Origin of the sequence: Variovorax brevis, from assembly GCF_030317105.1 — a bacterium.
Taxonomy (GTDB): domain Bacteria; phylum Pseudomonadota; class Gammaproteobacteria; order Burkholderiales; family Burkholderiaceae_C; genus Variovorax; species Variovorax brevis.
Map to the genome: position 1 here is coordinate 57,672 of NZ_JASZYG010000003.1, position 55,477 is coordinate 113,148.

Consider the following 55,477-nt stretch of genomic DNA (forward strand, 5'->3'; position numbering starts at 1 on the left):
CGAGAGCTTGCTCGATCACGCCGGCGAACTCGCGGTCAGTGAGCAGCACCCTGGCCTCGCCATGCTGGAGCATGAAGGCGATCGCCTCGGCATCGAGCCGTGTGTTGAGCGTGTTGAGCACGGCGCCCGTCATGGGCACGCCGAAGTGGGCCTCGAACATCGCCGGCACGTTGGGCAGCATCACCGCCACGGTGTCGCCGGCTCCAATGCCACGCTGCACCAGCGCGCTGGCCAGACGCCGACAACGTGCATACGTGTCGCGCCAGGTTTGCCGTCGCGCGCCATAGATCAACGCGACGCGCTCAGGGTAGACGCTGGCTGATCGCTCGATGAAACTCAAGGGCGACAAGGCCACGAAGTTGGCCTCGTTCTTGTCCAGGCCGAATTGGTAGGGGTGATTCGTTGTCAGGTCATCTCCGGGTCTTTGCTGGCTGCGGCTCCGCACGTACGGCGCCGCTCGCGTGGCCCTGCAGCCAGGATAGGCTGATCACCTCCGGTGGTCTGTGCGCTGGCACACGATGGGCAGGTATGGGTGCGTCAGCGTACAGGCCGACCCGCGCCTTGCGCGGAAGCCATGCCGCCCGTCTGATCCAGCTAGTGCGCCAGCACCATTGCGAAATAGCCAAAAACGGTGAGCAAGATTCCGGACACCGCATATGCCACGGGAAAGCCGATCCACGGCACCGAACTGCCAATCTCCTTCGCGGCCTCGCGTGCCGGCCCCGAGTGGCTACGTGCGCCGGCGACGCCGCCCATGAGGATGGCCGGGTTGATCTTGAACACGTGAAAGCCAACGGCCCAGACGATGAAGGGCGGAATCGTGCAGGCCACGAATCCCAGCAGGAAAATCTTGAGGGCTACGCCGCCGCTCAGCTGCGACAGCAGGTTTGCTCCCGCATTGACGCCGACGATGGCCACGAAAAATATCAGGCCCATGTCCTCCAGGATGTTGCGCGCGGCGTTGGGCGTGTTGCCGAAGAAGCGCACGCGCGACACCAGAGACGACACGATGATGCCCGATACCAGCAGGCCGCCCGCGTTGCCCAGCCCGACCGATGCGCCGAACGCAGGCACCTGGATGAGTCCGATCAGGAAGCCCAGGATCATGCCGAGCGACAGGGTGAGCAGGTCCGTCGCGGTACTGGGTCGCGCGGCCTTGCCCAGGATCGCCACGGCCTTGTCGATCGCGCTGCGCAGGCCGACCAGATGCAAGACGTCGAAACGCTGCAGGCGGGTTTCCAGACCAACGGGCAGCGGCGCACCGCCGCGGTCGATGCCGGTCAGCTGAACCTGGCCGGCGATTGCCGATGAACTGAATTCCCTGAGCACACGCCCGATCGCACTGCGATGGGTGACCACGATCTCAGCCTGGTCGAGCGGGATGTTCAATGCGCGTGCATCCGGCATCTCCGGCCCGATCAAACCCATGTGGTCGGTCAGTGCCGCGAGGCTGCCGCCCAATGCGATCACGTCTCCGCGCTGGAGCATCAGCGTTGGATCCGCACCGAGAAGTTGCTTGCCGCGCTCGATGTTCTCGATCTGGTATTGAGCGAAGCGTTCGCGAAACTGCGCGATGGTCTTGCCGAAGAACTCCGGATTGTCGAGCCGGTAGGCGCGCAGGTCGAATGGCCGGTAGCCGCTCAAACCGGCGTCATCCAGGTTCGGCACGCCGTGCGCCTGCTCATAGGTGTGCGCCGCCTCGCGCGCATCCACGTGCCACCAGCGCGGAAGATACTTGCAGATCAGGATGATGCCGACCGTGCCCCAGATGTAGGTGATGCCGTACGAAAGCGCAATCATCGCGGTCGCTGCGGCCTGCGAGGAGCCGGCCGGCACCGCAACGACGCCGGAGGTGATCGCCTGTTCGGCTGATCCGATCGCCGCCGACATGGTCTGGGAGCCCGCAAGGATGCCGCCCGCGGCGCCTACAGGCAAGTCAAGCAAGCGCGCTCCGATCACGACGATGCCCAGGCCCAGGAATGACGACAGGATGGCCAGGAAAGTGAACTTCAGGCCATCGCCGCTGAGGCTGTTGATGAAGGACGGCCCCACGCGCAAGCCGACGCCATACATGAAGAGGTAGTAGAAGAGACTCTTGGTGAAACTGTCCAGTTCGAAATGCTGCCCGTAGGCTGCGCCCCATGTCGCGATCGCACAGCCGATGACGATGGCCGATGCGACGGGACCGAGGCCATAGCCTTTCACGGTCCATCGGCCCGTCCAGACCGACAGGCCGACCACGAGGAACAGCAGGATGAACGGGTTCGCTTTGAGAAAGGCCAGGAATTCGACCATCGGGCGCCACGCAAAAGCTCAGTGAACCGGCAGTGCGCGCGGCACCGCATCGCCGATCGGCAAGAGCACCGGCGCCAGGGGAATGCCATCGGCTTGCGCGTCGCCCGTGGCGCCATGGCTGAAGGTCGGGCCTGCGCTCGAATGACGCACCGGGTTGGCCTTCAGATAGTCGACGCCGCGCCGCAGGTCTTCAAGCAGCAGCGCAATCAGGTCACGGCTGACGCCATGGCGAATCAGGACGCGCTGCACCACCACGTGTTGGCGGTCTGACGGCAAGGGATAGGACGCGATCTGCCATCCCCGGATGCGCACGCGTTCGGAAAGATCATAGAGCGTGAAGCCATGCTCCACGCCCTCCCTGAGCCGATAGCAGACCGCGGGCAGCCCGCCCTCTCCGTCGTACACCAGGTCGAACGACTCCATCTTGGCAATCGCCTGCGCAAGCCACTTTCCGGTGTCGACGCAGGCCTGCTGGATGCGCCGGTAACCGTCGCGTCCAAGTCGAAGGAAGTTGTAGTACTGCGCGATGATTTCGCCCCCGGGACGACTGAAGTTCAGCGCGAACGTCGCCATGTTGCCGCCCAGATAGTCCACGTAGAAGATCAGCTCTTGCGGAAGATCGGCCTTCGAGCGCCAGATCACCCAGCCCACGCCGAGCGGCGCCAATCCGTACTTGTGGCCCGATGCGTTGATGGACTTGACGCGTTCGATGCAGAAGTCCCATTCGATCTCCTGCTGGATGAACGGTGCCACGAAGCCGCCGCTCGCCGCATCGACGTGGATCGGAATGTCGAGTCCGAGATCGCGTTCCATTTCGTCGAGTGCCTGGGCGAGCGCGGCGACAGGCTCATAGATGCCGGTGAATGTGACTCCCAGCGTTGCGACCACGCCGATCGTGTTTTCGTCGCAGTATTGCCTCAGGTCGGCCGGCTCCAGCCCGAGCGCGTTGCCGCGCAATGGCACTTCGCGGATCTCGACATCGAAGTAGCGTGCGAACTTCTTCCAGCAGATCTGCACCGGCCCGCAAACGAAATTTGGCTTGTCGGTGGGCAGCCCGGCGGCTTCGCGAAGCTTCTTCCACCGCCACTTGAGCGCCAGGCCGCCGAGCATTGCAGCCTCGCTGGACCCCGTTGTCGAGCAGCCCAGCGTGTCCCACGACTTGGGGGCATGCCAGAGGTCGGCAATGATGTGCACGCAACGGTTTTCCAGCTCGGCCGTTTGCGGGTACTCGTCCTTGTCGATCATGTTCTTGTCAAGCGCCTCGGCCATGAGCTTCTGCACCTCGGGCTCCACCCAGGTCGTGCAGAAGGTCGCCAGGTTTTGCCGCGAATTGCCGTCGAGCAGCAACTCGTCACGAACAAGGTTGTAGGCGGCCGCGGCCGCGGTCGAGTGATCGGGCAGGCGGTACTTGGGCAAGCGCCGCTCTGAAGCGCCGCTGGTGTATACGTCCTCGATGGACTGATCGCGTGCTTCGATGGTTTGATGCAATGCCACGGCAGTGTCCGTTCTGGTTTGAATGCGGTCGGTGAGATCAGTGTGCGCCGGCCTGGTCATTCGCTCCGTGCGCTGGCGAACATTGCGCATGGGTCCAATTCCAGCCCCCAGGGCGCTGAGCGCCTGAGGCTCGTGCCGCTGGTTTCCTGTCGCTCGCCGGTGCCTCCAGCTTGTCGATGTGACTTCGTTGTCGATCTTGATCGGAAGCAGGGTGCAGCGAAGTCGCTCGAGCAGTTGGCAGGGCAGCTTCGACTCAAACCGCGTTGACGGGATGCTGGACTGGGTGCGATCGCAGATCGACGGTGTACAAGACCTGCGTGATGTCGTCCGGGTCGCGCTTGTGATCCAGGTGCAAGTGTTGCGCGAACTTGCGCATCAGGTTGTTGTCTTCCAGATCGCTCGAATGCATCTTCTCGATGCCGAGCCTTCTTGCGGCTTCGATCAGGTGTTGCATCAAGAGCGTTCCAAGGCCTTTTTCTTGCCACGCGTCGCTGACGACCACGGCGAACTCGCAATCATGGCCGTCCGCCTGCGCGCTGAACCGGGCGACGCCCACCTCGCGCTGCTGCGTGCCCTCGCCGACCACGGCCACATACGCCATGTCCGTCAACGGGTTGATCGCAGTGAGCTTTTCAAGAAGCTCCTCGCTGGGCGAGTTCAGGGTTTCCAGAAACCGGAAGCGCCGTGATTGCGGCGACAAGGCCTCGATGAACTTTCGTGCCATCTCGACGTCGTTGGTGTTGATGGGCCGGATCAGCACGCGATCGCCGCCACGCAGCATCTCGGTCCATGATTCGTTGGAAAGGTCGTTGGCAGCCCGGGTTGCTTTGCTGGCAACCGGGCCGGGGGATGTTGTTGCGCTGATCACGGTGTTTCCTTTGAAGCGGGTGTCAATGCGACAGGGGCGCATGACTAATCGTTCTGACCAGCAGGTCGATCGATGTGGATGCAACGCACTTGCGCAGGTCAATGTCTCATCACCGGGCGGGAACGACGACAACGGTGTCTCCGCCGGAGCCAGTGTTGCCCTTGGCGCCCGTGGCACCTGTACTGCCGCGGCTGCCAGCTGCGCCTGGCGCACCGGTGTCGCCGCTCGCGCCCGTCATGCCGGCCCGGCCTTGATCCCCCGTGTCACCCTGCGCACCGGTGTTGCCGGTGTTGCCTGTATTGCCAGTGTTTCCGGTTGCGCCCTTGGCACCCGTGTAGCCGGTGCTACCCGTGTTGCCCTGATTTCCCTGGGGACCCATGGGTCCGGTGCACGCGCCCAATGCGAACATCGCAACGAGAAGAGCTGAAGGCATTACGTATTTCATGAGGATTCCTTTGGTTTGGGAACGCAGTCCGGTGGACGCGTAGCGCACTTTCGGATGTTGCGTGCATCCCGTCTGTTCGGTGTCGCGCATAGCGCGTGTTCGCCAGCGAACAGAAGTGGCATCCCCATCAACTTCGGGAAAGCGTGGCGCAGGCCTGAGTCACTCGAGCGAGTGGCGCGGCAACCGGATGGTGAAAATGCAACCGGTTCCCGGCACGTCCAGCACAGTCAACGTGCCGAAGTCGGCCTCGATGCTCTTGCGCGCAATGGCAAGGCCCAGACCCAGGCCCGACTTGTCATGACTGTGCTGGCTGAAGGGCGCGAACATCTTGGTGGCGCTCCCCGGCGGCAGCCCTCCGCAGTGATCTTCGACGTCGATAAGGACGTGTTCGTCGATCTCATGGACCTTCAAGGTGACATCGGTGTTGGCGTGCGTGAACTTGAAGGCGTTCTGCAAAAGGTTTGCCAATGCAGCAAGCAGCAGGTCGCGATTTCCACGGATGGCCAGCAGCGGATTGACAGGCGCAACCTCCAGGACGCAACCTGCGGCGCGCGCAACGAGTTGCGCCGTGGTTTCCGAGTCCTTGATGAACGCCACGACGGAGAATGTTTGCCGCTGCTCGGGCAGGCCACTGTGCACCTCGGCGAGCGCCCGGGTGATCAAGGCGCCCAGCGCTGTCAGGCTGCGTTTCAGGACTGCCCCGGTGGCGCCGCTCACCGTCATGTTGCCCAGTTCGAGGGCGTGAATTGCGAGGGTTGCCGTACCCAACGCGTTTCGCAGTTCATGAACAAGGAATCCGAAACGCTCATTGGCATCAAGGCTCTGCTGACGCGCAATTTGCGTGTCGCGATGAAAACTGAACGCACTGACGGCGTCTGCAATGGCATTGTCCAGGCAACGGTTCAATGTTCGGAATTCGCCGATCGCAAACGGGGCCTCGCGTTCAAAAGCCAGGTCCGTGATCGCCTGGCAAAGGTCGCCATAGTCGTGAACGACCTGGTCCACCGTATAGCCCAGCTTCAACAGCGCCCTGCCATGGGCAGCAGCGCCCAGCCCCATCTCTGACAAGGCCAGCGAGTCCCCGCCTGAAGGCCCTGAGATCTTGATGCTGTCCGCGGGCTTGTCAGCCTCTTCCGCTGCAAGGGTCCTGATCAGTTGGTCGAGGAACAACGGAATGCCGCTTGCCAACTGTTGCTCAGTGACGGCGCGCCGGGGCCGCTGCGCAACCTTTGACTTGCACCGTGCAACGAGTTCCTCCCGATGTTCGGAGAGAAAGTTACGCATGCTTTGTTGGCCTCCTGGCGTTGGCCGGTTCGTTGACGAATGCAGCCCGCTCTTGCTTCAAGGGCGGATTGCTTCAACGTCGCATTCTTCGCGCAGAAGCAACAATTGTCTGTGCGGTGTCGCACATAAGCGCGGTGCCACAGGCAATTGACAACTTCGCTTCAAGACCCTTTGCGGCTGAAAGCTGACTTCGGCACCTTGCGCGATGCTCGACGGCGTACCCCGGAACTTGACCTGCAGTGGCAGGTGCCACTACTGACGCGAGACGATCTGAAGCGCCACTTCCTGATGGTGGCGAAACCCCATGCGTTCATAGATGCGGCGGGCATGGCTGTTGTCTTGCATGACATGGAGAAATGGAGTCTCGCCGCGCGCCAGTTCAAGACGAATGAGCTTCTCGACGAGGCGACGCGCGAGGCCTCGACCCTGAAAGTCCGGGTGCGTACAAACCCCGCTGATCTCCCGCAGGCCACGTGCGGCCATGCGTTCGCCGGCCATTGCAACCAGTCTCCCGGCCTCGAATACGCCAAGGTATTCGCCGAGTTCGATGGTTCTCTCGGCGAAAGGCCCAGGCTGGGTCACGGCGACCAACTCAAGAATTTGCGGCACATGGCTCGGCCCCAACCGGACGGCAAGCAATGCGCCATCGTCCGCGGGGATCACGGCGGCGTCCCAAAGCATTTGGTTCGCCGTCGTGCCGGCATCGATTTGCCATCCGGAGGGAACGCTACCGGACAACCCGCCGCAATAGAAGTGTTCGCCAGGTGCACAGAACTGTTCCAGGGCAGCAAAGTCGGGCGAAGCAGGGTTCGCGAAGGCAATGATTGGAGAGAAGCCTGGTGCGTACCGTCGGGCTCCGCCGGTGCCAAGCGAATACCTTGCGTGTGGTCCTGTGAGGCTGTGCCAGGGAATGTTGTCGAGAAGATGCATTGGCATGAGCGGGACTCTGTATTTGGCACAGGGGCTGACTTCCAGCCGCTTTCAGCCCGGCGGTCGAACTCGACGAAACCAGTCCCGGGAAAAAGCAGGCGAACGGCTGTTTCCCGCATCCATCCTGCCACAGCCGCGACTGGCCGCATCGAATGCGTTGCGCAGTCTGCCGGATCAAGCCCAAGTTCCTCAATACCTGCGGTGGTGCCTCATGGGTGCAATGCGAGCCCGCGCGCTGTGTCCACCAAGTGTGCTGCGAGCTTTGCAGACATTTCCAGCCGCTTGAACTCGCGCTCGCCCAGTTCAGGGCGACGCTCGAAGCTGAAGCAGCACAAAGTGCCGAAAAGCGTGCCGTCCTGCAGCTGGACGGGCGCCGCCATGTAGGAGCCGATGGGAATGGAGGTCACCGGTACATCGTGCGTGGCATGGAGCGCCGGCACGTCAGGCATGACACGCGGCAGGCGACCGTCCAGGATTCTTTGGCAGAAGCTTTCCGCACGTGGCTGCGCAGTGCCCTCCAGTGCACGGATGCCGGCATCTGCCTCAACGCGCACAAACACGTTGCGTTCGTCGACATACTGCGTGACGAAGACAACATCCATCTGGAGATGCTCGCGAACCAGTCGCAACATCTGGCTGAGCGTGGGATCGAGAAGCGGATCGCACTTTTCGGGCGTCGCGAGAAGCAGCCGTCCCATTGCGGCCTCGAAGTCACTCACCTGCCCTGCCTCGATGCGAAGTCAGCGCATGGCGAGCCGGACGCATGCCCTGCTTTCAATTCGAATCGTGATGAAGCGTTCCGGGAACGGTGTCGACGTTCCATCCAAGCGCACTGCCCGATGGCACGTCCGTCCATGGGCTACCGGTCCTTTGGTGTCCGGCCAGCGCTTCCCTTGCGGTCTGTCTCGCAGACTCGCGCGTTGGCAAGGGGCCTCGCGCATAGTCGACCACGTAGTTCGACATGCCCTCGCGGCCCAGATGAACGATCAACCAATAGAAGTGCCCGGGAATGGGTTCATCGACGATCACGTGCAGGTCTTGTGTCATGAAGCTGGCGAAGGGAAAGTGGTTGATATGCGAGTAGCTCGTCAAGCCGGCCCATGCCACTGCTGCGACGCGCAATGGTTGCTTGCAAGCTCCGCCTTCAGGCAGTCTAGTTGGCAAGGGCGACATGCTGCGGAGCCACTCGTCACAAGCGTGAATAGTTGGCAGTGACTCTGGTAAACCACAATGCAAATCGCAGGCCGTTGTCCACCAAAAGTTCGCTCATCTGCCTCGCTGCAGCCCAATGCGCAGGGGGCGATCCGTTGAGGCTAGCCTGCCAGGAACGATCGCGTGTTCTCAAGAAACTGGTTGAAGGCCGGTTCGGCCTCGAAGAACAGGTGGTTGCGCCCATCCAGCGCCTGGAAGCGCGCACCGGGGATGCCGGCTGCCATGCGGCGGCCGGCTTCGAAGGGGACGCGGGCGTCACCGCGCGCGTGCATCACCAGCGTCGGTACGCGCACCTGCGGCAACAGCGCGGTGACGTCGATGTTGCCGGCCGTCTCGAATATGCGCGCAGCGGTGTCCCCCGATACCGTGATGCGTTCCAGCTCGTTGAACCAGTCGGCCTGTTCCTTCGTGGCGTCAGGGATGAACTGCGAAGTGAAGAGTTGGCGGAAGGCGGCATTCTCCTTGCCCCAGCCCACGCGCATGAGCGTCAGCAGGGCGTCATCTTCTTCGCACTGCGCCGCGGTGCGGGTGCGCTTTTTCCAGCCCAGCGCAAAACCACCGTAGAGGATGAGATGCGACACGCGCTGCGGATGTCGAACCGCATAGGCGATCGCAATGGCACAGCCCTGGGAGACACCCAACAGAGCGAAGCGCTCGTTTCCGATGGCGTCGACCACGGTCTCCAGATCGCCGACAAGGGCCTCGAACGAAATCTCGTCGACCACGCGATCCGACAGCCCGTTGCCACGGGCGTCGTAGCGGGCCAGGCGATGGTCTTTCGCCAGTTCGCGATAGAGATGTCGCCAGATGGGGCTCTCCAGGTCGAATTCGAGGTGCGTCATCCAGTTGCCGGTCTTGAACAATGGCGGTCCCTGCCCGATCGTCGAGTAGGCGAGTTGAACGCCATCGGGCGCACTGCAGAAGTGGATCTCCTGTTTCAGTTCAACCGCGCTGGGGGCAGTCACTCCGGGTGCATGGCTGCGCTGCGCCGGCGCGATCGCAAAGACGTCCACCTGGTGGACGATGTTTTTCAGGGTACGCGGGCCGAGTGATTCGAAATTGGCCTTCAGCGTTCGATTCACCTGGTCAAAGACCTGGCGCGAAATGCAGATGCCGCCGGGCTCTGCAATGCCTTCGAGTCGGGCGGCCACATTGATGCCGTCGCCGTAGATGCGCGACTCGTCGTGGATCACGTCACCCAGGTTGATGCCCATCCGAAAGAGCATGCGTCGATGCGCGGGCACACTTTCATTCCGGATCGCCATCACGGTCTGAATCTCGACGGCACATTCGGTCGCGTTGATGACGCTCGGAAACTCGGCCAGGATCCCGTCACCGGCCGTATCGATGACGTGGCCGCCGTAGCGGTTCACCAATGGGAGCACAACGGACTGATGGCCCTTCAGCGCCTCGACCGTTGCTTCTTCGTCTTCGCCCATCAACCGGCTGTAGCCGGCGATGTCGGCTGCAAGGATTGCGGCAAGCCGACGCTTCATCGAAGGCTCGCCCCCACTCATCCTTGCGGTCGCTGCATGGTCGTCGTTCATGGCATCTGCGTTGACGGTGTCGAGAGGCCATATTACGCCGATGGAGGGCGCCCGGCGAGCCATCCTCGCCCGGCTCGGTATCGCCAGACCAGGTTGCCTTCGGGGTCTTGTCGGGGCTGTGCCGGATCTGCACGGGCGCGCGTGATTGAATGCGCTGACGCAAATCCCTGGAGCGAGCCGTGGCGACAACACATCCCGACGACGTGCTTTTCTTCATTCCGGACATCAGCGGTTTCACGAAGTTCGTGACCGAGACCGAAGTGAGCCATAGCCAGCACATCATCCAGGAGTTGCTCGAGTTGATCGTGGACGCCAACCAGCTCGGACTGGAAGTTTCCGAGTTCGAAGGCGATGCGGTGCTGTTCGTTCGTCCCGGCGCGCCGCCGTCGCTGGAAGAGCTTTTGGCGCAGGCACGGAAGATGTTCGTGGACTTCCATTCGCACATCAAGCGGATCGAGATCCTGCGCACCTGCACATGCGGCGCCTGCTCCACCGTCCATTGCCTTTCGCTCAAGTTCGTCGCGCATTTCGGGCCGGCCAGGACCATGCAGGTCAAGGGTCATTCGAAATTCATCGGCAAGAGCATCATCGTCGCGCACCGGCTGTTGAAGAATCAGGTGCCCGAGTCCGAGTACCTGCTGGTGAGCGAGGAGACGCTGAACCAACTGGCCGACGGCACCACGACGGCCGCGTCGTTCGAGTGCGGAAATTGCAGCTACGACGAGATCGGGGAGGTGGCGTATCGGCACCATTCGATGGCGCCGTATCTGGCCGAGGCGAAGGCCACTGTCCCCTGACCCCTGCGTGAAAGCGCTTCGCCACGCGTGTAGTCGGACGTGGGCCCGAGCGACGCTTCACTCGTATCTTGTGATCGATCCTGCCGGGCGCAACGTGAGCCGAGTGCGTGAGTACTGCCGCAGGTTCTTCAACGTTGGGCTGAAGGCGTCAGCGCCAGCCCAAAAAGGATGGCCAAGGGCAACGCCAGCGCCCACATGGACGCGCGCATGCAGGCAAAGGCGCCACAGAGCGCGCCGCATGCGAAGGCGATGAGTGGCCAAATCAACTTGCGAATCCTCTGGCGCAGTCCGGTATCCGTGGTGTCCCTGCGCAACAGCTCGACGAGGTCGAGCACCAGTTGGGTGGCGTTGCCTGTCATGACCGTCGTGGGCGCCAGATCGCTGTAGACAAGGCGGGCCGCCGCATTCTGCACGCCCATCGCTGCTGCACCCAGCACCCCGGTGGCGAGCACCCAGGGCGCACCCGCATCGACGATGGGCTGGGCACGCCAGCCGCACAGCATGCAAGCCGCAAGCAGCGCACCCTGCAGCAGCAGGAGAAGGCGATGCACAGGCCCTCCCCTGCGCTCGACGGACAGGGCCAGCAGGCGTGAAGCGGCGACCGCGGCAATGAAAGCCGCAAACGCCAGGAGCTTGATCAGCACGCTCTCCGTCGGCTGTGCCATCTCGCTGCCGATGAGCACGAAGTTACCCGTCACGTGCGCCGTGAACAGGCCGAAGAGCGCGACGAAGCCGACCGTGTCGACATAGCCAGCGGTGAAGCCAAGTGCGCTGCCCGTCACCAGGGTGCGGCTCATGACCGCTGCCGCTCCCGCTGCTGCTGCCGCGGCCGCAGGTCATGCCACGCCACGAGGACGAAGCCGCCGATCAGCCCGATGTGCTCGAAGAAGGAATTCGCCGCCATGAAACGCTCCGGAGGCGCCAGCTCCCAAAAGCGGTTGGCGACGAAGGTGGCGAACAGGGTGAAGCCGCCAAGCATCAGTGCGCCCGCCCATCGGTAGAGCCCGGTCAGGATGAGCAGCGATGCGCCGATCTCGACCCCGATGGTGAGCACGGCCAGCGGCGCGGCGGGCGCGACGCCGAAGTGCTGCATCTCCGCGATCGCGGCCGGGAAATCGAATGCTTTGTTCAAGCCGCCCTGCACGTACGCCGCGCACAGCGCGAGCAAGGCCAGCCACCGGAGCGTCACACCGCCCAGCATGCGCATCCCAGTGCTCCCCAGAAGGATTTCAGATCGGCCGTGGGCATCGAGCGGCTTGCGGCGGCGAGGTGGTCGTGTCCGTGAACTGCGCAGGCACTGCTGCATGCGCATGCGGCCATCGCTTGCCTGCGCATCGCAGCCTGCATCGGCGCACCCTTCTTCTCGCCCCAGGCGCCGTAGCCACCGAAGCGGCGCACCGGCGACCAGTCTGGCATCGGCGGCGGCGGCGTGCCTTCGTCCCAGGCGCTGAACTCGCCGGCGCCGTAGACCACCTTGCCGCCCACCACGGTGAGCAGCGCCGAGGTGTCGGCGATCTCGCTCTCCGCGCAGCCGAAGAAGTCCCGGTCCGGCACCGTCAGGTCCGCGAGCAGGCCTTCCTTGATCACGCCCTTTTGCCCGACCTCGTTGGAGAACCACGCGACCTTCTCGGTCCACATGCGCAGCGCCGTGTCGCGATCGATGCAGTTGCGCTGCGGCGTGAGCTGCAGGCCGCCCACGGTCTTGCCGGTGACGAGCCACGCCAGTGACACCCACGGGTTGTACGACGCCACGCGCGTGGCGTCGGTGCCTGCCGACACGTTGACGCCCCTGGCGATCATGCGCGCCACCGGTGGCGTGGCCTGCGCCGCGGGGGCGCCATAGCGCTCGACGAAGTACTCACCCTGGTAGGCCATGCGGTGCTGCACCGCCACGCCGCCGCCGAGTGCGGCGATGCGATCGATTGACTTCTCCGAGATGGTCTCGGCATGGTCGAAGAACCAGTTCAGGCCTGCGAGAGGAATGTCGCGGCTCACCTTCTCGAACACGTCCAGCGCGCGGGTGATGGTCTCGTCGTAGGTGGCATGCATGCGCCAGGGCCAGCGGTTCTGCGCGAGCACGCGCACCACCTCCTCCAGTTCGCCCTCCATCTCGGCCCCCATGTCGGGCCGGGGCTGGCGGAAGTCCTCGAAGTCAGCGGCCGAAAACACCAGCATCTCGCCGGCGCCGTTGTGGCGGAAGTAGTCGTCGCCCTGCTTGTACTTCGAGCCCGCGGTCCACTTGAGGAAGTCGTCCTTCTCCTGCTTCGGCTTCTGCGTGAACAGGTTGTAGGCGATGCGCACGGTGAGTTGTCCGGCCTCGGCAAGCTTCTGGACGACTTCATAGTCTTCGGGATAATTCTGGGAGCCGCCGCCGGCATCGATGGTGCTGGTGACGCCGAGCCGGTTCAACTCGCGCATGTAGTGGCGCGTCGAGTTGAGTTGGTACTCCAGCGGCAGCTTCGGGCCCTTGGACAGGGTCGCATAGAGGATGGCGGCGTTGGGCTTGGCCAGCAGCAGCCCGCTCGGGTTGCCGCTGGCATCGCGCACGATCTCGCCGCCAGGCGGCGCGGGCGTCTCCCGGGTGTAGCCGACGGCGCGCAGGGCGGCGGCGTTCAGCAGCGCACGGTCGTAGAGGTGGAGGATGAACACCGGCGTGTCCGGCGCCACCGCGTTGAGTTCCTCGATGGTCGGCAGGCGCCGCTCCTCGAACTGGCGCTCGGTGAAACCGCCCACCACGCGCACCCATTGGGGCGGCGGTGTCACGGCCACCTGTCGCTTGAGCATGCCCATCGCATCGGCGAGGCTGCGCACACCGTCCCAGCGCAGTTCCATGTTGAAGTTCAGGCCGCCACGGATGATGTGCGTGTGGTTGTCGCAAAGGCCGGGCAACACGCGGCGGCCCTTGAGATCGATGACGGTGGTACCCGGTCCAGCGAGGGAAAGGACGTCCTCGTCGTCACCCACGCGCAGGAAACGGGAGTCCTTGACGGCGACCGCACGGGCCACCGGATTCGCACGGTCCAGGGTCGTGAACACGCCGTTGTGCAGGATGAGGTCGGGAACGGCAGATTCAGCCATGACGGGTTTCTCCGGCGGACTTGCGAGAGGGCAGTTGAACCAGCGTCTGCGGCTTGGCCTGACGCTGCGTCGACGCGCTTGCCTTGTTGACTTTCGACACCTGCTTGACCAGCGGCGGTATCTGTTCGCCAAGCAGGATGCCAAGCAGGCCGACCAGCGCGATGACCGGCGGCGCTGGCGAGCGGACGTCGAGCAGCGCGTAGATGACGCCGACCAGCAATCCGGCGGCGAGCGAGACGATGTAGGTTTTCATGAGGATTTCCGTTCCGTCGAGTGACGGAAGGCGGCCCGACCGAGCCGCCTTCCATGGAAGGTCAGCCGCCGTGCGCGTTGAACATCGATTGCGAGTAGATGACGCCCAGGCCATAGGCGCCGCCATGCGTCTTGGCGATGCCCGTCGTGAGCTCGTAGGTTTCGGCGCGTGCCCAGTCGCGCTGCAGCTCCAGGAGGTATTGCAGGGACGTCATGGGGCGCGCACCGGCCTGGACCATGCGCGTCACGGCACGCTCGTGCGCCTCGGTGGAGACATCGCCGCATGCATCGGTCACCACGTAGACCTCATAGCCCTGCTCCAGCGCCGACAGCACCGGGTCGACGATGCAGACCGACGTCCACAGGCCGGCGAGCACGACGCGGTCCTTGCCGATCCTGTTCAGCTCCTTGATGACGTTCGCGTCCTCCCATGCGTTCATCGACGTGCGATCGATGAGCTTCTGGCCGGGGAACGGGTCGGTGACCTCCGTGAACATCGGCCCAGAGAAGCTCTTCTCGGCGACAGTGGTCAGCACGGTGGGGACCTTGAACCCCGCCGCTGCGCTGGCGATCAGGCCGGCATTGGTGCGCAGCGAGACCGCGTCGATGGACCGGGTGGCGAATGCCATCTGCGACTGAAAGTCGATCAGGACGAGCGCATGGTCGTTGGGTGTCAGCAGCGCGGAACCGGCGTTGGGCTTGGCGGTGATGGGCATGGGGATCGTTTCCTTTGAGGGTTGGGGTTGGGTTGCGAGCCAGGTCGAACACGAGGATCTCCACGCCGCGGCCCTGGCTCAGCCGCAGTCGGGTTTCACCATCGAGCAGCAAGGCATCGCATGCGCTCAATGCATGAACGTTGGTATCGAAGTGGCCGCGCCACGTTCAGGAAGTTCAGGCTCGCGCCGAGCTCGCCTTGATGAAGCTCGCGATGCAGTCGACCGACTCCTGGACGTACTGCAGCTGCGGGCCGTGCCCCGTGTGCGGGAAGGTGAGCAACTGCAGGGTCGGCAATTGCCGGTTCAGGGCGTACCAGTTTTCGACGGGGAAGACGATGTCGTGGTCACCGCCGATATGCAGGATCGGCGTCTTCGTCTTCTTCATGGCCTCCAGCACGGCCGGCGCGGGGAACACCGGGCTGCGAGGGCCTGCAGCGATCGCACTGATGGCCCAATCGGCGGGGACCTCCACGCTGAGATCGTGCTTGCGTTCTTCAAGGCGAGCGGCCGCGCGTCTGGCCGCCTCGCGACTGGACTCCGAAGCGGGCTCGAAGAAAAGCGCCGTCGTGTCGCCCAGATCGTTCTTCGGCTTGGCGGCCAGGTCGAAGAACAATTGCTCGCCGAGCTTGGCAAGGTCACCGGGAGGCGTCGTGGCCAGGAGAACGACATGACTGACCTTGGGACCAGCCATCGCCAGGACGATCTGTGCAGCGATGCCTCCGACGGACCAGCCGCCGATCACCACTTTCTGAAGGCCCAATGCGCCGATCAGCTCGATGGCGTCCTTGGCAAGCGATGGGGGGCTGTAGGTCCGCTCGCCAGTGGACAGGCCGATGCCGCTGTAGTCGAAGATGATGACCTGGAACCCATGCGACGCCAGTCCGTCGAGAAACGCCGGATCCCACGAATCCATGTTCCCCCGGAAGCGCTGGCACAGCACGATCGGGTAGCCCGATCCGATGGACCGCCAGGCAAGCTTGCGACCGCCGACTTCAACGAATTGATTGGGGGCCGAGACGGCGCTCGATGAGGTAGTGACCGGCTTCATGGTTGCTCCTTGTGTGCAGTGCTCTGCAGGGCAGCGCCATCAGGCCTTGATGAAGGCCAGCAAGTCGGCGTTGATGACCTCCGCTTGCGTCGTCGGCATGCCGTGCGGGAAGCCCTTGTAGGTCTTCAGCGTGCCGTTCTTCAGCAGCTTTGCGGACAGCGGCCCGGCATCGGCATAGGGGACGATCTGGTCATCGTCGCCGTGCATCACCAGCACGGGCAGCCCAATCTTCTTCAGGTCGTCGGTGAAGTCGGTCTGCGAGAACGCAACGATGCCGTCGTAGTGCGCCTTGGCACTGCCCATCATTCCCTGACGCCACCAGTTCTGGATGATGCCTTCCTGGGCTTTCACGCCCGGGCGGTTGAAGCCGTAGAACGGCCCCGCGGGGAGATCGCGGAAGAACTGCGCCCGGTTCGTGGCCGTCTGCAGTTGCAGGCCATCGAATACGTCCTTGGGCAGGCCGCCTGGATTCGACGCGGTCTGGACCATCAGCGGCGGCACGGCTGCGATGAGGCAGGCTTTCGAGGCTCGCTTCTCGCCATGGCGCGCCAGGTAGCGCACGACCTCGCCGCCGCCGGTGGAATGGCCCACGTGAATTGCGCCCTTGAGGTCGAGATGGTTCACGACAGCGGCGAGGTCGTCGGCGTAGTGGTCCATGTCGTGTCCGCTCCAGACTTGCGCCGAGCGGCCATGCCCGCGCCGATCGTGCGCAACGACGCGGTAACCCCTGGCGAGGAAGAACATCATCTGCGCGTCCCAATCGTCGGAGCTCAGGGGCCATCCATGCGAGAAGACGACAGGCGTCGCATGGGCGGGGCCCCAGTCCTTGTAGAAGATCTGGACACCGTCCTTGGTGGTGACATGGCTCATGGGTGGATTTCCTTTCGGGGTTTCTGCGCTGTTCTGCGCGGTGGATGCAGCAGACGCTGCGAATGGCAAGGCCGCTGCTGCTGCAGCGCCCGCCCCGACAAGCAGCAACTGGCGGCGCGTGATCTCTGCAAAGGCAGGCGTCGGCGTGGACACGGGCTTCATGGGGTCAAGACTTTTCATGGTGGTACGGCAGCGGTGATGGACAAGTTCACTGTAGGTACCCGCGGTCATCGCTTCGTCTCCCATCGGGAGGGTGGCTGCACCGTCCGGGCGCATGGAGAAGGTCACGAGAGCGCCTCAGGCTGCACGCAGCTTGAGCACCCGGGCCATCACCTCGTTCTCCCATGCAGCGAGCTCCTCGACCGATCTCCCGACGGTCTGGCGGAGCGCGCCGTCGATGAGCGACTGGCGCAGCGCCGGTGTCAGTTCGGGATGGCCAAGCTGATTCATTTGCTGGAACAGGCCCCCCATGAGGTGGTCGGCGAAATGCTGGATTCCACCCGTGCCTCCACCCAGATGCCACTGCAGCGTGGGTCCGATGACGCCCCAGCGCAGGCCGGGCCCGTAGCAAACGGCGATGTCGGCGTCCTCGACGCTGAGCACGTCCTGCTGAATGAGATACGCGACCTCGCGATAGAGCGCCGCCTGCAGCCGGTTCGCGACGTGGCCCGGCAGTGCCTTGCGCAGCAGGATCGGCTTCTTGCCGACGCCTGCATAGAACGACATGGCCTGCTCGAGTGCGGCCTGCGAAGTCTTCGCGCCGCCCACCACTTCGACGAGCGGCACCACATGCGGCGGGTTGAACGGGTGGCCGACCACGCAGCGTTCGGGATGCTTGCACAGGGCCTGCATCACGTCCATCGTGAGCCCTGAAGAGCTTGATGCGATCAGGCTGTCGATGGGCGTCGCGTCGTCCATGTCGGCGAACAGCCTGGCCTTGAAGTCGGGACGCTCCGGACCGTTTTCCTGCACGAAGTCGGCATCGTGCAGGGCGCGGCGCATGTCGGGCTCGAAGCGCAGGCGGTCGCGGCTGGCACCCTCGGCGAGCCCGACGCGCGTGAGCAGCCCCCACGCGTCGTCCACGAACTTGCGTAGCGCGGCTTCTGCGTTCGGTGCGGGGTCGGTCGCAACGACGTCGAATCCCCGGGCGAGATAGTGCGCGGCCCAGCCGGAACCGATGAGACCCGTGCCGACGATGGCGATGCGGCGGATGGGCTTGGCATAGGACATGAGGTGGTGCTCCTGCGATCAATGGGTTGGCAGCTTGCGCAGCGGCAAACCGGCTGCGCATGAGTCATTGGATCGCGACGGACGTGCGCCCAGCGTCTCCCGAACGAAGGGGCGCCTGACGTTCGAAAGGACTGGGCGCTTCAACCCTTCCAATGGGAGACGTCGCTGGCGTGTCCTCCGCGATTCAATCGCTCAATGAGGTCGCCGGATGTGTGTCTGCCGGCGCCACCTCTCCTTCATTCAGACACACGAAGGAATCGTGATGAAAAGCAATCTGACCACGGCCGCGCTGGCCGCCTTTCTCGCTCTGTCCGCCACCGTGGCTTCGGCGCAGCTGAGCCGTGCCGAAGTGAAGGCGCAACTCAGGGCCGCGCAAGCCAGTGGCGAACTCGAGGCTCTCGCCGGTGAGGACAGTGGGTCCGCCTACTTGACCTCACACTTTCACTCGACCGGAGCGCGCAAGGTTGTGCAATCCGAAGTCAAGGAAGCCCGCGCGACGGGCACGCTGAACGCGCTGACCGGCAGCGACAGTGGCTCGTTCTATCTCTCGCGTCATCAGACGCTGGACACGCCGCGCGCAGAAGTGAAGTCCGACCTTGTGGCAGCCACGAGGAACGGCACACTGAATCAGCTGTATGGCGAAGACAGCGGCTCCTTCGCGCTGTCTTCAAGCCAGCACCGCGCCACTCCGCGAGGGGCAGTGGCGGCGAACTGAGCTCTCCGTGTCCGCCGGCATATCGAGCCAGTGGTACCGCCGGTACCTGGGGCATGCATCTTCGGGACCCTAGTGCTGAGGCACGAAGCCGCGCCGCGTGGCCTCGGCAACCGCCTCGGTCCGGTTGCGCACGCCCAGCTTGTCGAGCACGGACCTCACATGCCCCTTCACCGTGCTGAGCTCCAGCGACAGGTTGCGAGCGATTTCCTTGTTCGGCTTTCCTGCGCCCAGCATGCGCAGGATCTGGGACTCACGCGGCGACAGTTCCGCGCGAGTCGTGGTCTGCACGTACTGCGCAGCGATGTCGGGCGCGAGGACCATGCCGCCCTCGACCACGCGCAAGATCGCGCGCAACACCTCTTCCGGCGCGGCATCCTTCAGCAGATAACCGCGAGCGCCAGCGCGCAAGGCGTGCCCGATGTCCTGTTCGGTGCTGTAGGTGGTCATGATGAGGATCCGCGCGGCGGGGTCTGCCTCGAGCACGCGTCGCACGACTTCCAGGCCATCGAGCCGCGGCATCCGCAGATCGAGCAGCAGGAGGTCGGGCCGCAGCTCGAGCCAGGCGTCCAGCGCGCTTTGCCCGTCGCCGCATTCCGCCACGACGTCGATGGTTCCCCAGTGCTCGAGCACCCTTCGAACGCCGTGTCGGAAGATCGCGTGATCGTCGGCCAGGATCACGCGGACTGGATCGTGGATTCTTTCGCTCATGCCGGGGTCTCCTTCAATGGCAACAGGACATCGACGCGCGTTCCGTGCGGCAGGCGCGGCTCGACGAGAAAGCTTCCACCGCAGCCTTCTGCGCGCTCGCGCATCGCCCGGAGCCCGCCGCGTTCGCGAGCACCCTGGATCACATCGTGGACGACGTTGTCGCCGTCGTCTTCGACGCGCACCCGCAGCCAGCCACCGTCGCGTTCCAGCCGCACGGTCACGAGCTGGGCTCCCGCGTGCTTGAGTGCGTTCTGCGTTGCCTCCTGGACGATGCGGTAGGCGCAGTCCTCCACCACTGCGGAGACATGGGGCGCTCCAGCGCGATTCTCGAAGGCGAATCGCGTGCGTCCGGCAATCGACAGGCTGTCGACCAGCCGTTCCAGGGCGGGCACGAGGCCGGCGCTTTCCACGAAGATCGAGCGTAGTGCGAACACCGAGCGGCGCGCCTCCTCGAGACCGCCGACAGCCAGGGACTCGATCTCTTCGATGGACTGCAGCAGCCGCTGCGTGCGCAGTCGGCCGCCGAGCCGCGCGGCGCGTGCCTGCATGATGACGGAGAGGAAGGCCTGCGCCAGGCCGTCGTGGATCTCGCCAGCCATGCGCGAGCGCTCCGCCTCGATGGCCGACCGGCGCGCGGCTTCGCTGGCGCTGTGGCCCAGGTGCTGCATCCGGATCGCCAGGGCGGCCTGCTGGGCGAGCACGCGCACGACGTGCAGCCGCGCATGCGAGGGCCTGCCCTGCGGGCCGAAGATCAGCGGGAGCTGCCCGAAGGTCGTGCCGCCGAGGCGGATCGGCACCAGCAGCGCCTCCCGGTAGCGCCGGCGCTCGTACCACCCGCGCATCACCACTGGAGATCGGCGCTCGTCGAGCTGCTGCCAGTGAAACTCTTCGGCCTTCTTGGTGGCTTCCCAGACTTCACTCACGAATCCGTCCAGCGGAATGACCCGGTCGGCCGACTGGACGGGAACGAGGCCGCCGCCACGCTGCATGTTGCGTTTCAGGAGGCCGGCGACCTCGAGCTGCGTCTCGTCGGCTGACCGCATGGCGAGCCATCCTGCCGACGCGCCGCCGATCTCGACGGCCTGCCGGACGATTGTTTCCAGGAAGCGGTCGAAGCCTTCGGACTCGAGCCGATCGCTGGACGTGCGCAGCGTGTCGTTGACCAGCTTGAGGCTGGTTGCCGGGTTGCAGTCGAGCCCGATGCAATTCATTTGCTTGCCCTTCGCCATGAGTGGGGACGAAAGGCAGTCTAGGCTCGGCCTCCGCGCGGAGCGAGAGGCACCACCGCAAAACGATATTTCAGGGCTGTCAACAATGGGCCGGGAGCAAGCCCTTCCTGCGCGCCACCACGATCGCCTCGGTACGGTTGCGTGCGTACAGCTTTCCGTAGACCCGCTTCAGGTGGGTCTTGACCGTGCCCTCGCCAATGCCGAGCGCCTGGGCAACGGAGCGATTGCTTCTTCCGAGAGCGATGCCCTCGAGCACTTCGGCTTCACGGAGCGTCAGCGGCTCCGGTGCGTCCCGCATCGACAGGCGGCTCTTCATGCGGCCGAGCTCCCTCACTTCTCCGTTGCGTACCGAGTGGATGCAGTCAACGATCTCCGTCAAGGCGGCGTCCTTGAGAAGGTAGCCACGTGCCCCGGCGCCGATTGCGCGTTCGACGTCGACCTCGCGGGCCAGCGTCGTGAGCATGATGACGGCAGCCTGCGGCTGCCGTGACCGGATTCTTCGCAGCGCTTCGACGCCATCCAGCGTCGGCATGCGCATGTCGAACAGTCCGACGTCGGGCCTGGTCTCCTGCCACAACGCGATCGCTTCGTCCCCGTTGGACGCTTCTCCCACAACGCAAAGGTCGGCCTGCGATGACAGCAACGCGCGCAAGCCGGCGCGAATCATCGAATGGTCGTCCGCGATCAGGATTCGGGTTGGAGTGCTCATGGCACGCAACGATAGACCGCCGCGCCCTGCCCGCCAACCGCCTTTGGGAGGGGGCGCGGGCAGGTCTTGAGGCGGAGACCATGGACGGCCTGATCAAGCACTCTTCCCGTCTTCCTCATGCGCGGCTCGAGTGCGCCAATGTGAAGCCCTCTACGTGCGCGAGGTGGGACAGCTCCTGAGCGATCGTGCTCATCGCATTGGTTCGCGCGCTCGAGTTCGCAAAGATCAGGCACTCGAGTTCGAAGTGAGTGCCGTCGAAGCTGACGCTCAGGCTCTCGGGCGGGATGCGAAGTCCGCGTTCGTCCATGAAGCGGCGGATGTCCTCGGGCCTCGGCCTGTGTCCCTCGCGAAATCGAAGCGTTCCCGCGATTGCCGCATGCGAGGGCAAGTGCTGCTCGATCCGGGGCACGATGGCCGTGCAGACCACGAAAAGAGCTGTGAGCCCCATGGCCGGCAGGTAGAACCCCACGCCCACCAGGATGCCGATCGCGGAGGAACCCCAGATCGACGCCGCGGTCGTCAGGCCGCGTACGTTGAGGCCGCTCTTCACGATGATCCCGGCGCCCAGGAAGCCGATGCCCGTGAGGATGCTGCCGATGACCTTGGTCGGATCCGCGTCGGTGACGGTTTGGACCGTGCCCCGTACCACAACGCGGGGTAACCTGCCAGCAAGGTGACCGCGCAAGAGGTTGCGCAGACCAGGCAATAGACCTGGCTGCCGGCGGCGCGCCCGCTGAAATAGCGCTCGTAGCCAACGAACCAACCCAGCAGCAGCGCGATGGCCGTGTTCACCACCATCCACACGGCCGCGCCGTGCCAGCCGAGGTTCAAGCCGGGCGAAAGCATGCGCGCCCCTTCTCGACATGAAGGCGATGGACCTGGCGGCCTGTCTTCATGGCAGCTGCGACACCTGGTCTTGCGCAGTCCATCCGCCGCCAAGTGCGCGGTAGAGGTTCACTTCCGTTGCGAGCAGTTCGGCATTGAGCTGCAACACGTTCTGCTCGACGGCGAACAAGTTGCGCTGCGCCAGGAGTTCGTCCAGATAAGAGGCAAAGCCTTCGCGGTAGCGCCTTCCGGCGATGCGCAGCGCGTCCTCGAGCGCCACGCGCTGGCCTTGGGCCTGCACCAGTTGCTCGCTTTGGAATGCGTAGGCACTGAGCTGCGTCTCGACCTCGGCGAAAGCCGTGAGCACCGAGCGCTCATAGGCGATCAGCGCCTGGTCGCGCCGCGAAGCGCTGGCGTCCGCCAGGGAGCGCAGCCGGCCGCCGTTGAACAGCGGCGCGAGCACGCTGTCGCCCACGCTCCAGAGAGCGAAGGGATCGCCGCGCAGCACGCTGGCGCCGGCGCGGCCCAGCGTGGCCGACAGGTGCACCGAAGGCAGCATCTGCGCGCGTGCTGCGGCCAGTTGCGCATCGGTGGCCGCAAGCTGCAGTTCGGCGCTGTAGATGTCGGGTCGGCGCCGCATCAACGTTGATGGCAGGCCGCCTGCGGGCAAGCCGGGATCGGTCAAGGCCAACAGCGGCGCGCCTCGCTCTATCGGTCCGGGCGTGCGCGCGAGCAACACGTTGAGCGAGCGCTCCAGGTGCTCGATCGCCTGCTCGAGCTGCGGGATCGCCTGGGCGGTGGCGCGCAGTTCCGCCTCGGCCTGCGCCGACTCCAGTCCGCTGCCATAGCCGCGCTGCTCGCGCGATCGCGTCAGCGCCAGCGAGCGCTCACGTGACGCCAGCGTGCGGCGCGCCAGCTCCAGGCGCGCGTCGAAGGCACGCAGCTGGATGTAGCTCGCGGCTGCGGTGGCCGCGACGCTCAGCGCCACCGCGTCGCGTGCCGCCGCGGTGGCGTCCGCACTGGCCTGCGCGGCCGAGCGCAAGTCCGCGATGCGGCCCCACAGGTCGACTTCGTAGGCCGCGATGAACTGGCCCTGGTAGTTGTCGGACAGGAAGGGCCTGCCCGTGACCTCGCTGATGCTGCGCGCGCGCTCGGCGCCAACGCCGAAGTCGAGCGTGGGCCAGGCCGCGGCATCCTGCACCCGCGCCAGCGCACGCGCCTCGGCCAGGCGCGCGGCCGCCTGGCGAAGGTCGAGATTACGCGCCAGCGCCTCGTCGACCAGCCCTGCCAGCACCGGATCGCCGAAGCCCTGCCACCAGAGGCGTTGCACCGGAACGCTGCCGCCGGCAGCCAGCCACTGCTGCGGGGCGGGTGCGATCGCGGCCAGATCCGCCACCGATCGCCGCTCGGGCGCCCCGCAAGCCTGCAACAGCAGCAGGCAGAGCAATGCAAGCCAGTGGCCGGGCTTCATGGCGCGGAACTGCTTGTGTCCACGCTGGCGAAGACCGACATGCCGGGCCGCAGCCTTGCAGCCAGCGTGTCGCTCATGTCGACGGCGATGCGCACCGGCAAGCGCTGCGGGATCTTGGTGAAGTTGCCGGTGGCGTTGTCTGCCCGGATCACGCTGAACTCGGAGCCGGTGGCCGGCGACAGGCGCTCGACGCGGCCCTTGAACTTCGCATCGGCGAGCGCGTCCACGCGCAGCGCGGCCGGCTGGCCCTCGCGCATGCGGGAGGTCTGCGCCTCCTTGAAGTTGGCCACCACCCAGACCTGCGCCGGCACCAGCACCATCAGCTGCGTGCCGGGCGTGACGTACTGGCCCAGCTTCACGCCCACCTCGCCGACATGGCCATCGCGCGGCGCGCGGATGCGGGTGTTCTCCAGATCGATTTCCGCCAGCTGCACGGCCGCTTGGGCTGTCTCGACGCTGGCCTCTACGCTGCGGCGGTTCACGATCACCGCGCGCAGATCCTGCTGCGCGGCCGCATGGCCCGCGCGCGCCTGGCGGATCGCCGCCCCGGCCTGGGTGCGCGCCGCCTCGGCCTGGCGCAGCAAGCCCTCGGTCTGGTCGCGCTCACGCTGCGAGATCGAACCGTCCGGCACCAGAGCATCGGCGCGCCGCTGGTCCGCCTGGGTGCGCGAGAGCTGGGCGCTCGCGTTGACCTGCTGCGCCAGTGCGGTGGCGACCGAGGCCTCTGCGGTGCTGACGCCGGCCTCGCGCACGCGCCGCGCCTGCGCAACGTTGTCGAGGTTGGCCTGCGCGGCCGCCAGGCTCGCCTGCGCCTGCGCGACCCGCTGGCGGTAGTTGCGATCGTCCAGCTGCACCAGCACCTGGCCGGCCTTCACCTCGGCGAAGTCCTGCACCAGAACCTGGGCCACGTAGCCGTCGACCTTGGGCGCGATGACGGTGATGCTGCCGCGCACATAGGCGTTCTCGGTCGACTCGATGGCCGTGCGGAACGGTGGCAGGCGCCACGCATAGAGCACAAGCAGCACGCCGGCCAGCGCGAGCATCAATACCAGCGCGGTCGCGCGGTTCAAGGGGTTCCTGGGGGCGTCCATGGCAGCGCTTCGCGGGTCAGCCGGCATGGGCCGCAGTTGCATGCGCGGCTGCGGCGGCGCGCGTGCGCAGCCGGGCGCGCCATGTCAGGTATGCGAACCATACGAATATCGCCGCCGCCAGCATGGCGATGGACTGGAACACGTCGTTGTAGGCCAGCACGAAGGATTCGCGCGTCACCTGCTGGCCGAACAGCGCCAGCACCTGGTCGGCGCGCTCGGCCGGGTCGTTCACGAAGCGAGCGATCGATCCTCCAAGTTGCACGAGCCTTGCGGCCACCAGGGGATCGGCGCTGGCCAGGTGCTGGACCAGCGCGGCGTAGTGCCACCGCTGGCGGTCGGCCACCACCGTCGTGATCCATGCAGTGCCCAACAGGCTGCCCATGTATTGCGAGGCGCTGAAGGCGGCCAGGAAGCTGATGATCTGGCGCCCGCCATCCCGGATGACTGGCCCGAAACCCAGCAGGCACGAGCCGGCAAAGAACAGCGCAAGGGCCAGCGACAGCAGCGTCTGGGTGACATAGAGATCGACGGGGCGTGTGAGCGAGGTGGCGCCGGAGTCCGTCCACGAGACCGCGACGATGAGTGCCAGCGACAACAGCCCGAGCCAGTAGGTGGCGTCGCGCGCGGCGAACACGATCGAGATCACGAAGCCCGTGATCGTGGCGACCGCGGCGCAGGCGAAGAGCAGCTGCATCTGTTCGTTGCTCTGGCCCAGCACGGTCATCAGTCCGACGATGCCCACGTTCTGCTCGGACAGGATGATGCGGAACAACAGCACCGCGACGATGAAACGCAGCATGTAGGGCGAGCCCAGCCAGCGCAGGTCGATCAAGGGGTTGCTGCGCCGCAGTTCCACCGCGACATACAGGCCGATGCAGCCGATGGCGCAGGCCAGGCAGACGCCCAGCCAATCGGCATCGCGCCACCAGTGCATGCGCCCCTGCGACACCACGACGCAGAGCAGCGCCAGGCCTGCCGCGTACAGCGGGAAGGAGATCAGGTCGCCAGCCGAGAAGGCCTTCTGCCTCGGCGATGGCGCCAGCGACACGGCATTGATCGCGCAGAAGCTGAGCACCGCAAGCGCCACGTCGACCAGGAACAGGCCGTGCCACTGTCCGATTTCGAGCAGGTTCGTGGAGATCACGCGCGACAGCGGCAGGCCCACCTGCAGCATCGCAAAGCCCAGCAGCAAGCCCGCGATCACCAGCTTCCGGGGAAAGGCCTCCATCATGTAGAGCACCGTCAGCGTGCTGAGCGGCGCCGCCGCAATGCCGAGCGCAGCGCGCACCAGGACCGCGGACATGACGGTGTTGGTCAGCAGGTGCAGCCCGGCAACGACCAGGAAGCACAGCAGCCCCAGGCTGGCGAAGAGCCTGAGACCGAAGTGCAGGCGGACCTTGACCAGGAGCAGCGTCGACCACAGCGCCGTCGAGAAATAGGCCGTGGTCAGCCAGCTCGCCTCGGCCGCCGTGGCGCCCAGCGATCCCTGGATCGACGCGAGGTTCGAGCCCACGAGGTAGAGACCGAGGCTTTGCGTGACCCCGATCACGACGGCGGTCACGCCGCAGGCCAGTCCATGGCGCAGGTCATAGGCTTCGGCCGGAACCGCCGGTGGAGGCGGCGGGGCCGACACGGTGGCGACCGTTGCCGCGTGCGGGGTGTGGGACATGGTCATGGCCCCGGCCCCGCACCATCGTCGAGGACCTCGAGGCCGGTGAAGATGTTCTCGTGTGTCATGGGATGTCGGTCGGAGTGGCGGATTGCGTATGCCCATGCTCGGCATTCCGTGTCCTCGAGGCGTCTCCCTTTGGGAGCGGTCCGGCACCCGCCCGCTTGGCAAACCCCGGCTCACCAAGCGAAGGGGGTTGCCTCTGAAGTTCGTTCCTTCAGTGGGAGCAGTTGTTCTCGCGCATGCCGCGACGACTTCCGTGGGCGGTGGGCACGACCCGCGCGGATCTGCGGGCTGGGTGGATGTCGTTGTCACAGCCATGTCGCTGCGAGCATGACTTTTGCGCGAAACGGCAATTTCAATCGCGAGGTCGAAATTCGATACTGACCTTGCACCCCGCAGCGCCGAGCTTGCACACAAGCGCTGACCGTTCAACCCACGGAGACAACGTCATGACCGGATTCCATCCTGGTGGCTTCGCCACGCCTGCAAAGCGCACAAAGCCCTGCCTGCCACTTGCTTTTCAAGCCCCCTTCGCAGAGGTGTCCGCATGAGCACGACCGCAACACGGCCGGGCCCGTCGGTGGACATCGGGCGCATCCTCGACGATGGCCCTTTCACGACCATGCAGAAAATGGTCGTGCTGCTCGCCTCCCTGTCGATCGTGCTGGATGGCTTCGACGGCCAGCTCATCGGCTATGCGATTCCCGACATCATCAAGGAGTGGGGCATCACCCGAGGCGCCTTTGCGCCGACCGTTGCCGCCGGGCTGGTCGGCATGGGCATCGGCAGTGCTGGCGCCGGCCTGTTCGCGGACCGCTTCGGCCGCCGGCTGGCCGTGGTCGCGAGCGTCTTCCTCTTCGGCGCCGCCACCTGTGCCATCGGGTTTGCGCCCGACATCCTCACGATTGCCATCCTGCGATTCATTGCCGGACTCGGCATCGGCGGCGCACTGCCGACATCGACCACGATGACCGCCGAGTTCACGCCGGCGCGCCGCCGGACCCTGGCTGTCACGGCCACGATCGTCTGCGTGCCACTGGGCGGCATGCTGGCCGGGCTCTTCGCCAGCGTCGTGCTGCCCTTGTACGGTTGGCGCGGTCTCTTTTTCATCGGTGGCGCGATCCCCATGGTGATGGGCATCCTGCTGCTGTTCAAGCTGCCCGAGTCGCCGCGATACCTTGCCCGTCACAGTGGGCGCTGGAGCGAACTGGCCGGCTTGCTGTCGCGCATGCAGCGGCCGACCGTCGCCAACACGGTCTTCACCGACCTCACCGAACAGGCTGTCGAAAAGCGCAAGGGCTTCGGCGCCTTGTTCGAGACCGGACGCAAGCGCGACACCATCGCGATCTGGTGTGCGTTCTTCATGTGCCTGTTGACGGTCTACAGCGCGTTCAGTTGGCTGCCAACGATGCTTGCCTCCGAAGGCCTGCCCACGCAGATCGCCGGCTCCGGCTTGACCGCGTGGAACCTCGGCGGCGTGCTCGGTGGACTGGGTTGTGCGCTGGTCATCGCCAGGTTCGGATCGCGCTGGCCCATGGTCATCGCCAGCGCCGGCGCGGTCGGCATGGCGTTCCTGCTCAAGAACGTCAACGTGGCCCAGGACACCAACCTGCTGATCTTCGGTCTCGGCGTGCTGGGGCTGTTCGTCAATGCCGTCCAGTGCACGTTGTACGCCCTGTGCGCCTTCATTTACCCGACCAACATCCGGGCGACCGGCACGGCGGGAGGCCTCTCGTTCGGGCGACTGGGCGCCATCCTGAGTGCATTCGCCGGTGCCATGGTCATCACCGCTGGCGGTGCCGCCGGCTACCTGACCTTGCTGGGTTCGTCGATGCTGCTGGTGACTGTCGCACTGCTGGTCGTCAAGCGCCACATCCCCAGGCTCGCGCCGAGTCAGGCCGTGCCGCTGAACCCCGCTCCTGTCGCGGTAGGCAAGTAATCCATTCCCGAACCGGAGAACCAACATGACAACCATGCCCCTGTCGAATTCCCAACTCATCGAGGCGCTTGCAGAGAGCCGGCGCACTGCCCACCACGTCGACCCGGCCGAGTGGGCGATGCGGGTCGAACTCGCCGCCTGCTATCGCCTCGTGGCGCACTTCCGAATGACGGATTGGGTCTACAACCACATCTCGGCGGCCATTCCCGGCTCACCCGATCATTACCTGATCAATCCTTTCGGCCTGCTGTACGAGGAGGTCTCGGCTTCCAACCTCGTCAAGGTGGATGTGGCTGGCAACCTGGTCGATGACGTCCCCTACGACGTCAACCCCGCGGCCTTCGTGATCCACGGCGCCATCCACCAGGCAAGGCCCGATGCAGTGTGTGTGCTCCACACGCACACCGCCGCCGGCGTTGCCGTGTCGGCGCAGGCCGAGGGCTTGCTGCCGCTTTCGCAGCACGCGCTGCGCTTCCATGACCGCGTGGCGTATCACGGCTTCGAAGGCATCGCGTTGGATCTCGACGAGCAGCGGCGGCTGGTGGAGGATCTTGGGAGCAAGAAGGTCTTGATCCTGCGCAATCATGGCCTGCTGACAGTGGGCAAGACCGTGGGAGATGCCTTCAAGGAGATGTTCTTCCTGGAGCGCGCCTGCCAGATCCAGGTGGCCGCACTCGCCGGGAACCGCACGATGACGCTTCCGCCTCCAGATGTCTGCGAGCACACCGCTTCGCAGTTCGACAACGATGCGTCGTTCCTGCAAGGACGCGACTGGCGGGCGCTGCTTCGTCTCCTCGATCGGATCGATCCGTCCTACAAGGAGTAATGGATCAAGCCGAAGCCGGCGGTTCCTCCGCCATGAGCAGGCGCAGTTCTTCCAGCAACTTGACGGCGGGCCCTGGCAGGATGCCCTGGCGCCGGCGAAACGCCGTCATGATGCGCGTGCCGATCACACCGGGAATTGGCAAGGCGTCAAGCAGCGATGCCTTGATTTCCGCCTGGTACATCGGCTCGGGCAGCCAGCTCAAAAAGCCGGACTGGGCCACCAGGTTCTTGAGCATCATGACGGAGCGGGTCTCGACCAGGATCTCGGGCATGCCCAGTCCGTGGGCGGCGAACACCTGTTCCATGTGCTGGTACGGCGCCGTGCCCCTGGGCGTGGTGGTCCAGCGTTCGTCGATCACATCGGCGAGTTCAAGCGACTTCTTTCGCCGCAACGGGTGATCCATCGCCGCCACGACATGACTCATGTCGTCCCACCGGCAATCCTTGATGGCGGTGATCTCGGCGGTGTCCGCCACGGACACCCCCAGCGCCAGGTCGATCTCATGCTTGATCAGCCCCTCGGCCAGCCGGTCCCACACCCCTTCGACGACATACACCCGCAGCTTCGGCCACTTCGCCAGCACCCGGTCGATCGCCTGGGGCAATGCAAGGCAGGCGATGCTGCCCAGCGCACCGACGCGAATCGTGCCCTTGGCAAGCCCGCGCATCGCGTTGATCTCTTCACTCGCATGCTCCGACTCGCGCAGCAGCAAGGTCGCATGCGGCAGAAGCACGCCGCCAATGTCGGTCAGGTGCATCCCCTTCGAATGACGCTCGAAGAGCGGTGAGCCGACCTGGTCTTCCAGGCGCTTGATGGTGCGGCTGAGCGCCGGCTGCGTGATGTTCAATGCCACTGCAGCGCGCCCAAGGCTGCCGGCCTCGATGATGGTCACGAAGGCATGCAGGTGCTGCAAGTCGTAGGGCATGCAAAACGGTAATGGCTTTCCCGTGAAATAGCAATTTCGCTGGAGCGTGGCGACTTCGATACTGGGGCATGAACATGCCGCTTCGCATCACAGCACCGGGCCCACTGGAAACAGATGGCCTGACCGTTGCCCCTCTCTCAACGCCCACTCCCTCCATCACAGTGCGGGACGCCGTCTACGACCTCATGCGGCGATTGCGCATGACCTCGGTGTTCGCGAATCCTGGCTCGACCGAGTTGCCGATGTTCCGTGGCTTCCCGAGCGACTTCCGCTATGTGCTCGGACTCCAGGAGGCGGTCGTCGTCGGCATGGCTGACGGTTATGCCCAGGCAACGCGCAATGCCTCCTTCGTCAACCTGCATTCAGCGGCCGGGGTGGGCAATGCGATGGGCAACATCTTCACGGCCCACAAGAACCGCACGCCGATGGTGATCACCGCCGGCCAGCAGGCGCGCTCCATCCTGCCGTTCGATCCTTTTCTTGCGTCGCCACACGCAACCGAGTTGCCCAAGCCCTACGTCAAGTGGAGCGTGCAGCCGGCCCGTGCGCAGGATGTGCCCTTGGCCATCGCGCGCGCCTACTACATCGCGATGATGCCGCCGTGCGGGCCGGTGCTGGTGTCGGTTCCCGTCGACGACTGGGATCAGCCGGCCGGGTACGTCGCCGAACGGGTGGTGAGCACGCGCCTGGGTGCCGACCCGTTCGTGCTCGACCAGATCGGCGCCACCCTCGATGCCAGCCATCGCCCGGCCTTTGTAGTCGGGGCCGCAGTGGACCGCGACGGTGCCTTTGATGCGGTGGTAGCGCTGGCCGGGAGGCACAACGCCCGTGTGTGGGCGGCGCCGCTGGCGGGCCGCTGCAGCTTCCCGGAAGACCATCGGCTGTTCGCCGGTTTCCTGCCCGCTGCGCGCGAGAAGATCGTCGGGTTGCTGGAGGGCCATGATGTCGTCTTCGCCATCGGCGCACCGGCCTTCACCTATCACGTGGAGGGCGCCGGCCCGCACGTGCCGGCGGGTGCCGTGTTGTGCCAGGTGATCGATGACCCGGACACCGCCGCCTGGACGCCGGAAGGCATGGCCGCGGTGGGCAGCGTCGGGTTGGCGATCAAGGAACTGCTGGCACGGCCGGCCCCGCCGTCACGCCCCATGCCCCCGCCTCGCATGGCACCGCCCAGGGTCGAGCCCTCTGATCCCATGTCAGCCGCGTACGTCTTGCAGACGCTGGCCGAAATACGCGACGCCACGGACATCGTGGTCGAGGAGGCGCCCAGTTCGCGCACGGCCATGCAGGAGTACCTGCCAATCACGCGCAGCGAAGGCTTCTTCACGATGGACAGCGGCGGGCTGGGCTACGGCATGCCCGCATCCGTCGGCGTGGCGCTGGCCAAGCCCGGAACCCGCGTGATCGCGCTGATCGGCGACGGGTCGAGCATGTATTCGATCCAGTCGCTGTGGAGCGCAGCGCAACTCCGCTTGCCGATCACCTTCGTGATCCTCAACAACCACCGCTATGCCGCGCTGCAGGAGTTCGCGCCGGTGTTCGGTTTCGGTGCAGCAGATGTGGTGCAAGGCACCGAGCTCCCGGACATCGACTTCGTCGGGCTGGCCCGGAGCATGGGCTGCGAGGCCGTGCGCGTGACCGATGCGAATACCTTGCACGACACCCTGCGGCAGGCACTGGGCAACTCGCTGCCCACGGTCGTCGAAATCGGGATCGCTTGAACACCGTTCCCGCCCTTCCTGGAATCCGTTGCATCTGTAGTCCCCCACTGCGCCCCAAAGCCGACCTCCGCTGTCATGGACATCGCCGCCGCCCATCAGGATCAGGACCTCAGCGATGCAAATGCAAACGTTCGGCCATTCGCGGCCATCAACAGGAGACGATCATGGGACTGCTTTCTCAAATTCTCGGTGGCTTGGCCGGCGGCGCGCCAGGCGGAGGCACCGCCAGACGCGGCAGCGGATTGAGTCCTGTATTGATGGCCTTGCTGCCGGTTGTCATCAGCATGCTGAGCCAGCGCGGCCGTCAAACAGACGGCGGCGGAGGTGCAGACCAAGGCGGTCTCGGTGGCTTGGGCGGGCTTCTGGGTCGCCTCACACAGGGAGGCTATGGCCAGCAAGCATCCTCGTGGGTAGGGACTGGCTCGAACGAGCCGATTCCGCCCCAAGCCATCGACCATGTTTTCGGCGAGCATGAACTGCAACAGATGGCCCAGCAGGCCGGGATCAGCAGCGAAGAGGCCAGGTCTGGCCTCGCGGAGCTGCTTCCTGATGTCGTGGACCACTTCACACCCTCAGGCTCGCTGCCCGAGGGAGACACGCTCAGCCAAAGCGTCGATGACTATCTCAGGCGCCTCACCTGACGCCCTGCCCGCACGATTTCAGTATCCGGTCTGGACTGCATCGGACTTGCCTGGTTTGCCCGCCAAGGGCGGTGGCGCCGCCCGCCACCTGGCCCGTGGCCGATATGGGGTCACAGCCAAGAGTGTCCAGATGTCCGTGCCCGGTGAAGGCAGCAACCGATCCCCGGGATCTCGCCTAGCTCCGCGCGCCCTGCGGCAGATCAGGCATCGGACCCACATAGCGCCCGCGTGGGCGAATCACCTGCGTTTCGCCCAGTTGCTCCAGGCTGTGCGCCAGCAGCCCGACGCTGCGCGCCGTGGCGAACAGGCCAAAGGCCGCATCGGCCGGCAGCCGATGGTGCGCAACCAGGGCAGCCAGCGCCACGTCGATGTTGGGCTGCAAGCCGGTGAGCTTCGTCACCTTCTCGATGAAACGCGCGATCACCTTCGGCGGTTCGAACATCGCCAGCAAGGCGGCTGCGCGTGGATCGCCATCGGGATAGAGGTGGTGGCCAAAGCCCGCCAGGGGCAAGCCGGTGGAAAGGTAGTGGGCCACCACCTGGTCCTCCCCCAGCCGCTCCACTTCGCTGAACAGCGCCTGCACGCGGCCTGACGCATCGCCGTGCAGGGGGCCCGAAAGCGTGGTCAAGCCGGCCAGGAGGCATGCTGGCAGGCCGGCGCCTGTCGAAGCCGCAATGCGCGCGACGAAGGCCGAACTGGTCAGCTCGTGGTCGACCAGCAGCACCATCGCTGTCCGCAACAAATCAGCCACGGGGGCTGACTGCTTCCACCCTTTCGCAAAGCGCAGGTGCAGCGGCTGGCTCCCCTGCTGCGCACCGAAGCCGTTGGCGAGTTGCCCCACCAGGCCCTGGCCTTCGGTGTGCAGCACGCGGGTGAGGCGTCCACGCGTGGAATGGCTGCTTGCGGCCAAACCCGCCAGCGCGGTGAAGGCAGCGACCCGCCCCGGCTGGCCCGAGCGCATCGGCGTGCCGCATGAAAAGTCGACGGCTTGTCCGGCATCCCACATCAACCGGGCCACGTCTTCCAGGCTGGCGGACCGGGCCAGGCTGACGGCGTCCTGGCCCCTGTAGTACGGCCGCCCCCTGAAGAACGCACAAAGCGCCGTCGGAATGCTCGGCTCCGAGCCGAACAGCGTGTTGGCGGCCAGCGTCTCGTGCTTGCGGCCGGCCTGCTTGCGCTTGGCGAGGCTGGCGACGTCTTCCGAACGGTAGAGGCTGCGACGCGTGTCAACCGGGTCGGGCATGACTTCCAGCTTGCCCCGGCTCACGTAGGCGTACACGGTTTGGGGCCGCACGCCAAGGAGGCGACACGCCTCGTCCATCGAAATCCAGGAAGCCATGGTGGAAAGCAGAAAGCTGATTTATGTTGATTTTATACATCAATATTGACGCTTTGATCAATCAATCGCAACATCCGTCCATCCCTGAACCGTCCACCCCGAACCTGGCCCCGTCATGAAACCCCGCGTCCTCCAACTCAACCCGATCCTGATCCCCGCGATCAACGACAAGCTCGCATCGCTCTACACCGTCCACAAGTTCTTCGAGGTCGCCGAGCCGGAAGGCTGGCTGCGCGAACATGGCGCTTCCATCGATGCCGTGATCACCGGCGGGCACACCGGTATCTCGCGGGCGATGCTGGAGCAGTTGCCCGGCGTCAAGGTGGTGGCCGTCAATGGCGTGGGCACCGACGCCGTGGACCTGGCCTGGTGCCGGGGCCGCGGCGTCCCCGTCACCGCCACCCTGGGTGCCCTGACCGAGGACGTGGCCGACCTGGCCATCGGACTGTTGATCGCCGCCTGCCGGAACCTGTGCGCAGGCGACCGTTTCGTGCGTGACGGCGAGTGGGAGCTTCGCCCGCAGCCCAGCGCCATTCCGCTCGCCCGCCGGTTCAGCGGCATGCGCGTCGGCATCGTGGGCATGGGCCGGGTCGGCCGCGCCGTCGCGACCCGGGCGGCTGCATTCGGCTGCCCGATCAGCTACACCGACCTGCGTGCCATGGACGATGTGCCGCACCGTTTCGTTCAGGACTTGATCGACCTTGCGCGCGAGTCCGACGCCCTGGTGCTGTGCGCTGCCGCGGACAAGGCTGAAGGCATCGTCAACGCAGCCGTACTCGAGGCACTCGGCCCGCGCGGCTTCCTGGTCAACGTCGCACGTGGACGGCTGGTCAACGAGGCCGACCTGACCGAGGCGTTGGCCGCCGGTCGCATTGCCGGTGCAGGCCTGGACGTGTTCGTCGACGAACCCCGCGTTCCCGCGCAGCTGCGCCAATCCGGCAACGTGACGCTCCAGGCCCACCGGGCCAGTGCCACGTGGGAAACCCGTACTGCCATGGCGGAGATGGTGCTCGACAGCCTTGCGCAAGCTCTGGCCGGCGAGCGCCCGGCAATGAGCCTGACCACCTGAGCACCTCTCATGACCGATTTCGTGTTTCCTGCGGCCTCCCCGACGATCCTGCCCGTGGCAGGCAGCACCGCGGTATTCCCCGTGAACCGCGTGTACTGCATCGGCCGCAACTACAGCTGGACCCAGGACGAGCCCGCAACGCCTCGCGAGATGCCGGCGTGGTTCATGAAGCCGGCCAACGCTGTGGTTCCGGCGCGTGGCGCCCTGCCCTATCCACCGTGCACCAGCGACTTCTGCCACGAGATCGAGTTGGTCGTGGCCATCGGTGTCGGCGGCCGGGACATCGAGCCTTCGCAGGTGGAGCCTGACCACATATGGGGCTATGCCGCGGGGCTGGACCTCACGCGGCGCGACCTGCAGCAGCAAGCCAGGCGTTCGGGAGGGCCCTGGGAGGCCGCCAAGGCCTTCGACCATTCGGCGCCGTGCACGCCCCTGCTTCCCGCTTCGGCTTGCGGCCACCCACGGCATGGCGCCGTGTGGTTGGCGGTCAACGGCATCGAGCGACAGCGCGCCGACGTGTCCGACCTCATGTGGCCCGTGCCCGAACTGGTGGCCATGTTGTCGAGGTCGGTCACGCTCGCACCTGGTGACCTGATCTTCACCGGCACGCCCGCAGGCGTCGGCCCGTTGCATCCGGGCGATGTCGTCAGCGGCGGCGTAGCCGGGATCGGCCAGTTTTCCATGACCGTGAGCAGCGACCACCCCCGTGCCCTCCAGTCCCAACAATAGCCATCACCCAGGCCAGGAGACCTTCCCTTGAATGCATCCACCAACCGGAAGATTGCCCTCGTCACCGGTGCAGGCAGCGGCATCGGCCGCGCCGTGGCGCTCGGCTTGCTCGACGACGGCTGGACCGTCGTGCTCGCGGGCCGTCGTGTCGAGCCCTTGCAAACGCTGGCGGCCGAGGCGCAACCGCGTGGCCGGACTGCCATGCCCGTGCCCACCGACGTGACCGATCCAGCCAGCGTGCAGGCGCTGTTCGACACCATCGAACGCAGCTTTGGCCGGCTCGACCTGCTGTTCAACAACGCCGGCGTGAACGCGCCTGCGGTTCCGATGGACGAGTTGCCGCTGGAAAATGGTTCAGCGTGCTCAACACCAACGTGACCGGCGTGTTCCTGTGTGCTCGCGCCGCCTTCGGCCTGATGCGACGCCAGTCGCCGCAGGGCGGACGCATCATCAACAACGGCTCGATCTCGGCGCACACGCCCCGACCTTTTACTGCCCCCTACACCGCCAGCAAGCACGCGGTGTCGGGCATCACCAAGGCCCTGGCGCTGGACGGCCGTGCCTTCAACATCGTGGCCAGCCAGATCGACATCGGCAATGCGCTGACCGAGTTGTCCGAGCGCATGACGCGCGGCGTGCCGCAGGCAAACGGCACGGTCGCGCCGGAACCCATGATGGATGCGAAACACGTGGCCAACGCCGTGCGCCATATCGCAGCGTTGCCGCTCGAAGCCAACGTGCTCAACATGACCGTCATGGCCAGCGCCATGCCCTTCGTCGGGCGCGGCTGAACGCTGCCGGACACCCACAAATCCACGCCATGGCCGTCGACGCGCCGGCCGGCGCTTCATGACGACTTACCCGCCCATCCAAGGAGACATCCATGCAACTCACTTCCCTCTTCAAGGCCCTTGCCATCTCTGCGTCCCTCGCCGTGGTGCCGACCCTTGCATCAGCCCAGGCCTACCCGAGCCGGCCCATCAAGATCATCGTTCCCGCCCCGCCGGGCGGCGCCATCGACACCATTGCCCGCGTCGTCGGCGACAAGCTCGCGACGTCGATGGGCCAGCCGGTGATCGTCGACAACCGGCCCGGCGCATCGAACAACCTCGGCACCGACGTGCTCGCCAAGTCACCGCCCGATGGCTACACCATCGGCATCGTGGGCGGCAGCCACAACACCAACAAGTTCCTGTTCAAGAACCTGGGCTGGGATCCGGAGAAAAGCTTCGAGCCCATCGTGTACACCCACGAGGTTCCGCTGGTGTTTGCCATCTACCCGCAGATTCCGGCCAAGACCTTGCCCGAGTTCGTGGCCTGGATGAAGGCCCATCCGGACGAGGCCAAGGTCGCCACCTCCGGCCGCGGCAGCGCGCAGGAAATGGCGGCCGAGATGTTCCGCATGGCCAGCGGCGTGCCCATGCTGCTGGTGCCCTACAAGGGTTCAGCCGCCGCGCAGCCGGATCTGATTGCCGGGCGCACTGCGCTGTACATCGACACCCTCAGCGCCATCCAGTCGCAAGTGAAAGCCGGCAACGCACGCGCCATTGCGGTGTCGACGAAGAAGCGGACCACGGCTTTGCCGGACGTGCCCACCGCGGCCGAACAGGGTCTCAAGGGCTATGACGCCAACACGAATGGCGGGTTCCTGGCGCCTGCCGGCACACCCAAGGCGATCGTCAACAAGCTCAATGCGGAAATCAACGCGGCGCTGAAGATGCCCGACGTGCGGGCCAAGCTGGAGGCAGCGGGCATCGAGATCCAGGGCGGAACGCCGCAGGAGTACGCCGCGCTGATCAAGTCGGACCTCGCCAAGTGGGGCAAGGTCGTCAAGGAAGCGGGAATCCAGCCGGAGTGAGTCCGGTGCCTCGCCGCGGGCTTGCTTTGCGCCAGTGCCGCCTCATCACAAAGCTGCAGTAGGGCCCTCGCCTACCCCGGCGACTGGGGACCCCAGTACTGCCGCACGTCCTTCCCGTAGGCTGCCTTCTCGAAGGCCTTGCCCTGTTCTCCCGCGCTGAGTTCCTTGTCGTCCTGGAAATCGCCCCAGTGAACCATTTCGTGCAGCAGGGTCGCCTCGACCAGCAGATGCATCCGGGGATCGGCGGCGTCCTTCTTCGAGCCCTCGAAGCGATCGCAGATCGACATCGCGAGGAAGACGGTGCCGGGGTACTTGTTGCCGATGAAGATGCCGTTGTCGGCCGGCAGGTGGCGATACTCAATCACCGGCGGATTGCCGTGCTGCAGGGCGCGCTCGGAGACCTTCTCGTTCAGCCTGGAATATTTCTGGAAAGCCCTGAAGACCTTCGGCTTGTCCTTGACCTTCGGAAGGTTGTCGCAGATCCACATGGCGAGACCCGGGTACTGCTTGACGAATCCTGGCGCGACGATCATTGCGATCCCTTCCTGGAAGCTGTGGCCGGTCACTCGCGACACGCGTACGCTCATCAGTTCTGGCGCGCGCGGGCACGTGCGGTGAACGCGCATTTTTGCACCTTCCGGGAGAGGAAGGCCAGGCGTTCAACCCAAGTCGCGACCTTGGCCACGAGCCCGGCCCCACCCCTCAAGCGCCAGCTGGCTCAAAACGCCCCGCGAACTGCACGGCGCACTCCCGAAACCGCGCGTTGCGCTCGTCGAGCGCTTCCTGTGTCGCAGGCACCATGATCGGTCCACCCTCGTGAGCGAATGCCTGGCACTGCTCGACGTAGGGACGCAGGCGCTCGTGATAGATGGGAGAGGCGGCCGCCATGTTGCCGCCGCAGTCGGTCCAGGTGCTCGCAAGCGTTTCCGCGGCCACCATCGCCAGCGTGGTGCCCATGCCTGACAACAGCGCAGCACAGTGGCCCGCATCGCCGATGACGGCCACGTTGCCCTTGATCCAGTTGGGCATGTGGGTCTGGCTCACCGAGTCGAAATAGAAGCCCCTGGCAGCAGGGTCGGCAAACGCCGCGCGGATCTCGCGCACCTGCCAGGCGTCGACCCGCGACAAGATGCCATCGACGATCCTGCGATGAAGGGCCACGTCACGGTAGTCGTACTCGATCTCGGGGCTGGCGCAGAGCACGAAGGCCTGCGGACCGTCACCCGCATCGCGCACGGCGATGGTCAGGCCGGGCACATTGAGCATGCCTCGTTGCCATGCGCGATCGTTCGGAAGATCGACGAGCGCGACGTAGTAGCCAAAGTGCCGCACGTAATTCTTCTCGGGGCCGAAGGCGAGCTTGCGCACGTTGGAGTGGAGGCCGTCGGCGCCGACCACCAAGTCGTAGTGGCCTTGCACGCCGTCCGTGAAAGCGACGTCCATACCATCGGAACCGTCGACGATCGATGCGATGGACGCCTTGAAACGGAACTCGACATGGTCCGGTATGGCGCGCAGCAAGATCTGGTTGAGCCGGTCGCGCGAGATCTCGATGTCCTCGTCGGTCTCGTTGGCGAACCAGCGCAGATCGAGGGTCGCGACTTGGGTTCCCGTGGCGTCGAGCACCGGCGCAGGATCCGCAATGACGACCTTCTGCTCATCGATCTGCTCGAGGATGCCCATTCGCCTTGCCGTGCCGAGCGCGCGCCCGCGCACGTCGATCGGCGCACCGCCGGGACGCAGGCCGTCGGCACGCTCGCTCACAGTCACACGGTGACCAAGACGGGCGAACCACCAGGCGGCCGAGAGGCCGGCCATGCTGGCTCCGGATATGAGGACGTCCATGGTGCTGCTCCTGAATGTTGTGCGTGAGACGCTGATGCCTACGCCTTGAACGACTTCGCCATCTCCACCACCGCCTGCTTGTCGAAGGCGTTGACCTCATCGATCAACTCGTTGGAGAACAGGCGGTTGGGGTCGCCCAGCTCTTCGGCCAGCTTCGGGTTCTTGCTGCTCTCGGCGGCCATCGCGATGTTGGCCTTCCATTCGGCCAGTGACTGTGCGCCCATGCGCTGGTCGGGGTCGTCGGGGCGGCGCATCCAGCTGTTCTTGCGGTCTTTCAGGATGAAGGCCAGTTCCTTGCGTGCCTCGTCTTCGGTGCGCCCCTTCGGCCTGCTCTCGGGGTACACGGCCCAGTGCAGGTCGATGCCGGCGTCGAGGTTGGCGTTCGAGAAGATGGTGGACTTGGCGATGCCGCGGAACAAGGCCACCAGGTTCTTGCGCTCGTCCTTCAGCAGCTTGCGCGGCACGCACATCCAGCCGGAGCCCAACTGCGCGAACTTCGGCGTGATCGGCACGTAGCGCAGCTTGGTGCCGACCAGTTCGATGCGCGCGGTGGCGGTGTCGAAGGCCACCATCGCGTCGACCCGGTCGTTGTCGATCGCCGCCCCGGCCGGTGCGCCGTCGCCGATGGCGATGTATTCGCAGGTGTCGTCCTTCAGGCCCAACTCGGCGAGCATCGTCTTGGTCATCACGATGCCGGGATCGCCCTGGCTGCGCACGCCAATGCGCTTGCCTACCAAGTCGGCCGCCGCCTTGATCGGACTGGCCGGCTTCACCACGATCGTGATGACATTGCGCGGCAGCCACTTGTAGACGCTCACCAGGTCGAGCGTCGGGTCCTTGGCCATGGCCGGCAGCAGGATGCCGGGAACGGCCGGGCCAAAGTCCACGTGGCCGCCGCGCAGGCTTTGCAGCGCTTGCGTCATGCTCGACATGTTGACGTACTCCACGTCCACGCCACCGGACTTGTAGAAGTTCAGCTTCGGCGCCTGGCCGGCCGTGCAGAAGCACTGCTGCGGATCATTCACCGCAACGGTGTTCGCCACCTTCATGATGCGGATGTTCTGTGCAAGGGCCGGAAGGCCGCCCGCGAGGCCCAAGGCGCCAAGGCCCAAACCGAAATTGCGTCGAGTCAACATGGTCCACTCCTTGCCGGCAAGGCCGGCGGCGTTGTCGAAAAAAATCAGGCGTTCACGGTGCGTTGCGACGCATCGACCGGCATCCAGTGCAGCACCCGGGCCTGCACGCGCCGCAACAGGCTGGTCAACGCGATGCCGATCACCGAGAGCACGACACACACTGCAAAGCTGCCGCCGGTATCGGCCTGCGCCTCCATCTGCAGGATCAGCACGCCAAGCCCCGCCTGCGCACCGACGAACTCGCCCACCACCGCGCCCACCACGCTGAAGGCGGCTGCCATGTTCAGACCGGCAAAGACGTAAGGCAGCGCACTCGGGAACTTGGCCTTGCGAAAGATCTGCCACTGCGTGGCCGACAGGGAGCGCAGCAGGTCGATGCGGTCGGGGTCCACCGCCTTGAAGCCCGCGATGCTGGTCACCAGCACCGGGAAGAAGGTGAGCATGCAGATGATCACCACCTTGGAGCTGATGCCGAAGCCGAGCCACACCACGATGATCGGCGCCACCGCCACCTTGGGCACGCTCTGCAACGCGGCCACGTAGGGTTCCACCAGCGCTTCGACCTTCGGCATCTGTGACACCAGGATGCCGATGGCCAGGCCCACGCCGCTGCCAATCACGAAGCCCAGCAGGATCTCGGCGAGCGTGACGCCGCCGTGGTACCAGAAGCCGTCCTTGGCCATCGGTCCGGTGGCCAGCCCCCGCCACAGCGCAACCGCGATGTCACTCACCGGCGGAACCAGATGCTTCGGCACCTTGAACAGGTGCACGGCCCCTTCCCACGAGCCGAGCAGCGCGATCAGCAGCAAGATCGATTGCACGCGGGTGGACGCGAGCGGGTTGGTGCGGTGCGGTTGCGGCGCCTGCGCCGGTCTCGTGGCGCTCACGTCGGACTGCGGGGCGGATTCGGCGTTCATCGTGGCAGTGGTCATGGCAGCACCTTTTTCCTCAGTCGAACGAAGCGGCATGCGAGAAGCGCTCGCGGATCGAAGCGGACGCAGCCGCGAATGTCGGATGCGACATCACATCCATCGTTCGCGGCCGCGGCAGGTCGATGGGCAACACACGCTCCAGCGTGCCCGGGCGCGGCGACATCACGAACACCTTGTCGCCGAGAAACACGGCTTCGGGAATGGAGTGCGTGATCAGCACCACGGTCTTGCCGCTCTCCATCCAGATGCGCTGCAGTTCGAGATTCATGCGCTCGCGCGTCATGGCATCCAGCGCGCCGAAGGGCTCGTCCATCAGCAGGATCTTGGGGTCGTGCAGCAGCGCCCGCGCAATGGATGCGCGCTGCTGCATGCCGCCACTCAACTGGCGCGGCAGCTTGTGCTCGAAGCCTTCGAGCCGGACCATGTGCAACAGTTGCATGGCCCGGTCGCGCGCCTGCTTCCTGTCGATGCCGAGCACCTCGGCCGGCAGCATCACGTTCTCGAGGATCGTGCGCCACGGCAGCAGGATCGAGCTCTGGAACACCACGCCGACGTCGCGCCGCGTGCCATGGATCGGCTGGCCGTCGAGCGCCACCTGGCCGATGTCGTAGTCGAGCAGGCCGGCAAGGATGCGCAGCAGCGTGCTCTTGCCGCAGCCGCTGGGACCGACGATGGTGACGAAGCTCCCCTGCTCGATGGTGCAGTCGATCTGCTGGAGCGCGAGTACGCCGTCGTTGCCGCGGCCGAAGTTCTTGGACAGCCCCTCGATGCGGATGTAGTCGGGCCGGCCGCGCTTCGTTGCGGGTGCGGCCGCCAGCAAGTTGGTGTTCATGCCTTGACTCCTTTGGGATTCAGGAAGCGAACCATGTGTTGGGCAATGACTTCCGGCGCCTGCATTGCCGTGACATGGCCGATGCCTGGCAGCAGGACGGCGTCCGCGCCGCGGATGCGGCCTGCCATCGCGAGCGTCACCGACGGCGGCACCACGCGATCGAGTTCACCGGCCAGCACCAGGGTGGGCGCAACGATGTCGGCCACGCCGTGGTCCAGGGTGCTGGCCACGGTGGCGGCCCGCCGTGCGGATCGTGCCGACGCGGGCCTCGCGTTGGCGAAGATGCGCCTCAGTTCAGGCCGTTGCGCGAGAAATGCTTCAGGGAAGAACCACGTTGCCAGCTCCTCCGCGGTGCCGGGCAAGCCGCTGCGCAGTTCGCCCAGGCGGCGTGCGTCCGGGCACAGCTCCTCGTAAGGACGCGGCAGCGGCCAGGTGCTCCCGAGCACGAGGCGATCGATGGCTTGCGGATGCAGCAGCGCCAGCGCCTGTGCCACGCGTCCGCCGAACGACGATCCAAACACGTGCGCCCGCTTGAACCCCAGCGCCTTGATGAACTGCTGGGCGTCGTTCGCCAGGTCCGCCAGCGTGGCCGCACGCTCGGGCGCTTCGGTATCGCCGCAATCGCGCTGGTCGTAAGCGATCACGGTGAAGTGCTTCGACAGATGCGGCACCAGCGCGGCGAACATGCTGCGCGAGGCCTCCGCGCCATGCATCAGCACCAGCGGCGGGCCTTCGCCATGGCGCTCGAAAGCAGTGCGCGCCTCGCCGGCCTGGATGAAGTCGGTCATGCTGCGCCCTCCTCTTCCATGTCCAGCCAGAAGGTCATCTCGATCTTCATTCCGCGCGGGTCGTGCAGGAACAACTGGTGGATGTCCCAACCGGGAATCGGCGCTTCGGCAAAGGGCACGTCCGCCGCGGCAAGATGCTCGCGCATTTCCTTCAGGCCGTGCGAGCGGAACGAGATGTGGTCAAGGTGGCCGGTGACGGGCTGCACCGCCGCATCCGGCGTCGACAGATGCGCATACAGGTGCACGATCGGTTGGCTTTCCGCATAGAGCCATGCACCGGCCGCAGGAATGTCCGGCCGCGCGCCGACCTGCAGGCGCAGCACGCGCGTGTAGAAATCGACCAGCGGCGGCAGTTCGTCCGGCGTGCAGCGGATCGTGAAGTGGTGCAGTGCGGTGACGGGCATGGTCAAACCTCCACGGGGCTGCCGAGCGACGCGCCGGCAAAACGCTGCGCCAGCCCGGGCGCGATCGGCACCCAGCGCGCCGCAGCCAGCGCCAGAAGGCGAATGCCCAGCACTTCGTGCGGCAGCCAGTGGGCGCGGGTGCCAAAGACATTGAAGGTGGCATAGCAGAGCGGGCCTTGCAGCAGCGGCACGTTGATCACGCTCTGCAGGCCCAGCGCGTGCATTTGCTCGAAGTCATCGAAGTGAAGTGGCAGCGCTTGGGCGCCCTCCGCAACGAACACACGGCCGCGCACGAACAGGCACTCGGTCCATGGCGTGAGCGTCTTGCGCTTGGCCCCTTTCACCGGGAAACGATCTGCTTCGGACGAATAGAAGCGGCTCAGCCGGATCTCGTCGATGGGGTCGTGCGCCGTCGTCACGTTCTGCTGGATGCTGAAGATGCTGTCGCCGGCAATCTGGCGGCGGCAAACGTCGATCAGGCGCAGGGCGGCGTCGGCGCCTCGCGCATCCGGGAGCACGTCGAGCAGTTGGGCCAGGTGGTCCGTGATGGTGGATGCAATGGCGTCGGGCATGAAGAAAGTCTAGGCGCCTGAATTCACCAAAATGCACTAAATTCTGATGGCCCGATAACCTTCGAGTTATGACCATGCCGAACATCCGGGACCCCGCGACGGACCTGCAACACGCGCTGCTTTCGCGCCTGAAGATGCGCCAGCTTTCATTGCTGCAAGCCATCGACCGCCACCGCACGCTGGGCCGCGTGGCGGCCGAAATGCGGCTGAGCCAGCCGGCCATCACCAAGGCCCTGCGCGAAGCGGAAGACATCTTCGGCAGCAAGCTGTTCGAGCGCACCAGCCGCGGCCTGGTGCCCACCCCGGCGGGCGAAGCCGTGCTGCGCTACGCCCATCGATGGCTTGCCGACCTGGAGGCAACCACCCGCGTTCTCACCTCGCTGGAAGCCGGCCGCGGCGGGCGCCTGCGCCTGGGGCTGACGCCGCAGGTGCCGCAACAGTTGCTGTCCGCGGCACTCAGCCATCTGCTGAACCGCACGCCGCGCATGGCGGTGATGACGCGCGAAGGGACGACCGACGAACTCGTCGCCGGCCTTGTCGCGCGGGAACTCGACTGTGCCATCGGCCGCTCTTACGACGGCGATGCAACCGACGTGGTGCAGGAGGCCATCCATCAGCAGGAGCCTTGCCTGGTCGTGTGTGCCACGAGCGTCAGGCGGCTGTCACGCGGACCGCTGGACTGGGCACGCATGGCCCAGCTCGACTGGATCCTGCCGCCGCCCAACACGCCCATGCGCCGAACCTACAACGCGATCTTCGTGGGCGCGGGCGTGCAGCCGCCGATGCCGATGCTGGAAACCACGTCGATCCGCAGCATCGAGATGGTGCTGCGGACCGAGGCGAACGCGGTCTCGATCCTGGCCCGCGATGTGGTGGCCGAGATGGAGCGCGGGGGCCATTGCGCGGCCCTGCCCTACCGGCTGAGCTGGAACCTGCCGCCGGTGAGCTTCTTCACGCTGAAGGAACTGGTGGCGCATCCGACCGTGCAGTCGCTGCGCGCTGCCGTCACAGAAACCGCGCGGGGCATGCAGCGCACGACGGCGTGAAGGTGCACGGGGAACGACTCAAGCCTGCAAACTCCCGCTCGCCTCGCCACCCCTGGGGTACCTTTCAACAAGCCTCGCGCGGCGTTGCGGATCCTGGTCGATGTTCACACGCGCCAGGTTGCCATTCACATGCGGCAGTGCCAGCAGCCGCGGGTCCATGACGCGGAACCACAGCGCGGGAACATAGGAGAGCGGGAACATGCCGAAGTAGCCGCTCGGCAGTTGCGGAAGATCCTCGAAGTGCCGCAGCGACTGGTAGCGGCGCAACGGGTACGCATGGTGGTCCGAGTGACGCTGCAGGTGAAACAGCGCAAGGTTGGTGACCAGGTGGTTGGTGTTCCACGAGTGGTGCGGCTTCGGCGTTTCGTACTTGCCGTTCGGCAGTCGCTCGCGCAACAGGCCATAGTGCTCGACATAGTTCGCCGATGTGAGCTGCCACCACGCCACCACGTTGTGCACGGCCAGGAAGGGCAGCATCACCCATCCGAAAGCGACGATCAGCGAGACCTGCAACACCGCCGTCACGGCATAGCTCTGGAGCATGGTGTTGTGCACGCTCCAGACCGACCTGCGTTGCTGGGCGAGGCGTTCGGATTCCAGTGACCATGCGCGGCGGATGCCACCCGGCAGCTCGCGAAGCGCGAAGCGATAGATGCTCTCGCCCATGCGCGCGCTCGCATGATCCTCGGGCGTCGACACCGAGCGATGGTGCCCGCGCCCGTGCTCGACGGTGAAGTGCCCGTAGGCCGGCACCGCCAGGACGAGGCGCGCCAACCATTGCTCGACCGCGGTGTTCTTGTGTCCCAGTTCGTGCCCCGTGTTGATGCCCAGCCCCGAGTCGGTGCCGGCCACGTAGGCGAGCATCAGCACCGCCCACCAAGACAGGTCGTGCGTTCCCACCCACCAGGCGCAACCGATGAGCGCAACGAAATGAAGCGGCACCGTGAGCCACGTGAGCCAGCGGTAGTAACGCTCCTGTTCGAGTTGCGGCACGACGGCCTCGGGTGGATTGTTCTGATCTTCCCCGATCAGCAGGTCCAGCAGCGGCATCAGGCCGTAGCTGATCAGCAGCGGCAAGCCCAAGGCAATCTCGTGGCCGGTGGCGGCGTGCAATGCGATGCCGGTGAACGGCAACAGCGGGTAGACCACGGACAGCAGCCACCACCAGCGCTTCCTGTCGCGGTACTCGACGCGCTGGTGGTCGGGACCGATGGAACGATAAAGCTTCGTCATGCTGAGGCACCTCGGGGGAACCTCGACATTCTTCGCCCAAGCGCCGCGCAGGGCAATCCTTCGCCCTGGGGAGGGCTTCGGATTCACCGAGGTGGCGGACTTTCATGCGTCCGCCATGAGGAAAAGTCAGCGATGGCTGAACACCGGCTTTCGCTTGGCCAGGAAGGCATGCATGCCTTCATGCGCATCCTCGCTGGCAAAACGCGCGTGGAGTTGGCGCCGCTCGAAGCCGATGCCCTCTGAAAGCGGGGATTCCCAAGCGCGATTCACGGACTCCTTGATCGCCATCAAGGCAGGCAGCGAGAAGGATGCGATGCGGGCGGCCAGTTCGATGGTATCGGCCATCAGCCGTTCGTTGGCCACCACCCGCGAGACCAGCCCGTAGCGGTCGGCCTCCGCGGCGTCCAGCATGCGGCCCGACAGGCACATGTCCATGGCCTTGGCCTTGCCGATCGCACGCGGCAGGCGCTGGGTGCCCCCGGCGCCTGGCAACATGGCGAGCTTGATCTCGGGCAGCGCGAAACGCGCGGATTCGGCGGCAATGATCATGTCGCACGCCATCGCCAGTTCGCAGCCTCCGCCCATCGCGAAGCCCGCCACCGCCGCGATCACCGGCTTTCGCACGCGCCGGATGGTTTCCCAGTTGCGCGTGATGAAGTCGCCCTGGAAGACTTCCATGTAGGTCCACTCGGCCATCGCCGCAATGTCGGCCCCGGCCGCGAAGGCCTTGTCGTTGCCTGTGATGACGATGGCGCCGATGTCCGCATCGGCGTCACCGGCAAGCAGCGCCGCGCCCAGGGCGTCCATCAATGCGTCGTCGAGTGCGTTCATCTGCTGCGGCCTGTTCAGCGTGATGACGCTGACCCGGCCATGCGTTTCCACCAGGATGGGTTGTTCCTGCATGATGGATTCAATCGACAGTGATCTTCTGGTCCCTGATCAGCCTGGACAGCTGAGCTGTCTCGGTGGTCAGGAGCTTGCGGAAGTCTGCGGTCTCCATCGCGATCGGTTCGGCGCCGAGGTCGCCGTAGCGCGCTTTCACGGTTTGCTGCGCCAATGCCTTGCCCAATTCGCGGCTCATGCGCGCCACGATCTCGGGAGATGTCCCGTTGGGCGCCCACATGCCGAACCAGATGTCGAGGTTGGCGCCCGGAAAGCCCTGCTCGCTCACAGTCGGCACGTCGGGAAAGAAGGGAGAGCGCTGGCTGCTCACGACGCCCAGCAGCTTGACCTTGCCGGTGCGAATGTGCGGAAAGGCGATTCCCGGGTCGCAGACGAAGTCCGCCTGGCCCGACAGCACATCCTGCAGCGCCGGGGCCGCCCCGCGATACGGGATGTGGGTGACCGAGGTGCCCGTGGCCTGCTTGAACAGTTCGCAGGCCAGGTGCGGCGGCGTGCCGGCACCAGCGGAAGCGTAAGACATGTCGCCCGGCTTGGCCTTGGCCAGTGCCACCAGTTCCCGCACGTCCCTGGCGGTCATTTGCGGCTTGGCGACCAGGTACATCTGTGTGCGTCCCACGCTGGCCACCGGCGTCAGGTCGCGCGAAGGCAGCACGTTCGACTTGAAGAGCGAGGGATTGGCCGTCTCCACCGAGGTCGGCGCGATCAGGAAGGTGTGGCCGTCCGGCGTGGCGCGCACCACTTCCGAGGCGGCGATGTTGCCGCTCGCGCCGGGCTTGTTGTCGATGATGACCGGTTGACCCAGCGATTCGGAGAGCGCTTGCGACAGGATGCGCGACATCACGTCGGTGCTCCCGCCCGGCGCAAAGCCGACGACCACGCGGACCGGTTTCGTGGGCCAGTTGCCAGGCGTCTGTGCGTGCGCGGAACAGACAACCGCCAACACGGCGAATGCTCCGATCGTCAGGCCCCGGCGTGTGGCCCTTGCGGTGTGAACGAACATGATGTGTTTCCCTTGAAAGTGATGGAAGGCGTGGGCGTTGCCGTTCAGGCGGCGTTCTCGCGCAGCAGGTCGCGCAACTTGAATTTCTGGATCTTTCCGGAGGGCGTGGAAGGCATCGACTCGCGCACGACCAGGCGTTCCGGGATGTACTGGATCGCCACCTTCTGCTCCTTCAGGAACTGCACGATCGCGGGCAGGTCGACGGTGTGGCCCGGCCTGGGCACCACCACCGCACAGGCCCGCTCGCCCAGGCGCTCGTCGGGGTAGGCCACGATGGCGGCCATGGCGACGCCGGGGTGCCGGTACAGCAGCGACTCGATCTCGACCACCGGGATGTTTTCGCCGCCGCGAATGATCACGTCCTTGCTGCGGCCGGTGATCCGGATGTAGCCCTGCTCGTCGATGCGCGCCAGGTCGCCGGTGTCGAACCAGTCGTCGGCATCGGTGCCATTGAGATGCGCACGCCGCAGGTAGCCACCGAAGTTCGAGCACGAACGCACAAGAAGCCTGCCGGGCTGGCCGGCCGGCAACGCCTCGTCGTGATCGCCAATCACCTTGAGCTCGACGCCGGGCAACGGCAGCCCATCGGTCGTCACCGCACGCGAGTCCCCGTCATCCAGCTGGATCATCGTGACGGCGCCGTTTTCGGTCATGCCCCAGGCCGAAACAATCCTGGTGCCCAACACCTGGCGCGCCTGTTCTACCAGCGGGCCTGGAATGGGTGCACCGGCGCAGAGGAAGGTCCACAGGCTCGGTACTTCACGCTGGGTTTCGGTGACGGTTCGGGCGAGATCTGCCAGGAAGGGCGTGGAGGCCATCGTGAAAGTGGCTCCCTCGGCCCGGATCAGCCCGATCGCCTGCTTCGGCTCCCAGATGTCCTGCAGCACCGCGCTCGCCTTGAGCATGATGGGCATCATCAGCCCGTACATGAAGCCCGTCTGGTGCGCCATGGGCGAAGCCATCAGCACCACGTCGTCAGCACTCAGGCGAAGACGCTGTGCATAGGGAATGATGTTGGCCATGGTAGTGTTGGCCGAGTGCATGACACCCTTGGGCTCGCCGGTGGTGCCGGAGGTGTAGATCATCTGCGTCACGTCGTCCGGGCCTGGGCGGCTGCGTGTGAGGATGTCCTGCGCGTCGGGCTCGTCCTCCCAGGCCGGGCCGCTGAGCAGCGCCTCGAAACTGTTGGCACCCTCGCCGCCGACCACGACGATGTGCTTCAACGCCGGCAATGACGGCTGCAGCTCGCTCACCATGCTCTCGAAGTCGAAGCCGCGAAAGGTCCTGGGCACGATCACGACGGTGGCTTCGCCGTGCTTGAGCATGAAGGACAGCTCGCGTTCGCGGAAGATGTGCATGAGCGGATTCATCACCGCGCCGATGCGCGAGCAGGCCAGGTAGACCAGCGTGAACTGCCACCAGTTGGGCAACTGGCAGGCCACGACGTCGTTGCGGCCCACGCCCAGGCGCGACAGGCCCACCGCGATGCGATCGGCCATGCGTGCCATTTCACGATAGGTGAAGCGGGTGGTGATGCCCTCCTCCACCTGCAAGGCGGTCAGCGCCACCTTGTCGGGAACGGCCGCGACGCAGGCGTCGAGATCGTCGTTGATGGTGCGGTCATGCCAAAGACCCTGCGCCACCATCCGGGCGCGGCGCGGCGGCAGCAATACGGCATCGAATTCCATGGTCTCGTCTCCTGGTTTCTTGTCGTTGGGGGTGAAAGGCTCAGGCCGGAACGGCGTCTCGCCCGGCGCGGGTGCGCGCCACGATGGTTTTCATGATCTGGGCGGTGCCGTCGCCGATCTGGAAGCCGAGCACGTCGCGCAGGCGCTGCTCCATCACGCCGCGGTCGTAGCCGCCGTGGCCGAACATCAGCAGACACTGGTGGATGGCGTCATAGGCCAGCTTGGGCGCCCACCATTTGCACATCGCGGCTTCGGCGGTGTGGGGCGCGCCTTGGTCCTTCAGCCACAAGGTCTGCAGGCACAGCAGTCGAGCGGCGGTCACCTGCGTATCGAAATCGGCCAGCGGATGCGACACACCCTGGAATGCCGACAGCGGCTTGCCGAAGGCTTCGCGCTGTGCGACGTATTCCCAGGTTTCATCCAGTGCCGTGCGGGCCACCGCGAGGACCTGCAGCCCGATCAGCGCCCGCGAGAAATCGAAGCCCTGCATCACCTGCACGAAGCCCTTGTTCTCGGCCCCGAGCCGATGGCTCACCGGCACCCGCACGTTCTCGAAGAACAGTGAGCCGCGGCCGATGGCACGCTGGCCGTGGCAATCGAAGCGGTTGCGGGTCACGCCCGGCAGGTCCATGGGCACGAGCAGCGCGGTCACGCCATGGGCGCCTGACTCGACCGTGCCCGTGCGGCCGAACACCACGGCAGCATCGGCTTGGTCCGCCGCGGAGATGGAGGTCTTCTCCCCGTTGATGACGTACTCGTCGCCGACGCGCTCGATGCGCAGGCGCAGGTTGGCCGCATCCGAGCCGCCGCGCGGCTCGGTCAGTGCAATGGCGAACAGCGCTTCGCCGCGTGTGAGCTTCTGCAGCCAAGGCCGGACGACCTCGGGCTGGCCGTGCTGCGAGAGGATCTGGCCATTGAGCGAGGCCAGCAGGTTGATGTACGACATGCTGAGGTCGGCCCGCGCGATCTCCTCATGGATCACGCCGGCGGCCAGGCAGCCCATGCCCTGGCCGCCATGCGCTTCGGGCAGCTCGGGGGCGATGAAGCCCATCTCGCCCATGTCGCGCATCAGTTGGCGCTCGAGCACGCGGGTCTTGTCGCGTTCCAGGAAGCCGGGCGCGATGCGCTCGGTCGCGAATCGGCGCGCGTGGTCGCCCAGCGCGATCAGGTCTTCATCAAGGTAGGGATTCATGGCTTGTCTCCAGGGTGCGCTGCGCTCCGGCACAACACCTGTTGCGCCGCGCATGCACGGTTTCTTTGGGGGATGGACGGCTCTTTACTTCGCGTACTTGCGAAAGTCGGGCTTGCGCTTTTCCTTCAGGGCGTTGACGCCCTCGCGCGACTCTTCCGTGTCGTAGTACAGCTTGAGTGCGTACATGCCCAGGCCCGCGATGCCGGCCTGGTGCGCGGTGTCGGCGTTGAAGCTGCGCTTGGCGATGGCCAGCGCCGTGGGGCTGCGCTCGCAGATTTCTTCGGCCCACTTCTGCACTTCGGCGTCGAGTTGCTCGTGCGGCACCACGGCGTTGGCCAGGCCCATGGCCACGGCCTCGGCACCGCTGTAGCGGCGGTTCAGGTACCAGATTTCGCGCGCCTTCTTCTCACCGACGACACGCGCCAGGAAGGCGGTGCCGTAGCCTGGATCGACCGAACCCATCCTGGGACCGACCTGGCCGAAGACGGCTTTCTCGGAAGCGATGGTCAGGTCGCAGATGGTGCACAGCACGTTGCCGCCGCCGATGGCGAAGCCCTGCACGCGGGCAATCACCGGCTTGGGCACGTTGCGGATGGCGTCGTGCATCTCTTCCATCGGCAGGCCGATGGTGCCGCGGCCGTCGTAGTTGCCGTTGTGCGCGGACTGGTCGCCGCCCGTGCAGAAGGCACGGTCGCCGGCGCCGGCCAGCACGATGGCACCGACGCCGCGGTCATAGCCCGCGCGGTTCATGGCCCGGATGATCTCGTCGCAGGTCTGGCCGCGAAAGGAGTTCATCTTCTCGGGCCGGTTGATGGTGATCCAGGCCACGCCGTTGCGTACTTCGTAGAGGATGTCTTCGAATTCCATGGTGTTCTCCTTGGGGGGTGTGCTGTGCTGGAAGGCCGTCAGGCGATCAGCCGTTCATGGTCAGGCCGCCCGAAACGCTCAGCACCTGCCCGGTGACAAAGCTGGCGTCGTCGCTTGCGAAAAAGAGGATGGCGCCGGGCAGGTCTTCGGGCTGACCGATGCGGCCGAGCGGAATCGAGCGCGTGAACGCTTCCATCAGTTTCTCGGGATTGCCCGCGCCTTCCTTGTAGTCGGCGAACAGGGCGGTGTCGGTGGGGCCGGGGCACACCACGTTGACCGTGATGCCGTGGCGCGCATGTTCGCGGGCGATGGTCTTGGAAAAGGCCACGAGGCCACCCTTGCATGCGGCGTACACCGCTTCGCCCGATGAACCCACGCGCGCAGCATCCGAGGCGATGTTGACGATGCGCCCTGCCTTGCGCGCTGCCATCCCCGGCAGCACGGCATGGTGCATGTGCAATGCGCCCGTGAGGTTGATGGCGATGAGCTTGTCCCACTGCACCGTCTCGGTCTTGGTGAAGGGCTTGAACACGTCCCAGCCCGCGTTGTTGACGAGCACGTCGATGTCACCCAGGCTCTGCTGCGTGGCCTCCACTGCCTTGTCGACGCTGGTGCGATCGGTGATGTCGCAGCAAAAGGCCTGCGCCTGGCCGCCCGCGTCGCGGATGCCGGAGGCAACCTTCTCGGCCGCTTCCAGGTTCATGTCGTAGACGGCGACTTTGGCGCCTTCGCCGGCGAATCGCCGGCACGTGGCGCCGCCTATTCCGCCGCCGCCGCCGGTAACCACCACTGTCTTGCTTTCGAATCTCTGCATCTGGTTCTCCATGAGGTTGAAGCTTGCTATCGTCGATGCGTTGCAGCTTGATGTCCCGCCACATATACGTCAATGTGTTGTCGTATTATGCGACATTGATCTTGCGCGCGCAAGTCGTCTCGAAGAAAGAAACAGCCATGGTTAACCCTTTGGAAAACGAAGAAACAACCCGGATCGAACTCGCCAACCGGGTGTTCTTTCGCCTCTATCAATGTGCCAACATGTTGCACAAAACAGGCACAAAGGCGGTCGAGGCTGAAGGCCTGACGACGCAGCAGTGGGCGGTGCTCGGCGCCCTGTCACGGCCCGCTGCCAACGGCGGCATGAGCGTGGGCGACCTGGCGCGCTACCTCAAGGTCAGTCGGCAAAACCTGTCGGGGCTCCTCAGCCGCATGGAACGGGACGGTCGGATCCAGACCGCAGCCGACGAGCGCGACCGCCGCTCGCGACTGGTTTCGATGACGACGGCCGGACGGCGCGTGTGGCAAGACGAGGCCTTGCCGAAGATCCATGGTTACTACGGCCAGGTGCTCGAAGGGTTTTCAGTGAACGACATCACTCACACCCTGCACTACCTGCTCAAGCTCCTGGAAAACATGCAGCTTGTTGATGACCGCCAGGGAGGCGGCGACGAGGCTGTTCAAGAAGGCTGAACGGCCGCTGCAATTGCCGGGCTGGTCGCACCCTTCAACGCCTGGTCTGGCTTGCCCGCTTCCTGGGAGACGGCGCCGCACCCGAACCGTCCCGGCGTCCATGCAGTCGCAAAAGCTCGGCGGCCGCATTTTCGAAGCTCTTCCGGATGAACTCGAACGCGCGCGTGCTTGCAGGCGCCAGCGTGCGGCCGGCGCGATGGATGATTCCGAGCGTCAGATCCAGATCCAGCGACGGCGTCACGTCGAGCGGCACCACGACGCCGGACTTCAGCGGGTCAAGCACTGCGATGCCCGTCGACGGCGTGACGGCGTCGCTCGATGCGAGCAACGCGTGCACCGTGCCGAGATCACTGGTGCTGAGGGAGAAGTGCTTGCTGATCGGAATGCCAAGGCCATACAGGTCTGCAATCTTGCGCTCGACGGACTCGTCGGCGTAGCCCGCGGAGATCAGCGGATACGCAGACAGCTGGGCCATCGTGACTTTGCGCTTTGTCGCGAGCGGATGCCCCGCGCGTGCGAACCAGCCGAAGGTGCACGGGTAAATCGCCTCGACCACCATGTCCGGATCGCGTTGTGCGATGCGGACGTCGCCGATGAAGAAATCGAGTTGCTCCTTCAGCAAGGCGGCATGGAGCACGTCGGTGCTTTGCACCATGGCGCTCATGCGCAGGCCCGGTGCCCTGCCGAGCATCTCCAGCATCAACGGCGCGAGCAGGAACTTGGCAATCGATGAGCCCATGCCGAAGGCCAGCGAGCCGAGTTCGCCGTCACGCATGAGCGCCAGCGATCGCGCCCCTTCGTTGTCGTCGAACACCATGCGGCGCGCGCGCTCGACGTAAGCAAGCGCGTAAGGCGTCGGTCGCAGGCGCCGGTCCTGCCTGTCGAACAGCGGCACCCGCAAGACATCCTCGAGTGCGCGCAGGCTGCGCGACAGCGCAGGCTGGCTCAGGTGCACGGCCTCGGCTGCGGCGGCCAGCGAGCCGAGGTCGATGACAGCCAGGAAGTGCCTCAGCTGACGGATGTTCATGTCAGGCTTTCAGTTGCAGGTTCTGCAAGTCATTGCTGAATATTATGCAATTTACGCAATCGCGACGAGTTCCTAGACTGCCTCCCACAGCCCGGAAACCGCCATGAACGCCCTGCCCCCGAATCACTGCGCAGCCCTGCGACCCATCGTCGTCATCTCGTCCGATCGCATCGAGCGACACGGCCATGCGGCGCATGCAGCCCTGCACGGCTACGTCCGCGCCACCAGCGAGATTGTGCAAGCCTTGCCCTTGGTGCTGCCTGCCCTGGCCGAAGGCCTGCATGCCGAAACGCTGGCGGCGTCGATCGACGGCATCATCCTCACGGGCAGTCCATCGAACGTTTCACCGCAGCGCTACGGTTCGCCCTCGCCGCACCGCGAGATGCTGCTTGATCCCCACCGCGATGCCGCGATCCTCCCCTTGCTGCCGGCGCTGGTCGCGGCCGGCGTGCCCCTGCTGGCGGTATGCCGCGGCTTCCAGGAAGTCAACGTCGCTTGGGGCGGCACCCTGGAGCCGGCCGTGCACGAGCAATCCGGCAGGCTCGACCACCGCGAAGGCGATCACGATCGCCCGATCGAACGCTGGTACGACGACAGCCACGACATCCACATCGTCGAGGGCAGCCTGCTGGCGCGCCTGGCCGGCGGCACGCGGACGCAGGTCAATTCCCTGCACCACCAGGGCATCGATCGCCTGGGTGCCGGCCTGCGCGTCGAAGCCATGGCGCCCGACGGACTGGTGGAGGCCTTCTCCATCGCCAGCGCGTCCCAGTTCACGCTGGCCGTGCAATGGCATCCCGAAATGCGCGTCGACGACAGCGCATTTGCACGCGCCATCTTCGAGGCTTTCGGCGACGCCTGCCGGGCGCGGCAGCAGCAGCGGCAGCGCGCCTTCGCCTGACACACCCACAACCAAAGGAGACATATGGACAACGACAACTGGATCAACGCGCTCTTCAGCCAGAGCTATGCGCAAGCGCGACAGAAATTCCTGGATGCCGCATCGCGGCGC

56 protein-coding genes and 1 pseudogene (2 of these 57 only partly in view) are annotated in these 55,477 nt (G+C 65.5%); 14 read left to right on the forward strand and 43 right to left on the reverse strand.

Annotation, left to right across the window (positions count from 1 at the left end; genetic code table 11):
- The 10 genes from QTI66_RS09075 to QTI66_RS09120 all read right to left on the reverse strand — a co-directional run.
- A protein-coding gene (locus tag QTI66_RS09075; RefSeq protein WP_444814974.1) for an acyl-CoA synthetase crosses the window boundary here: on the reverse strand, nt 1–445 show its 5' end (the start). The gene continues 1,235 nt to the left of window position 1, outside the view; only the first 445 of its 1,680 coding nucleotides appear in the window; its start codon is at nt 443–445; the stop codon falls past the left edge of the window.
- A 149-nt stretch (nt 446–594) separates the two neighbouring features.
- Complete coding sequence (locus tag QTI66_RS09080) at nt 595–2,295, reverse strand: aspartate:alanine exchanger family transporter (RefSeq protein ID WP_286559138.1); 1,701 nt, start codon at nt 2,293–2,295, stop codon at nt 595–597.
- A gap of 18 nt (nt 2,296–2,313) precedes the next feature.
- Nucleotides 2,314–3,789: a glutamate decarboxylase gene (gad, locus tag QTI66_RS09085; protein ID WP_286559139.1), complete on the reverse strand. Its 1,476-nt coding sequence runs from the start codon at nt 3,787–3,789 to the stop codon at nt 2,314–2,316.
- 253 nt (nt 3,790–4,042) lie between these two features.
- Nucleotides 4,043–4,657, reverse strand: coding sequence for a GNAT family N-acetyltransferase (locus QTI66_RS09090; protein ID WP_286559140.1), 615 nt, complete (start codon nt 4,655–4,657; stop codon nt 4,043–4,045).
- A gap of 109 nt (nt 4,658–4,766) precedes the next feature.
- The gene (locus tag QTI66_RS09095; protein WP_286559141.1) at nt 4,767–5,102 is read right to left on the reverse strand and encodes a collagen-like protein; all 336 of its coding nucleotides are present in this window, start codon (nt 5,100–5,102) and stop codon (nt 4,767–4,769) included.
- 159 nt (nt 5,103–5,261) lie between these two features.
- Nucleotides 5,262–6,386 carry a sensor histidine kinase gene (locus QTI66_RS09100; protein WP_286559143.1) on the reverse strand — a complete coding sequence of 375 codons (1,125 nt, stop codon included), beginning with the start codon at nt 6,384–6,386 and terminating at the stop codon, nt 5,262–5,264.
- A 252-nt stretch (nt 6,387–6,638) separates the two neighbouring features.
- Nucleotides 6,639–7,322: a GNAT family N-acetyltransferase gene (locus QTI66_RS09105; RefSeq protein ID WP_286559144.1), complete on the reverse strand. Its 684-nt coding sequence runs from the start codon at nt 7,320–7,322 to the stop codon at nt 6,639–6,641.
- A gap of 203 nt (nt 7,323–7,525) precedes the next feature.
- Nucleotides 7,526–8,014, reverse strand: coding sequence for a GAF domain-containing protein (locus QTI66_RS09110; protein ID WP_286559146.1), 489 nt, complete (start codon nt 8,012–8,014; stop codon nt 7,526–7,528).
- A gap of 76 nt (nt 8,015–8,090) precedes the next feature.
- Nucleotides 8,091–8,408, reverse strand: a complete 318-nt coding sequence (locus tag QTI66_RS09115; RefSeq protein ID WP_286559148.1) for a hypothetical protein — start codon at nt 8,406–8,408, stop codon at nt 8,091–8,093.
- Nucleotides 8,409–8,629: 221 nt separating this feature from the next.
- A complete protein-coding gene (locus QTI66_RS09120; protein WP_286559149.1) occupies nt 8,630–10,138 on the reverse strand; it encodes an alpha/beta fold hydrolase in 1,509 nt (502 codons plus the stop codon).
- 116 nt (nt 10,139–10,254) lie between these two features.
- Here QTI66_RS09120 and QTI66_RS09125 point away from each other — a divergent pair, with 116 nt between their 5' ends.
- Complete coding sequence (locus tag QTI66_RS09125; RefSeq protein WP_286559150.1) at nt 10,255–10,872, forward strand: DUF2652 domain-containing protein; 618 nt, start codon at nt 10,255–10,257, stop codon at nt 10,870–10,872.
- A gap of 128 nt (nt 10,873–11,000) precedes the next feature.
- On the opposite strand, the gene QTI66_RS09130 is transcribed toward QTI66_RS09125, so the two are convergent.
- The 8 genes from QTI66_RS09130 to QTI66_RS09165 form a co-directional block, all read right to left on the reverse strand.
- Entirely contained in the window at nt 11,001–11,669 is a 669-nt protein-coding gene (locus QTI66_RS09130; RefSeq protein WP_286559152.1) for a YoaK family protein, read from the reverse strand.
- Nucleotides 11,666–12,079, reverse strand: coding sequence for a DoxX family protein (locus QTI66_RS09135; protein ID WP_286559153.1), 414 nt, complete (start codon nt 12,077–12,079; stop codon nt 11,666–11,668). The genes QTI66_RS09130 and QTI66_RS09135 overlap by 4 nt, the downstream gene beginning before the upstream one ends.
- The gene (locus QTI66_RS09140; protein ID WP_286559155.1) at nt 12,058–13,950 is read right to left on the reverse strand and encodes an amidohydrolase; all 1,893 of its coding nucleotides are present in this window, start codon (nt 13,948–13,950) and stop codon (nt 12,058–12,060) included. Before QTI66_RS09140 ends, QTI66_RS09135 begins: the two co-directional genes overlap by 22 nt.
- Entirely contained in the window at nt 13,943–14,203 is a 261-nt protein-coding gene (locus tag QTI66_RS09145; protein WP_286559157.1) for a DUF1427 family protein, read from the reverse strand. The genes QTI66_RS09140 and QTI66_RS09145 overlap by 8 nt, the downstream gene beginning before the upstream one ends.
- A gap of 61 nt (nt 14,204–14,264) precedes the next feature.
- Nucleotides 14,265–14,918: a hydrolase gene (locus QTI66_RS09150; protein ID WP_286559159.1), complete on the reverse strand. Its 654-nt coding sequence runs from the start codon at nt 14,916–14,918 to the stop codon at nt 14,265–14,267.
- A gap of 175 nt (nt 14,919–15,093) precedes the next feature.
- The gene (locus tag QTI66_RS09155) at nt 15,094–15,966 is read right to left on the reverse strand and encodes an alpha/beta fold hydrolase (protein WP_286559160.1); all 873 of its coding nucleotides are present in this window, start codon (nt 15,964–15,966) and stop codon (nt 15,094–15,096) included.
- A gap of 39 nt (nt 15,967–16,005) precedes the next feature.
- A complete protein-coding gene (locus QTI66_RS09160; protein WP_286559162.1) occupies nt 16,006–16,836 on the reverse strand; it encodes an alpha/beta fold hydrolase in 831 nt (276 codons plus the stop codon).
- Nucleotides 16,837–17,133: 297 nt separating this feature from the next.
- The gene (locus QTI66_RS09165; RefSeq protein ID WP_286559163.1) at nt 17,134–18,066 is read right to left on the reverse strand and encodes a 3-hydroxyacyl-CoA dehydrogenase NAD-binding domain-containing protein; all 933 of its coding nucleotides are present in this window, start codon (nt 18,064–18,066) and stop codon (nt 17,134–17,136) included.
- Nucleotides 18,067–18,328: 262 nt separating this feature from the next.
- Here QTI66_RS09165 and QTI66_RS09170 point away from each other — a divergent pair, with 262 nt between their 5' ends.
- Entirely contained in the window at nt 18,329–18,781 is a 453-nt protein-coding gene (locus QTI66_RS09170) for a hypothetical protein (protein WP_286559164.1), read from the forward strand.
- A 69-nt stretch (nt 18,782–18,850) separates the two neighbouring features.
- Here the strand turns inward: QTI66_RS09170 and QTI66_RS09175 are convergent, their stop codons facing one another.
- The 7 genes from QTI66_RS09175 to QTI66_RS09205 form a co-directional block, all read right to left on the reverse strand.
- A complete protein-coding gene (locus tag QTI66_RS09175) occupies nt 18,851–19,489 on the reverse strand; it encodes a response regulator (protein WP_286559165.1) in 639 nt (212 codons plus the stop codon).
- A complete protein-coding gene (locus QTI66_RS09180; protein WP_286559166.1) occupies nt 19,486–20,718 on the reverse strand; it encodes a GAF domain-containing sensor histidine kinase in 1,233 nt (410 codons plus the stop codon). Before QTI66_RS09180 ends, QTI66_RS09175 begins: the two co-directional genes overlap by 4 nt.
- A gap of 79 nt (nt 20,719–20,797) precedes the next feature.
- Complete coding sequence (locus QTI66_RS09185; RefSeq protein ID WP_286559167.1) at nt 20,798–21,427, reverse strand: response regulator; 630 nt, start codon at nt 21,425–21,427, stop codon at nt 20,798–20,800.
- A 115-nt stretch (nt 21,428–21,542) separates the two neighbouring features.
- The gene (locus tag QTI66_RS09190) at nt 21,543–22,076 is read right to left on the reverse strand and encodes an MgtC/SapB family protein (protein ID WP_286559168.1); all 534 of its coding nucleotides are present in this window, start codon (nt 22,074–22,076) and stop codon (nt 21,543–21,545) included.
- 243 nt (nt 22,077–22,319) lie between these two features.
- A complete protein-coding gene (locus QTI66_RS09195; RefSeq protein WP_286559169.1) occupies nt 22,320–23,723 on the reverse strand; it encodes an efflux transporter outer membrane subunit in 1,404 nt (467 codons plus the stop codon).
- On the reverse strand, nt 23,720–24,814 hold the full coding sequence (locus QTI66_RS09200) for an HlyD family secretion protein (protein WP_286559170.1): 1,095 nt from the start codon (nt 24,812–24,814) through the stop codon (nt 23,720–23,722). The genes QTI66_RS09195 and QTI66_RS09200 overlap by 4 nt, the downstream gene beginning before the upstream one ends.
- A gap of 16 nt (nt 24,815–24,830) precedes the next feature.
- Nucleotides 24,831–26,489, reverse strand: a complete 1,659-nt coding sequence (locus QTI66_RS09205) for an MFS transporter (RefSeq protein ID WP_286559171.1) — start codon at nt 26,487–26,489, stop codon at nt 24,831–24,833.
- A gap of 544 nt (nt 26,490–27,033) precedes the next feature.
- Between QTI66_RS09205 and QTI66_RS09210 the strand changes: the two genes are divergently transcribed.
- Both QTI66_RS09210 and QTI66_RS09215 read left to right on the forward strand, forming a co-directional pair.
- A complete protein-coding gene (locus QTI66_RS09210) occupies nt 27,034–28,425 on the forward strand; it encodes an MFS transporter (RefSeq protein WP_286559172.1) in 1,392 nt (463 codons plus the stop codon).
- A 34-nt stretch (nt 28,426–28,459) separates the two neighbouring features.
- Complete coding sequence (locus tag QTI66_RS09215) at nt 28,460–29,251, forward strand: class II aldolase/adducin family protein (RefSeq protein WP_444814987.1); 792 nt, start codon at nt 28,460–28,462, stop codon at nt 29,249–29,251.
- A 4-nt stretch (nt 29,252–29,255) separates the two neighbouring features.
- Here QTI66_RS09215 and QTI66_RS09220 read toward each other — a convergent pair whose 3' ends face one another.
- Entirely contained in the window at nt 29,256–30,176 is a 921-nt protein-coding gene (locus QTI66_RS09220) for a LysR family transcriptional regulator (protein ID WP_286559174.1), read from the reverse strand.
- Between the two features lie 68 nt (nt 30,177–30,244).
- Between QTI66_RS09220 and mdlC the strand changes: the two genes are divergently transcribed.
- Together mdlC and QTI66_RS09230 are read left to right on the forward strand one after the other, a co-directional pair.
- Nucleotides 30,245–31,897, forward strand: a complete 1,653-nt coding sequence (mdlC, locus tag QTI66_RS09225; protein WP_286559176.1) for a benzoylformate decarboxylase — start codon at nt 30,245–30,247, stop codon at nt 31,895–31,897.
- A 164-nt stretch (nt 31,898–32,061) separates the two neighbouring features.
- Complete coding sequence (locus QTI66_RS09230) at nt 32,062–32,538, forward strand: YidB family protein (protein WP_286559178.1); 477 nt, start codon at nt 32,062–32,064, stop codon at nt 32,536–32,538.
- Between the two features lie 175 nt (nt 32,539–32,713).
- Here the strand turns inward: QTI66_RS09230 and QTI66_RS09235 are convergent, their stop codons facing one another.
- Entirely contained in the window at nt 32,714–33,877 is a 1,164-nt protein-coding gene (locus QTI66_RS09235) for a citrate synthase family protein (protein ID WP_286559180.1), read from the reverse strand.
- 115 nt (nt 33,878–33,992) lie between these two features.
- Between QTI66_RS09235 and QTI66_RS09240 the strand changes: the two genes are divergently transcribed.
- The 4 genes and pseudogenes from QTI66_RS09240 to QTI66_RS09255 all read left to right on the forward strand — a co-directional run bounded on the left by QTI66_RS09240 (nt 33,993) and on the right by QTI66_RS09255 (nt 37,533).
- On the forward strand, nt 33,993–34,946 hold the full coding sequence (locus QTI66_RS09240; protein WP_286559182.1) for a 2-hydroxyacid dehydrogenase: 954 nt from the start codon (nt 33,993–33,995) through the stop codon (nt 34,944–34,946).
- 9 nt (nt 34,947–34,955) lie between these two features.
- The gene (locus QTI66_RS09245) at nt 34,956–35,675 is read left to right on the forward strand and encodes a fumarylacetoacetate hydrolase family protein (protein WP_286559183.1); all 720 of its coding nucleotides are present in this window, start codon (nt 34,956–34,958) and stop codon (nt 35,673–35,675) included.
- A 27-nt stretch (nt 35,676–35,702) separates the two neighbouring features.
- A pseudogene (locus QTI66_RS09250) lies at nt 35,703–36,466 on the forward strand (SDR family oxidoreductase).
- A gap of 92 nt (nt 36,467–36,558) precedes the next feature.
- A complete protein-coding gene (locus tag QTI66_RS09255; RefSeq protein ID WP_286559185.1) occupies nt 36,559–37,533 on the forward strand; it encodes a Bug family tripartite tricarboxylate transporter substrate binding protein in 975 nt (324 codons plus the stop codon).
- A 71-nt stretch (nt 37,534–37,604) separates the two neighbouring features.
- On the opposite strand, the gene QTI66_RS09260 is transcribed toward QTI66_RS09255, so the two are convergent.
- The 8 genes from QTI66_RS09260 to QTI66_RS09295 form a co-directional block, all read right to left on the reverse strand.
- Nucleotides 37,605–38,108: a hypothetical protein gene (locus QTI66_RS09260; protein WP_286559186.1), complete on the reverse strand. Its 504-nt coding sequence runs from the start codon at nt 38,106–38,108 to the stop codon at nt 37,605–37,607.
- 127 nt (nt 38,109–38,235) lie between these two features.
- Nucleotides 38,236–39,378: an FAD-dependent monooxygenase gene (locus tag QTI66_RS09265; RefSeq protein ID WP_286559188.1), complete on the reverse strand. Its 1,143-nt coding sequence runs from the start codon at nt 39,376–39,378 to the stop codon at nt 38,236–38,238.
- Between the two features lie 38 nt (nt 39,379–39,416).
- Complete coding sequence (locus tag QTI66_RS09270) at nt 39,417–40,514, reverse strand: ABC transporter substrate-binding protein (protein ID WP_286559189.1); 1,098 nt, start codon at nt 40,512–40,514, stop codon at nt 39,417–39,419.
- 44 nt (nt 40,515–40,558) lie between these two features.
- Entirely contained in the window at nt 40,559–41,446 is an 888-nt protein-coding gene (locus QTI66_RS09275) for an ABC transporter permease (RefSeq protein WP_286559191.1), read from the reverse strand.
- A 16-nt stretch (nt 41,447–41,462) separates the two neighbouring features.
- Complete coding sequence (locus QTI66_RS09280; RefSeq protein ID WP_286559192.1) at nt 41,463–42,278, reverse strand: ABC transporter ATP-binding protein; 816 nt, start codon at nt 42,276–42,278, stop codon at nt 41,463–41,465.
- Nucleotides 42,275–43,066 (reverse strand): alpha/beta fold hydrolase, encoded by a 792-nt coding sequence (locus QTI66_RS09285; RefSeq protein ID WP_286559193.1) that lies wholly within the window; start codon nt 43,064–43,066, stop codon nt 42,275–42,277. The genes QTI66_RS09280 and QTI66_RS09285 overlap by 4 nt, the downstream gene beginning before the upstream one ends.
- Nucleotides 43,063–43,470, reverse strand: coding sequence for a VOC family protein (locus QTI66_RS09290; RefSeq protein ID WP_286559194.1), 408 nt, complete (start codon nt 43,468–43,470; stop codon nt 43,063–43,065). Before QTI66_RS09290 ends, QTI66_RS09285 begins: the two co-directional genes overlap by 4 nt.
- 2 nt (nt 43,471–43,472) lie before the next feature.
- Nucleotides 43,473–44,042 carry a GAF domain-containing protein gene (locus QTI66_RS09295; RefSeq protein ID WP_286559195.1) on the reverse strand — a complete coding sequence of 190 codons (570 nt, stop codon included), beginning with the start codon at nt 44,040–44,042 and terminating at the stop codon, nt 43,473–43,475.
- 74 nt (nt 44,043–44,116) lie between these two features.
- Between QTI66_RS09295 and QTI66_RS09300 the strand changes: the two genes are divergently transcribed.
- Complete coding sequence (locus tag QTI66_RS09300; protein ID WP_286559196.1) at nt 44,117–45,088, forward strand: LysR family transcriptional regulator; 972 nt, start codon at nt 44,117–44,119, stop codon at nt 45,086–45,088.
- Between the two features lie 18 nt (nt 45,089–45,106).
- Here QTI66_RS09300 and QTI66_RS09305 read toward each other — a convergent pair whose 3' ends face one another.
- The 7 genes from QTI66_RS09305 to badH form a co-directional block, all read right to left on the reverse strand.
- Nucleotides 45,107–46,321: an alkane 1-monooxygenase gene (locus QTI66_RS09305; protein ID WP_286559197.1), complete on the reverse strand. Its 1,215-nt coding sequence runs from the start codon at nt 46,319–46,321 to the stop codon at nt 45,107–45,109.
- Between the two features lie 126 nt (nt 46,322–46,447).
- A complete protein-coding gene (locus QTI66_RS09310) occupies nt 46,448–47,224 on the reverse strand; it encodes an enoyl-CoA hydratase (protein ID WP_286559198.1) in 777 nt (258 codons plus the stop codon).
- Nucleotides 47,225–47,231: 7 nt separating this feature from the next.
- Nucleotides 47,232–48,224 carry a Bug family tripartite tricarboxylate transporter substrate binding protein gene (locus QTI66_RS09315; RefSeq protein WP_286559199.1) on the reverse strand — a complete coding sequence of 331 codons (993 nt, stop codon included), beginning with the start codon at nt 48,222–48,224 and terminating at the stop codon, nt 47,232–47,234.
- Nucleotides 48,225–48,268: 44 nt separating this feature from the next.
- Nucleotides 48,269–49,912 (reverse strand): cyclohexanecarboxylate-CoA ligase, encoded by a 1,644-nt coding sequence (gene aliA, locus QTI66_RS09320; RefSeq protein WP_286559200.1) that lies wholly within the window; start codon nt 49,910–49,912, stop codon nt 48,269–48,271.
- Nucleotides 49,913–49,952: 40 nt separating this feature from the next.
- Nucleotides 49,953–51,104 (reverse strand): cyclohexanecarboxyl-CoA dehydrogenase, encoded by a 1,152-nt coding sequence (gene aliB / locus QTI66_RS09325; protein WP_286559201.1) that lies wholly within the window; start codon nt 51,102–51,104, stop codon nt 49,953–49,955.
- Nucleotides 51,105–51,188: 84 nt separating this feature from the next.
- Nucleotides 51,189–51,971: a 2-ketocyclohexanecarboxyl-CoA hydrolase gene (badI, locus tag QTI66_RS09330; RefSeq protein WP_286559202.1), complete on the reverse strand. Its 783-nt coding sequence runs from the start codon at nt 51,969–51,971 to the stop codon at nt 51,189–51,191.
- A 46-nt stretch (nt 51,972–52,017) separates the two neighbouring features.
- Nucleotides 52,018–52,785: a 2-hydroxycyclohexanecarboxyl-CoA dehydrogenase gene (gene badH, locus QTI66_RS09335; RefSeq protein WP_286559203.1), complete on the reverse strand. Its 768-nt coding sequence runs from the start codon at nt 52,783–52,785 to the stop codon at nt 52,018–52,020.
- Nucleotides 52,786–52,922: 137 nt separating this feature from the next.
- Between badH and QTI66_RS09340 the strand changes: the two genes are divergently transcribed.
- A complete protein-coding gene (locus QTI66_RS09340) occupies nt 52,923–53,438 on the forward strand; it encodes a MarR family winged helix-turn-helix transcriptional regulator (RefSeq protein ID WP_286559938.1) in 516 nt (171 codons plus the stop codon).
- Nucleotides 53,439–53,472: 34 nt separating this feature from the next.
- On the opposite strand, the gene QTI66_RS09345 is transcribed toward QTI66_RS09340, so the two are convergent.
- Complete coding sequence (locus QTI66_RS09345) at nt 53,473–54,465, reverse strand: LysR family transcriptional regulator (protein ID WP_286559204.1); 993 nt, start codon at nt 54,463–54,465, stop codon at nt 53,473–53,475.
- A 103-nt stretch (nt 54,466–54,568) separates the two neighbouring features.
- On the opposite strand from QTI66_RS09345, the gene QTI66_RS09350 reads away from it, so the two are divergent.
- A complete protein-coding gene (locus QTI66_RS09350; protein WP_286559205.1) occupies nt 54,569–55,366 on the forward strand; it encodes a gamma-glutamyl-gamma-aminobutyrate hydrolase family protein in 798 nt (265 codons plus the stop codon).
- Nucleotides 55,367–55,390: 24 nt separating this feature from the next.
- Nucleotides 55,391–55,477 carry the 5' portion of a M14 family metallopeptidase gene (locus QTI66_RS09355; protein WP_286559207.1) on the forward strand. Its footprint extends 1,029 nt past the window's final position, so 87 of the gene's 1,116 nt are visible here — the first part of the coding sequence; it begins with the start codon at nt 55,391–55,393; its stop codon lies beyond the right edge, outside the window.

What these genes read in the sequence shown, in the direction of transcription:
- QTI66_RS09280 (WP_286559192.1), bottom strand. Translation starts at nt 42,278, where the DNA reads ATGAACACCAACTTGCTGGCGGCCGCACCCGCAACGAAGCGCGGCCGG.
- QTI66_RS09205 (WP_286559171.1), bottom strand. Translation starts at nt 26,489, where the DNA reads ATGACCATGTCCCACACCCCGCACGCGGCAACGGTCGCCACCGTGTCG.
- QTI66_RS09220 (WP_286559174.1), bottom strand. Translation starts at nt 30,176, where the DNA reads ATGCCCTACGACTTGCAGCACCTGCATGCCTTCGTGACCATCATCGAG.
- QTI66_RS09175 (WP_286559165.1), bottom strand. Translation starts at nt 19,489, where the DNA reads ATGAGCGAAAGAATCCACGATCCAGTCCGCGTGATCCTGGCCGACGAT.
- QTI66_RS09285 (WP_286559193.1), bottom strand. Translation starts at nt 43,066, where the DNA reads ATGACCGACTTCATCCAGGCCGGCGAGGCGCGCACTGCTTTCGAGCGC.
- QTI66_RS09145 (WP_286559157.1), bottom strand. Translation starts at nt 14,203, where the DNA reads ATGAAAACCTACATCGTCTCGCTCGCCGCCGGATTGCTGGTCGGCGTC.
- QTI66_RS09255 (WP_286559185.1), top strand. Translation starts at nt 36,559, where the DNA reads ATGCAACTCACTTCCCTCTTCAAGGCCCTTGCCATCTCTGCGTCCCTC.
- mdlC (WP_286559176.1), top strand. Translation starts at nt 30,245, where the DNA reads ATGAACATGCCGCTTCGCATCACAGCACCGGGCCCACTGGAAACAGAT.
- QTI66_RS09150 (WP_286559159.1), bottom strand. Translation starts at nt 14,918, where the DNA reads ATGCCCATCACCGCCAAGCCCAACGCCGGTTCCGCGCTGCTGACACCC.
- QTI66_RS09210 (WP_286559172.1), top strand. Translation starts at nt 27,034, where the DNA reads ATGAGCACGACCGCAACACGGCCGGGCCCGTCGGTGGACATCGGGCGC.
- badH (WP_286559203.1), bottom strand. Translation starts at nt 52,785, where the DNA reads ATGCAGAGATTCGAAAGCAAGACAGTGGTGGTTACCGGCGGCGGCGGC.
- QTI66_RS09345 (WP_286559204.1), bottom strand. Translation starts at nt 54,465, where the DNA reads ATGAACATCCGTCAGCTGAGGCACTTCCTGGCTGTCATCGACCTCGGC.
- QTI66_RS09300 (WP_286559196.1), top strand. Translation starts at nt 44,117, where the DNA reads ATGCCGAACATCCGGGACCCCGCGACGGACCTGCAACACGCGCTGCTT.
- QTI66_RS09165 (WP_286559163.1), bottom strand. Translation starts at nt 18,066, where the DNA reads ATGTCCTATGCCAAGCCCATCCGCCGCATCGCCATCGTCGGCACGGGT.
- aliA (WP_286559200.1), bottom strand. Translation starts at nt 49,912, where the DNA reads ATGGAATTCGATGCCGTATTGCTGCCGCCGCGCCGCGCCCGGATGGTG.
- QTI66_RS09310 (WP_286559198.1), bottom strand. Translation starts at nt 47,224, where the DNA reads ATGCAGGAACAACCCATCCTGGTGGAAACGCATGGCCGGGTCAGCGTC.
- QTI66_RS09080 (WP_286559138.1), bottom strand. Translation starts at nt 2,295, where the DNA reads ATGGTCGAATTCCTGGCCTTTCTCAAAGCGAACCCGTTCATCCTGCTG.
- aliB (WP_286559201.1), bottom strand. Translation starts at nt 51,104, where the DNA reads ATGAATCCCTACCTTGATGAAGACCTGATCGCGCTGGGCGACCACGCG.
- QTI66_RS09195 (WP_286559169.1), bottom strand. Translation starts at nt 23,723, where the DNA reads ATGAAGCCCGGCCACTGGCTTGCATTGCTCTGCCTGCTGCTGTTGCAG.
- QTI66_RS09350 (WP_286559205.1), top strand. Translation starts at nt 54,569, where the DNA reads ATGAACGCCCTGCCCCCGAATCACTGCGCAGCCCTGCGACCCATCGTC.
- QTI66_RS09095 (WP_286559141.1), bottom strand. Translation starts at nt 5,102, where the DNA reads ATGAAATACGTAATGCCTTCAGCTCTTCTCGTTGCGATGTTCGCATTG.
- QTI66_RS09185 (WP_286559167.1), bottom strand. Translation starts at nt 21,427, where the DNA reads ATGAGCACTCCAACCCGAATCCTGATCGCGGACGACCATTCGATGATT.
- QTI66_RS09120 (WP_286559149.1), bottom strand. Translation starts at nt 10,138, where the DNA reads ATGGCTCGCCGGGCGCCCTCCATCGGCGTAATATGGCCTCTCGACACC.
- QTI66_RS09170 (WP_286559164.1), top strand. Translation starts at nt 18,329, where the DNA reads ATGAAAAGCAATCTGACCACGGCCGCGCTGGCCGCCTTTCTCGCTCTG.
- QTI66_RS09105 (WP_286559144.1), bottom strand. Translation starts at nt 7,322, where the DNA reads ATGCCAATGCATCTTCTCGACAACATTCCCTGGCACAGCCTCACAGGA.
- QTI66_RS09110 (WP_286559146.1), bottom strand. Translation starts at nt 8,014, where the DNA reads ATGGGACGGCTGCTTCTCGCGACGCCCGAAAAGTGCGATCCGCTTCTC.
- QTI66_RS09275 (WP_286559191.1), bottom strand. Translation starts at nt 41,446, where the DNA reads ATGACCACTGCCACGATGAACGCCGAATCCGCCCCGCAGTCCGACGTG.
- QTI66_RS09290 (WP_286559194.1), bottom strand. Translation starts at nt 43,470, where the DNA reads ATGCCCGTCACCGCACTGCACCACTTCACGATCCGCTGCACGCCGGAC.
- QTI66_RS09245 (WP_286559183.1), top strand. Translation starts at nt 34,956, where the DNA reads ATGACCGATTTCGTGTTTCCTGCGGCCTCCCCGACGATCCTGCCCGTG.
- QTI66_RS09315 (WP_286559199.1), bottom strand. Translation starts at nt 48,224, where the DNA reads ATGTTCGTTCACACCGCAAGGGCCACACGCCGGGGCCTGACGATCGGA.
- QTI66_RS09265 (WP_286559188.1), bottom strand. Translation starts at nt 39,378, where the DNA reads ATGGACGTCCTCATATCCGGAGCCAGCATGGCCGGCCTCTCGGCCGCC.
- QTI66_RS09160 (WP_286559162.1), bottom strand. Translation starts at nt 16,836, where the DNA reads ATGAGCCATGTCACCACCAAGGACGGTGTCCAGATCTTCTACAAGGAC.
- badI (WP_286559202.1), bottom strand. Translation starts at nt 51,971, where the DNA reads ATGGAATTCGAAGACATCCTCTACGAAGTACGCAACGGCGTGGCCTGG.
- QTI66_RS09155 (WP_286559160.1), bottom strand. Translation starts at nt 15,966, where the DNA reads ATGAAGCCGGTCACTACCTCATCGAGCGCCGTCTCGGCCCCCAATCAA.
- QTI66_RS09305 (WP_286559197.1), bottom strand. Translation starts at nt 46,321, where the DNA reads ATGACGAAGCTTTATCGTTCCATCGGTCCCGACCACCAGCGCGTCGAG.
- QTI66_RS09240 (WP_286559182.1), top strand. Translation starts at nt 33,993, where the DNA reads ATGAAACCCCGCGTCCTCCAACTCAACCCGATCCTGATCCCCGCGATC.
- QTI66_RS09140 (WP_286559155.1), bottom strand. Translation starts at nt 13,950, where the DNA reads ATGGCTGAATCTGCCGTTCCCGACCTCATCCTGCACAACGGCGTGTTC.
- QTI66_RS09235 (WP_286559180.1), bottom strand. Translation starts at nt 33,877, where the DNA reads ATGGCTTCCTGGATTTCGATGGACGAGGCGTGTCGCCTCCTTGGCGTG.
- QTI66_RS09215 (WP_444814987.1), top strand. Translation starts at nt 28,460, where the DNA reads ATGCCCCTGTCGAATTCCCAACTCATCGAGGCGCTTGCAGAGAGCCGG.
- QTI66_RS09295 (WP_286559195.1), bottom strand. Translation starts at nt 44,042, where the DNA reads ATGCCCGACGCCATTGCATCCACCATCACGGACCACCTGGCCCAACTG.
- QTI66_RS09130 (WP_286559152.1), bottom strand. Translation starts at nt 11,669, where the DNA reads ATGAGCCGCACCCTGGTGACGGGCAGCGCACTTGGCTTCACCGCTGGC.
- QTI66_RS09100 (WP_286559143.1), bottom strand. Translation starts at nt 6,386, where the DNA reads ATGCGTAACTTTCTCTCCGAACATCGGGAGGAACTCGTTGCACGGTGC.
- QTI66_RS09230 (WP_286559178.1), top strand. Translation starts at nt 32,062, where the DNA reads ATGGGACTGCTTTCTCAAATTCTCGGTGGCTTGGCCGGCGGCGCGCCA.
- QTI66_RS09200 (WP_286559170.1), bottom strand. Translation starts at nt 24,814, where the DNA reads ATGGACGCCCCCAGGAACCCCTTGAACCGCGCGACCGCGCTGGTATTG.
- QTI66_RS09340 (WP_286559938.1), top strand. Translation starts at nt 52,923, where the DNA reads ATGGTTAACCCTTTGGAAAACGAAGAAACAACCCGGATCGAACTCGCC.
- QTI66_RS09135 (WP_286559153.1), bottom strand. Translation starts at nt 12,079, where the DNA reads ATGCGCATGCTGGGCGGTGTGACGCTCCGGTGGCTGGCCTTGCTCGCG.
- QTI66_RS09270 (WP_286559189.1), bottom strand. Translation starts at nt 40,514, where the DNA reads ATGTTGACTCGACGCAATTTCGGTTTGGGCCTTGGCGCCTTGGGCCTC.
- QTI66_RS09180 (WP_286559166.1), bottom strand. Translation starts at nt 20,718, where the DNA reads ATGGCGAAGGGCAAGCAAATGAATTGCATCGGGCTCGACTGCAACCCG.